Source organism: Synechococcus sp. UW179B (assembly GCF_900474245.1).
GTDB lineage: Bacteria > Cyanobacteriota > Cyanobacteriia > PCC-6307 > Cyanobiaceae > Synechococcus_C.
Genome location: NZ_UCNZ01000023.1, coordinates 55,530 through 109,988, shown reverse-complemented (window position 1 = coordinate 109,988; position 54,459 = coordinate 55,530). Strand labels below are relative to the sequence as shown.

61 protein-coding genes (2 of these 61 running past the window's edge) are annotated in these 54,459 nt (G+C 55.9%); 24 read left to right on the top strand and 37 right to left on the bottom strand.

Going from position 1 to position 54,459, the window contains the following annotated elements:
- Together DXY38_RS10335 and DXY38_RS10330 are read left to right on the top strand one after the other, a co-directional pair.
- Positions 1–624: the 3' portion of a TIGR04282 family arsenosugar biosynthesis glycosyltransferase gene (locus tag DXY38_RS10335; RefSeq protein ID WP_115071569.1), read on the top strand. 15 nt of this gene lie to the left of the window's left edge; only the last 624 of its 639 coding nucleotides appear in the window; the start codon falls outside the window, past its left edge; it ends in the stop codon at positions 622–624.
- On the top strand, positions 621–1,376 hold the full coding sequence (locus DXY38_RS10330; RefSeq protein ID WP_115071635.1) for a TIGR04283 family arsenosugar biosynthesis glycosyltransferase: 756 nt from the start codon (positions 621–623) through the stop codon (positions 1,374–1,376). The genes DXY38_RS10335 and DXY38_RS10330 overlap by 4 nt, the downstream gene beginning before the upstream one ends.
- Here DXY38_RS10330 and DXY38_RS10325 read toward each other — a convergent pair.
- On the bottom strand, positions 1,346–1,849 hold the full coding sequence (locus DXY38_RS10325; protein WP_006853329.1) for a GNAT family N-acetyltransferase: 504 nt from the start codon (positions 1,847–1,849) through the stop codon (positions 1,346–1,348). The two genes, DXY38_RS10330 and DXY38_RS10325, sit on opposite strands and share 31 nt — an antisense overlap.
- 36 nt (positions 1,850–1,885) lie before the next feature.
- On the opposite strand from DXY38_RS10325, the gene DXY38_RS10320 reads away from it, so the two are divergent.
- Positions 1,886–2,632 carry an alpha/beta fold hydrolase gene (locus DXY38_RS10320; RefSeq protein WP_006853330.1) on the top strand — a complete coding sequence of 249 codons (747 nt, stop codon included), beginning with the start codon at positions 1,886–1,888 and terminating at the stop codon, positions 2,630–2,632.
- On the opposite strand, the gene DXY38_RS10315 is transcribed toward DXY38_RS10320, so the two are convergent.
- Together DXY38_RS10315 and hisG are read right to left on the bottom strand one after the other, a co-directional pair.
- Positions 2,605–4,419 carry an ABC transporter ATP-binding protein gene (locus tag DXY38_RS10315; RefSeq protein ID WP_115071567.1) on the bottom strand — a complete coding sequence of 605 codons (1,815 nt, stop codon included), beginning with the start codon at positions 4,417–4,419 and terminating at the stop codon, positions 2,605–2,607. The genes DXY38_RS10320 and DXY38_RS10315 overlap by 28 nt on opposite strands.
- Positions 4,419–5,072, bottom strand: a complete 654-nt coding sequence (gene hisG, locus DXY38_RS10310; RefSeq protein WP_006853332.1) for an ATP phosphoribosyltransferase — start codon at positions 5,070–5,072, stop codon at positions 4,419–4,421. The genes DXY38_RS10315 and hisG overlap by 1 nt, the downstream gene beginning before the upstream one ends.
- Positions 5,073–5,101: 29 nt before the next feature.
- Here hisG and gloB point away from each other — a divergent pair, with 29 nt between their 5' ends.
- The gene (gloB, locus tag DXY38_RS10305; protein ID WP_115071566.1) at positions 5,102–5,866 is read left to right on the top strand and encodes a hydroxyacylglutathione hydrolase; all 765 of its coding nucleotides are present in this window, start codon (positions 5,102–5,104) and stop codon (positions 5,864–5,866) included.
- Between the two features lie 5 nt (positions 5,867–5,871).
- Here the strand turns inward: gloB and DXY38_RS10300 are convergent, their stop codons facing one another.
- Positions 5,872–6,993 (bottom strand): ABC transporter ATP-binding protein, encoded by a 1,122-nt coding sequence (locus tag DXY38_RS10300; protein ID WP_115071565.1) that lies wholly within the window; start codon positions 6,991–6,993, stop codon positions 5,872–5,874.
- Here DXY38_RS10300 and DXY38_RS10295 point away from each other — a divergent pair.
- Entirely contained in the window at positions 6,992–7,390 is a 399-nt protein-coding gene (locus tag DXY38_RS10295; protein ID WP_006853335.1) for a RidA family protein, read from the top strand. The two genes, DXY38_RS10300 and DXY38_RS10295, sit on opposite strands and share 2 nt — an antisense overlap.
- Positions 7,391–7,460: 70 nt before the next feature.
- Complete coding sequence (locus DXY38_RS10290; RefSeq protein WP_006853336.1) at positions 7,461–7,685, top strand: DUF3136 domain-containing protein; 225 nt, start codon at positions 7,461–7,463, stop codon at positions 7,683–7,685.
- 7 nt (positions 7,686–7,692) lie between these two features.
- On the opposite strand, the gene cbbX is transcribed toward DXY38_RS10290, so the two are convergent.
- From cbbX to DXY38_RS13740, 14 genes are all read right to left on the bottom strand, one after another.
- Positions 7,693–8,616: a CbbX protein gene (cbbX, locus tag DXY38_RS10285; RefSeq protein WP_115071564.1), complete on the bottom strand. Its 924-nt coding sequence runs from the start codon at positions 8,614–8,616 to the stop codon at positions 7,693–7,695.
- Positions 8,600–8,851 (bottom strand): 4a-hydroxytetrahydrobiopterin dehydratase, encoded by a 252-nt coding sequence (locus DXY38_RS10280; RefSeq protein WP_115071563.1) that lies wholly within the window; start codon positions 8,849–8,851, stop codon positions 8,600–8,602. The genes cbbX and DXY38_RS10280 overlap by 17 nt, the downstream gene beginning before the upstream one ends.
- A 291-nt stretch (positions 8,852–9,142) precedes the next feature.
- The gene (locus DXY38_RS10275) at positions 9,143–10,285 is read right to left on the bottom strand and encodes a CO2 hydration protein (RefSeq protein ID WP_115071562.1); all 1,143 of its coding nucleotides are present in this window, start codon (positions 10,283–10,285) and stop codon (positions 9,143–9,145) included.
- A complete protein-coding gene (locus DXY38_RS10270; RefSeq protein ID WP_115071634.1) occupies positions 10,282–11,787 on the bottom strand; it encodes an NADH-quinone oxidoreductase subunit M in 1,506 nt (501 codons plus the stop codon). The genes DXY38_RS10275 and DXY38_RS10270 overlap by 4 nt, the downstream gene beginning before the upstream one ends.
- Before the next feature lie 7 nt (positions 11,788–11,794).
- Positions 11,795–13,639, bottom strand: a complete 1,845-nt coding sequence (locus DXY38_RS10265; RefSeq protein ID WP_115071561.1) for an NAD(P)H-quinone oxidoreductase subunit F — start codon at positions 13,637–13,639, stop codon at positions 11,795–11,797.
- 79 nt (positions 13,640–13,718) lie between these two features.
- Positions 13,719–14,258 (bottom strand): BMC domain-containing protein, encoded by a 540-nt coding sequence (locus DXY38_RS14145; RefSeq protein WP_115071560.1) that lies wholly within the window; start codon positions 14,256–14,258, stop codon positions 13,719–13,721.
- 46 nt (positions 14,259–14,304) lie between these two features.
- Positions 14,305–14,556, bottom strand: a complete 252-nt coding sequence (locus DXY38_RS10255; RefSeq protein WP_115071559.1) for a carboxysome peptide B — start codon at positions 14,554–14,556, stop codon at positions 14,305–14,307.
- Positions 14,556–14,840 (bottom strand): carboxysome peptide A, encoded by a 285-nt coding sequence (locus DXY38_RS10250; RefSeq protein ID WP_115071558.1) that lies wholly within the window; start codon positions 14,838–14,840, stop codon positions 14,556–14,558. The genes DXY38_RS10255 and DXY38_RS10250 overlap by 1 nt, the downstream gene beginning before the upstream one ends.
- A gap of 2 nt (positions 14,841–14,842) precedes the next feature.
- Positions 14,843–16,648, bottom strand: coding sequence for a carboxysome shell carbonic anhydrase (locus tag DXY38_RS10245; protein WP_115071557.1), 1,806 nt, complete (start codon positions 16,646–16,648; stop codon positions 14,843–14,845).
- Positions 16,649–16,655: 7 nt separating this feature from the next.
- Positions 16,656–19,043 (bottom strand): CsoS2 family carboxysome shell protein, encoded by a 2,388-nt coding sequence (locus DXY38_RS10240; RefSeq protein WP_115071556.1) that lies wholly within the window; start codon positions 19,041–19,043, stop codon positions 16,656–16,658.
- Between the two features lie 99 nt (positions 19,044–19,142).
- Positions 19,143–19,484 carry a ribulose bisphosphate carboxylase small subunit gene (locus tag DXY38_RS10235; protein WP_006853347.1) on the bottom strand — a complete coding sequence of 114 codons (342 nt, stop codon included), beginning with the start codon at positions 19,482–19,484 and terminating at the stop codon, positions 19,143–19,145.
- A 102-nt stretch (positions 19,485–19,586) separates the two neighbouring features.
- Positions 19,587–20,999 (bottom strand): form I ribulose bisphosphate carboxylase large subunit, encoded by a 1,413-nt coding sequence (locus DXY38_RS10230; protein WP_115071555.1) that lies wholly within the window; start codon positions 20,997–20,999, stop codon positions 19,587–19,589.
- A gap of 68 nt (positions 21,000–21,067) precedes the next feature.
- Positions 21,068–21,379 carry a BMC domain-containing protein gene (locus DXY38_RS10225; protein WP_006169870.1) on the bottom strand — a complete coding sequence of 104 codons (312 nt, stop codon included), beginning with the start codon at positions 21,377–21,379 and terminating at the stop codon, positions 21,068–21,070.
- A gap of 108 nt (positions 21,380–21,487) precedes the next feature.
- Positions 21,488–21,640: a hypothetical protein gene (locus DXY38_RS13740; protein ID WP_170952919.1), complete on the bottom strand. Its 153-nt coding sequence runs from the start codon at positions 21,638–21,640 to the stop codon at positions 21,488–21,490.
- Positions 21,641–21,696: 56 nt separating this feature from the next.
- On the opposite strand from DXY38_RS13740, the gene DXY38_RS10220 reads away from it, so the two are divergent.
- Positions 21,697–22,299: a non-canonical purine NTP pyrophosphatase gene (locus tag DXY38_RS10220; protein ID WP_115071554.1), complete on the top strand. Its 603-nt coding sequence runs from the start codon at positions 21,697–21,699 to the stop codon at positions 22,297–22,299.
- Between the two features lie 39 nt (positions 22,300–22,338).
- On the opposite strand, the gene DXY38_RS10215 is transcribed toward DXY38_RS10220, so the two are convergent.
- Positions 22,339–23,124, bottom strand: a complete 786-nt coding sequence (locus tag DXY38_RS10215) for a BMC domain-containing protein (RefSeq protein WP_115071553.1) — start codon at positions 23,122–23,124, stop codon at positions 22,339–22,341.
- 96 nt (positions 23,125–23,220) lie between these two features.
- On the opposite strand from DXY38_RS10215, the gene DXY38_RS10210 reads away from it, so the two are divergent.
- Positions 23,221–23,625 (top strand): hypothetical protein, encoded by a 405-nt coding sequence (locus DXY38_RS10210; protein WP_115071633.1) that lies wholly within the window; start codon positions 23,221–23,223, stop codon positions 23,623–23,625.
- Between the two features lie 22 nt (positions 23,626–23,647).
- Here the strand turns inward: DXY38_RS10210 and DXY38_RS10205 are convergent, their stop codons facing one another.
- Complete coding sequence (locus tag DXY38_RS10205; protein ID WP_115071552.1) at positions 23,648–24,169, bottom strand: hypothetical protein; 522 nt, start codon at positions 24,167–24,169, stop codon at positions 23,648–23,650.
- 151 nt (positions 24,170–24,320) lie between these two features.
- Between DXY38_RS10205 and DXY38_RS10200 the strand changes: the two genes are divergently transcribed.
- The 3 genes from DXY38_RS10200 to bchL all read left to right on the top strand — a co-directional run bounded on the left by DXY38_RS10200 (position 24,321) and on the right by bchL (position 28,291).
- Positions 24,321–25,607, top strand: a complete 1,287-nt coding sequence (locus tag DXY38_RS10200) for a ferredoxin:protochlorophyllide reductase (ATP-dependent) subunit N (RefSeq protein ID WP_006853353.1) — start codon at positions 24,321–24,323, stop codon at positions 25,605–25,607.
- Positions 25,608–25,611: 4 nt separating this feature from the next.
- Complete coding sequence (locus tag DXY38_RS10195) at positions 25,612–27,180, top strand: ferredoxin:protochlorophyllide reductase (ATP-dependent) subunit B (protein ID WP_115071551.1); 1,569 nt, start codon at positions 25,612–25,614, stop codon at positions 27,178–27,180.
- A 220-nt stretch (positions 27,181–27,400) separates the two neighbouring features.
- Positions 27,401–28,291, top strand: a complete 891-nt coding sequence (gene bchL, locus DXY38_RS10190) for a ferredoxin:protochlorophyllide reductase (ATP-dependent) iron-sulfur ATP-binding protein (RefSeq protein WP_115071632.1) — start codon at positions 27,401–27,403, stop codon at positions 28,289–28,291.
- Here bchL and DXY38_RS10185 read toward each other — a convergent pair whose 3' ends face one another.
- The 3 genes from DXY38_RS10185 to psaM all read right to left on the bottom strand — a co-directional run bounded on the left by DXY38_RS10185 (position 28,292) and on the right by psaM (position 29,881).
- Positions 28,292–29,242, bottom strand: coding sequence for a protochlorophyllide reductase (locus tag DXY38_RS10185; RefSeq protein WP_115071550.1), 951 nt, complete (start codon positions 29,240–29,242; stop codon positions 28,292–28,294).
- Positions 29,243–29,328: 86 nt separating this feature from the next.
- A complete protein-coding gene (locus tag DXY38_RS10180; protein ID WP_115071549.1) occupies positions 29,329–29,715 on the bottom strand; it encodes a hypothetical protein in 387 nt (128 codons plus the stop codon).
- A gap of 61 nt (positions 29,716–29,776) precedes the next feature.
- Positions 29,777–29,881 (bottom strand): photosystem I reaction center subunit XII, encoded by a 105-nt coding sequence (psaM, locus tag DXY38_RS10175; RefSeq protein ID WP_071778033.1) that lies wholly within the window; start codon positions 29,879–29,881, stop codon positions 29,777–29,779.
- Positions 29,882–29,960: 79 nt separating this feature from the next.
- Here psaM and DXY38_RS10170 point away from each other — a divergent pair, with 79 nt between their 5' ends.
- Entirely contained in the window at positions 29,961–30,452 is a 492-nt protein-coding gene (locus tag DXY38_RS10170) for a CRR6 family NdhI maturation factor (protein ID WP_115071548.1), read from the top strand.
- 113 nt (positions 30,453–30,565) lie between these two features.
- Here DXY38_RS10170 and DXY38_RS10165 read toward each other — a convergent pair whose 3' ends face one another.
- Positions 30,566–31,333, bottom strand: coding sequence for a sulfite exporter TauE/SafE family protein (locus tag DXY38_RS10165; RefSeq protein WP_115071631.1), 768 nt, complete (start codon positions 31,331–31,333; stop codon positions 30,566–30,568).
- Positions 31,334–31,340: 7 nt separating this feature from the next.
- On the opposite strand from DXY38_RS10165, the gene DXY38_RS10160 reads away from it, so the two are divergent.
- Positions 31,341–32,177 (top strand): lipoate--protein ligase family protein, encoded by an 837-nt coding sequence (locus DXY38_RS10160; protein ID WP_115071547.1) that lies wholly within the window; start codon positions 31,341–31,343, stop codon positions 32,175–32,177.
- Here DXY38_RS10160 and DXY38_RS10155 read toward each other — a convergent pair.
- Positions 32,087–33,352 (bottom strand): site-2 protease family protein, encoded by a 1,266-nt coding sequence (locus DXY38_RS10155; RefSeq protein ID WP_115071546.1) that lies wholly within the window; start codon positions 33,350–33,352, stop codon positions 32,087–32,089. The two genes, DXY38_RS10160 and DXY38_RS10155, sit on opposite strands and share 91 nt — an antisense overlap.
- Positions 33,353–33,426: 74 nt before the next feature.
- Between DXY38_RS10155 and DXY38_RS10150 the strand changes: the two genes are divergently transcribed.
- Both DXY38_RS10150 and DXY38_RS10145 read left to right on the top strand, forming a co-directional pair.
- Positions 33,427–34,110, top strand: coding sequence for a phosphoribosylanthranilate isomerase (locus DXY38_RS10150; RefSeq protein ID WP_115071545.1), 684 nt, complete (start codon positions 33,427–33,429; stop codon positions 34,108–34,110).
- Positions 34,085–34,633 (top strand): hypothetical protein, encoded by a 549-nt coding sequence (locus DXY38_RS10145; protein ID WP_244279094.1) that lies wholly within the window; start codon positions 34,085–34,087, stop codon positions 34,631–34,633. The genes DXY38_RS10150 and DXY38_RS10145 overlap by 26 nt, the downstream gene beginning before the upstream one ends.
- 43 nt (positions 34,634–34,676) lie before the next feature.
- On the opposite strand, the gene folE is transcribed toward DXY38_RS10145, so the two are convergent.
- The 6 genes from folE to DXY38_RS10115 form a co-directional block, all read right to left on the bottom strand.
- Positions 34,677–35,420 (bottom strand): GTP cyclohydrolase I, encoded by a 744-nt coding sequence (folE, locus tag DXY38_RS10140; protein WP_115071544.1) that lies wholly within the window; start codon positions 35,418–35,420, stop codon positions 34,677–34,679.
- A gap of 12 nt (positions 35,421–35,432) precedes the next feature.
- Complete coding sequence (locus DXY38_RS10135; RefSeq protein WP_115071543.1) at positions 35,433–36,140, bottom strand: SDR family oxidoreductase; 708 nt, start codon at positions 36,138–36,140, stop codon at positions 35,433–35,435.
- A gap of 24 nt (positions 36,141–36,164) precedes the next feature.
- On the bottom strand, positions 36,165–37,154 hold the full coding sequence (locus DXY38_RS10130) for an acetyl-CoA carboxylase carboxyltransferase subunit alpha (RefSeq protein WP_006853367.1): 990 nt from the start codon (positions 37,152–37,154) through the stop codon (positions 36,165–36,167).
- 20 nt (positions 37,155–37,174) lie between these two features.
- On the bottom strand, positions 37,175–38,218 hold the full coding sequence (locus DXY38_RS10125; protein WP_115071542.1) for a long-chain acyl-[acyl-carrier-protein] reductase: 1,044 nt from the start codon (positions 38,216–38,218) through the stop codon (positions 37,175–37,177).
- A 159-nt stretch (positions 38,219–38,377) separates the two neighbouring features.
- Positions 38,378–39,106 (bottom strand): aldehyde oxygenase (deformylating), encoded by a 729-nt coding sequence (locus DXY38_RS10120; RefSeq protein WP_115071541.1) that lies wholly within the window; start codon positions 39,104–39,106, stop codon positions 38,378–38,380.
- Between the two features lie 71 nt (positions 39,107–39,177).
- Positions 39,178–40,023, bottom strand: a complete 846-nt coding sequence (locus tag DXY38_RS10115) for a creatininase family protein (RefSeq protein ID WP_115071540.1) — start codon at positions 40,021–40,023, stop codon at positions 39,178–39,180.
- A gap of 56 nt (positions 40,024–40,079) precedes the next feature.
- Here DXY38_RS10115 and DXY38_RS10110 point away from each other — a divergent pair, with 56 nt between their 5' ends.
- From DXY38_RS10110 to pgeF, 3 genes are read left to right on the top strand one after another with little or no spacing between them, the layout of a single operon-like run.
- Positions 40,080–41,381, top strand: a complete 1,302-nt coding sequence (locus DXY38_RS10110; RefSeq protein ID WP_170952918.1) for a S1 RNA-binding domain-containing protein — start codon at positions 40,080–40,082, stop codon at positions 41,379–41,381.
- Positions 41,381–42,292: a Tab2 family RNA-binding protein gene (locus tag DXY38_RS10105; RefSeq protein ID WP_115071539.1), complete on the top strand. Its 912-nt coding sequence runs from the start codon at positions 41,381–41,383 to the stop codon at positions 42,290–42,292. The genes DXY38_RS10110 and DXY38_RS10105 overlap by 1 nt, the downstream gene beginning before the upstream one ends.
- Entirely contained in the window at positions 42,289–43,107 is an 819-nt protein-coding gene (pgeF, locus tag DXY38_RS10100) for a peptidoglycan editing factor PgeF (RefSeq protein ID WP_115071538.1), read from the top strand. Before DXY38_RS10105 ends, pgeF begins: the two co-directional genes overlap by 4 nt.
- Here pgeF and DXY38_RS10095 read toward each other — a convergent pair.
- Genes DXY38_RS10095 through hemH form a run of 6 tightly spaced genes read right to left on the bottom strand, consistent with a single transcriptional unit; the run spans position 43,099 to position 49,727 of the window.
- Positions 43,099–44,778, bottom strand: coding sequence for an NAD(P)/FAD-dependent oxidoreductase (locus DXY38_RS10095; RefSeq protein WP_115071537.1), 1,680 nt, complete (start codon positions 44,776–44,778; stop codon positions 43,099–43,101). The genes pgeF and DXY38_RS10095 overlap by 9 nt on opposite strands.
- 5 nt (positions 44,779–44,783) lie before the next feature.
- Positions 44,784–46,016, bottom strand: coding sequence for an ABC transporter substrate-binding protein (locus tag DXY38_RS10090; RefSeq protein WP_244279093.1), 1,233 nt, complete (start codon positions 46,014–46,016; stop codon positions 44,784–44,786).
- 48 nt (positions 46,017–46,064) lie between these two features.
- The gene (locus DXY38_RS10085) at positions 46,065–46,283 is read right to left on the bottom strand and encodes a GIVxVP protein (protein ID WP_006853376.1); all 219 of its coding nucleotides are present in this window, start codon (positions 46,281–46,283) and stop codon (positions 46,065–46,067) included.
- Position 46,284: 1 nt separating this feature from the next.
- Entirely contained in the window at positions 46,285–46,707 is a 423-nt protein-coding gene (locus DXY38_RS10080; RefSeq protein ID WP_115071628.1) for a thermonuclease, read from the bottom strand.
- 2 nt (positions 46,708–46,709) lie between these two features.
- A complete protein-coding gene (ilvB, locus tag DXY38_RS10075; protein WP_115071535.1) occupies positions 46,710–48,491 on the bottom strand; it encodes a biosynthetic-type acetolactate synthase large subunit in 1,782 nt (593 codons plus the stop codon).
- 60 nt (positions 48,492–48,551) lie between these two features.
- On the bottom strand, positions 48,552–49,727 hold the full coding sequence (gene hemH / locus DXY38_RS10070) for a ferrochelatase (protein ID WP_115071534.1): 1,176 nt from the start codon (positions 49,725–49,727) through the stop codon (positions 48,552–48,554).
- Positions 49,728–49,799: 72 nt separating this feature from the next.
- On the opposite strand from hemH, the gene DXY38_RS10065 reads away from it, so the two are divergent.
- From DXY38_RS10065 to DXY38_RS10040, 6 genes are all read left to right on the top strand, one after another.
- Complete coding sequence (locus DXY38_RS10065) at positions 49,800–50,978, top strand: site-specific integrase (protein ID WP_115071533.1); 1,179 nt, start codon at positions 49,800–49,802, stop codon at positions 50,976–50,978.
- Positions 50,978–51,643 (top strand): class I SAM-dependent methyltransferase, encoded by a 666-nt coding sequence (locus tag DXY38_RS10060; RefSeq protein WP_115071532.1) that lies wholly within the window; start codon positions 50,978–50,980, stop codon positions 51,641–51,643. Before DXY38_RS10065 ends, DXY38_RS10060 begins: the two co-directional genes overlap by 1 nt.
- A complete protein-coding gene (cobO, locus tag DXY38_RS10055; protein WP_115071531.1) occupies positions 51,640–52,374 on the top strand; it encodes a cob(I)yrinic acid a,c-diamide adenosyltransferase in 735 nt (244 codons plus the stop codon). The genes DXY38_RS10060 and cobO overlap by 4 nt, the downstream gene beginning before the upstream one ends.
- Before the next feature lie 168 nt (positions 52,375–52,542).
- Positions 52,543–53,250: a UMP kinase gene (gene pyrH, locus DXY38_RS10050; RefSeq protein WP_006853383.1), complete on the top strand. Its 708-nt coding sequence runs from the start codon at positions 52,543–52,545 to the stop codon at positions 53,248–53,250.
- A gap of 8 nt (positions 53,251–53,258) precedes the next feature.
- A complete protein-coding gene (gene frr, locus DXY38_RS10045) occupies positions 53,259–53,807 on the top strand; it encodes a ribosome recycling factor (RefSeq protein ID WP_115071530.1) in 549 nt (182 codons plus the stop codon).
- On the top strand, positions 53,804–54,459 hold the 5' portion of the coding sequence (locus tag DXY38_RS10040; RefSeq protein ID WP_115071529.1) for an NAD(P)/FAD-dependent oxidoreductase. Its footprint extends 475 nt past the window's final position; the window shows 656 of its 1,131 coding nt (coding positions 1–656); its start codon is at positions 53,804–53,806; the stop codon falls past the right edge of the window. The genes frr and DXY38_RS10040 overlap by 4 nt, the downstream gene beginning before the upstream one ends.

Genomic DNA, 54,459 nt, shown 5'->3' with positions numbered 1-54,459 from the left:
ATCCCAACACTCGTTGTGATGGCGCGCTGGCCAGCCAGCGGTCGCTGCAAACGCCGCCTGGCCGTCGACATCGGGACGGAGCAGGCGGCCATCATTCAGCAACGGCTCACCGCCCATACCTTTGCCGTAGCTGAAGCACTAACCGAGCGTGGGGATGTGGATCTACACGTGGCGATGAGCGGGGTCAGCCTCCGATCAGCCCAACGTTCGCTGCCTTGCCTACCGCCATGCACCCTCGTCGATCAGGGGCATGGATCGCTAGGGGCTCGCATGCTCCGCCAGATTTATCGTGCGCGCTCCGGGCAGCGCAACAAGCCTGTGATCGTGATCGGTACCGATCTTGCCGATCTTTGCCAAAACGATCTGATCCAGGCGATCCAAACACTGCTAAGCCAACCGTTGGTGATTGGCCCCTCCGCCGACGGTGGGTATTGGTTGCTGGGGCTGGGCCCTGGATTAACGCGGCCCCAGCTCGATGCACTCTTTGCTGCCGTGCCATGGGGAAGCAACAAGGTGTTCAACATCACCTGCGCGCGCGCGCGCGGGCTGGGGATCACCCCCCATCAGCTCAGCCTGAAAAACGACATTGATTGTCTTGCTGATCTCGGTTTATGGCAGCGATGAACGCTGACACCCCCACGCTCAGCGTGGTGATTCCTTGCCTCAACGAGGCGGAGCGTCTTCCGCTTCTCCTCGCGGACCTGCAACGTTGGCCTCACTCGATCGCGATCACGGTGGTGGATGGTGGCAGCACCGACCACTGCAAGCGCATCAGCGCTCTCGCTGGCGGTCAGTTCATCAAGGAGCATCCAGCGGGGCGGGGCAGGCAACTGGCGGCAGGGGCCGAGCACGCCCTCCAGCAAACCGAAAGTGACTGGCTCCTCTTTCTGCATGCCGACAGCCGCCTACCCAGTCACTGGGAAAGCCGCGTGCTGCGTCGCATTGAGCATCCCGATGCCCAACGATTCGCATGGTTTTTTGACTTGCGTATTCACCCCAGCACACCGGCCCGACGCCTGCTGCAAGGAGTGATCGCACTTCGTAGCCGCTGCGGCCAAAGACCCTATGGAGATCAGGGACTCCTGTTGCACAGGTCTCTCTATGCACGCAGTGGTGGCTATCAACCCCTGCCGCTCATGGAGGATCTCGACCTCGTGCAGAGACTCAGCCAACTCACACGCTTGCGTGCCCTTGGGCTGGCGATCACCACCGATGGCCGTCGCTGGCAGCGGGGGGGGGTTCTGCGCCGCGGCCTGGAGAACGCCAGGTTGCGGCAGCGCTGGCGGCGCGGGGAATCCCCAGCACGCTTGGCAGCGGAGTACTACGTGAAGCCCCTTTCAGCCACTCAATTGGAGTACCAAAAACCACAACGATGACCATTGGGCTCTAAGTCCCAGCCAAGACGGTCGTAAAAAGGCAACACCCCCGGATCGGCGAAGAGCGTGGCGCGTTCCGTTCCCATCTCTGTCAAAGCTTCGAGGATGTAATCCATCAACTGACGACCAAGCCCAGCCCCCTGATAGAGGGGATGGACCGCCACATCCCAAATCGTGGCTTCAAGCACACCATCTCCAGTGCAGCGAGCGAAACCCACCAAGCGTGGAATGCGTGGGTCATGGCGCCACAGCCCCACCCTGAGCAAGCTGTTATCGAGGGCCTTACGCACGCGGCGAACCGGTCTGCGACTCCAGCCCACGGCCTCTAAGAGCTGCTCCAGCTCGACCAAATCCATCGGACGAGACTGGCTAAACACCAGGCAGAGGTTCGTATTGGGTGTTTCACAGATCCGAGCCTCTTTCCCGTAGGAATGCACCAAAATCTGTTGGGTGAGAGAGGAAGTGCTAGTCACCCTGTCCTGCGACGATGGCTTAATCCTGACGCACCGATGACCTCTGATCTGCTGCTGATCGCCGTACACGGTTGGATGCTGAGCCGAAAGGTCTGGGCACCGTTTGAAAAAAGCTGGACGCGCTTAGACACCTCCATTCCTTTGTGGTGTCCTGATTTACCAGGATTTGGACTGGAGTCTCGCCCTCGCCACCTCCGACCGACCTTGGCGTCCTACGGGCAATGGCTTGCGGAGCACATTCATGCGCAAGCCAAGGGTCGCCATGTGGTGTTGATGGGTCACTCGCTGGGAGGAAGCATTGCCCTGCATGCGGACACCTATCTGCGGCGACATTGGGGTGAGCCCCTGTCGGGCCTGGTGATGTTGGCGGCCGGAGGCGGGATCTACCAACCAAGACCGTTTCGACGTCTCAGGTTTGGAGGGCAATTAATTCTGAAACTTCGTCCCGCAGACCTGCCAGGGCCCATCGGCACGTTGGGGCCATTTCAAGCGGAACAGCGCGCTGCCCTGGGGCTTCTCGTGAACAGCACCACCCGCGGAGCAGTCAAACAGATTCCAAACCTGGTGGCCAATTTGGAGACAGAAAACCTATGGATTAGCGGTGAACAAGACCGTGTGATGGAACCCGGCTATGTGCAACACCTTGCCGAATACAGCGACAAACATTGCCTGAAAGAACTCAAACAGTGCGGCCATCTGGCCATGCAGAGCCATCCAGACCTTCTTGCACAAACCATCCAGACCTGGCTCAGCGATCAAAGCCTGGCCAGTCCTCGCTCTTGAAGATCAGCAAGTTCGGCATACAACCCTCCACTGGCACGCAACTGCAGATGGGTGCCCTGCTCGATCAGGCTTCCTCGGCGAAGCACCAAAATCCGATCAGCAGCTTCAACCGTGGCAAGTCGGTGGGCAATGACCACGGCGGTGCGGCGGTTGAGGAGACGATCTAAGTCGCGCTGCAGGGTGGCTTCCGTAGAAGGGTCCATAAACGCCGTGGCTTCATCCATCACCAGGACCGTTGGATTGCGAATCGCCACCCTGGCCACGGCCAGCAGCTGTCTTTCCCCAGAGCTGAGATTGCCGCCCCTCTCTCTCAATTCGGTTTTCAAGCCTTCGGGCAATCGACCTAACAGGGGGTCGAGGCCGAGGTCACGGCAAACCTCCTGCAGTTTCTGATCATCGAGAGGCTGATCCAAACGCAAGTTGTCAGCCACCGTTCCACTGAAAAGAAAGGTGTCTTGAAGAACCACACCCAGCTGACGACGCAGCTCTTGCAAAGGCAAACTGCGGATGTCTTGGCCATCGAGAAGAATTCGTCCACGCTGAGGCTCGTACAACCTGCACAGGAGCCGAATCACCGTGGTCTTGCCAGAACCTGTGGGTCCAACCAGCGCAACATGCTCACCAGGTGCGATACGGAAACTGAGATTGCGAAGAATCGCTTCGTCTTTTCGGTAAGCAAAGTCCACCTCGTCAAAGATCACCTCACCACGGGCTTGTGAAGATGAAGCGTTCTGGAGAAGCGCGGAACCAGGTGTGGCGCCATGGTCAACAATCTCAAGAGGTTCCTCTAGGAGCTCGCCGATTCGTTCCACAGCGGTGAGTCCCCCCTGAATCTGGGTAAACCGCTCAGCCATTTGGCGCAAAGGGTCAAAGAGGCGCTGTGAATACAGGATGAAGGTGGTCAGCGTGCCCAGTCCCATCGCCCCTGCTGTCACCATCCATCCACCGAGAGCGAGCACCAGGGCAACCGCGCCTAACGACACCCATTCCAAAAAGGCAGAAATGCTGCTGTCAAAAAAAATCGTGCCATTCACAGCGCTTCGATAGGCCAAACCGGTTCTCTGAAACCGATCTCCATTCACAGCTTCCCGGCGAAACATCTGCACAACCTCCAGACCTTGCAGGTTCTCCTGAAAATCAGCATTGAGTTGCGAAAGCTCCTCCCTCACTCGATAGTTGGCCTTGCGATAGCGCCTTTGGAGCCAAACAATCACGAGGGTGACAGGCACTTGGGTCACCAACAACAACAATCCCAAACGCCACTCGATCAGCAGCATCGAAACCGCAATCACCAAGAGGCTGACCAGATCGCCGAGCACGCCGACAGCACCACTTCCAAACACCTCGGCCAAGGCATCGACATCGCTCGTAAGGCGGGTCAGCAGCTTGCCCACAGGCATGCGGTCGTGAAACCGCAGGGACAAACTCATCGCATGGGCAAACAAATCCTTGCGGATTCGAGCGGTGAGTCGCTGGCCAACAGCTTGGATATTGAACGTCTGGACCCCCTGAAGAGCCAAGCGAACCAGAACGGAGCCCAGCAACATCAAAATGATCAGACGGATCGCAACGGTGCTGTCGAGACCCTGAAAGAGGGGAATCACCGATTCGTTGGCAGCGCCTCCGACACGCCGCAGCACGGCAATCGCCTGGCCCACCAAGAGCGGCTGAATCGCGCCGGCAAGAGCTACCGGAATGAGAAGCACCAACGTGAGCGTGAGTCGTCGTCGGTCTTGGCCCAAATAACGGCCGAGCCGCTTCACCCTCTGAAAATCCGAACCAGCCATCAACTGGCCACCTGGGACGCGGGTGTTGCCGACCGCATCGCTTCCACGATCTGGCGCAGATCGCCTTGATCAAGGCGCAGAGACAAGGGATGCCCCACCAAACGCGCCGTGGTGTGGAACAGATCTTCGATCGCCACTAAACCGTTATCGCGAAGCGTCCTGCCCGTCGCCACCAGATCCACAATCGCTTCAGCGATCCCAGTGATCGGGCCAAGCTCGACCGAACCGGTGAGGTGGACGAGTTCCACAGGCAAATCGATGGCATCAAAGTGGTCGCGAGCACAGCGGGTGAATTTGCTTGCCACTCGGCAATGGGGAGGCAGATCCGTCGCCCGTTGATATCCGCTGCTGGCCTTCACAGCCACTGCCATACGGCACCCGCCAAAGCCCAGGTCCACCAACTGCGCCACAGGCATCTGGTGCTCCCGCAAAACGTCATAACCAACCACCCCAAGCTGCGCCTGCCCGTACGCCACATACACAGGAACATCTCCGTTCCTCACCAGCAACGCTCGGGCTCGCCCACACGCTGATGGAACCATCAGTTGCCTGTTATCGGGGTCGAGAACTGCAGAAAAATCGAGCCCAGCCGCTGCAAAGCGGGCCACTGAATCCTTCAGAAGCGCTCCCTTGGCTAGGGCAACAGTGATCATGGAATCAAGCGTTGAATAGAACTTTAACGATGGCGATGGCCTCCACGATTGATGGCATCCACCCAGTTGCCGTCCTCAACGACAACATCGTCTGGGTATGGGTGCATGGCGATCAGGCCATCGTCATCGATCCAGCCGTCGCGGACCCCATCGTCGCCTGGCTGGAGACGCGTGGATTACAACTCGTTGCCGTGCTTCAAACCCATCATCATTCCGACCATATCGGCGGCACTCCTGGACTTCTTCAACGCTGGGCAGGCGCTGACGTCGTCGCCGCCGCGGACGACCAAGAGCGGATCCCATTTCAAACGCTGTCCGTTCGCGATGGAGATGAAATCGAGCTCTTGGGCAGGCCCGTCAGGGTTCTGGATGTCCGTGCCCATACACGCGCTCACATCGCTTACTGGTTGCCCCAGGGAGCGGTCTCAACCTCTCCAACCGGTGTGTTGTTCTGCGGCGACACCCTATTCAGCGCTGGATGTGGACGACTGTTTGAGGGAACACCGGCTGACATGCACCGCGCCTTACAAAAGCTGGGATCCCTGCCACCAGAAACCCTGGTCTGCTGCGCGCACGAATACACCGAGGCCAATCTGCGCTGGGCCGCGCAGCAGGTCCCTGACGATGCCCTGATCACAAACCGGCTGCAGGAGGTGCAAGCAAAAAGGCGATCAGGCTCCCTCAGCCTTCCCAGCAGCATTGCCGAAGAATGGCGCTCCAACTTGTTTTTACGCGCTACCAGCTCCGAACAACTGGGGCGTCTGCGTCAACACAAAGACCACTGGAGAGGCTGATCAAATCAAGGCAAGACCTGAAGCGATAAACATTGGGGATGGAGCAAGACCTCACTGTGCTGTTGCAGCGAGAGCCTGCAGCGCAATCCCCTCTGATGGTCTTCCCCGAGCGGCCTGATCAGACGCAACTGCTGATCTCCGATCTGAATGCGATAAAGCCAGGAGCGACCCAAAAACTCCCGCCCCATCACACAGGCATCTCCTGCAGCATCCGGTTCCAAATCAATCAACCCCGGATCAATTAACACCGTGGCATCGTCTGGAAGCTTCATGGAGCGCTGCCCCTCTGGAATCTCCAGATCACCCAGCAAACAACGCAACAACGACGTCGCTCCATCCCGCCAAACAGGGAGCACATTGCGTTGCAGCACGAACCGCCCGACAAAGGGCGTTGCCGGGACCTCAACCAATTCACGGGGCGTCGCGCATTGATGAAGTTGACCGTCGCGAAGAATGGCAACCCGCCCGCAGATCGCAAGGGCCTCTTCCGGGTCATGGGTCACCAGCAACCCACTGGCCCCGCAGGCACTGAGCACACCAGGCAGCTCGCTGCGCAAACGCAAACGCACTTCAACATCCAGATTGGAAAAGGGTTCGTCCAGCAACACAACGGAGGGGGCAGGAGCGAGAGCCCTTGCGAGAGCCAAACGCTGACGCTGCCCCCCAGACAATTCGTGCGGGTAACGACCTCTGAGAGCCGTCAGCCCCAAAAGTTCAAGCAGCCATGACGCCCGGCTGGTGTCCTGACCGCGACGCAGTCCAAAACAAGCGTTCTCCCAAGCATTGAGGTGGGGAAAGAGGGCGTAGTCCTGGAAGACCATGCCCACACCACGGCGTTCCGGAGCAAGGCGCACGCGGGATGAGGCGACGTCGTTCCCATGCAGGCGAACCACGCCCTGACTGGGATGTTCAAAGCCAGCGATTAAACGCAACAGCGTGGTTTTTCCGCAACCGGATGGCCCCAGCAACCCCACAAGCTCACCCGCCTTCAGTTGAAGATTGATGTCTTTCAAAGTCCATGCTTCATTGGCGCCGCCGTAGCGGTGCCAAAGACCATCAAGCTCAACCGGGCACGACTCCATCAACACGGAACGCGAAAATGAAGTTTCATTCTGAGCCGTAACCATGTCATCCACCCCACTCCAGGCTGTCATCACCCAAGAGGCACCAGCGCCAGTGGGGCCTTACAACCAGGCTGTGATCGCCGGTGGTTGGCTGTATTGCTCCGGTCAAATTCCGCTAGATCCTGCCACTGGAGCGATGGTGGGGGATGGAGATGTGGAGGCTGAGACCCGCCAAGTGTTGCGCAACTTGAAAGCGGTGCTTCAGGAGGCCGGAACCGACCCCTCAAAAGTCGTGCGCACCACCGTGTTTCTCGTGGATCTCGGTGACTTTCAAGCCGTGAATGCCATTTATGCCGAAATGTTTGGTGATGGAGTCAGTCCTGCCAGGGCTTGCGTCCAGGTTGCTGCGTTGCCAAAGGGCTCAAAGGTAGAAATCGATTGCATTGCCTGGCTCAACTGACACTGCAATGGGTCCTCCTCAAGAGGGGGGCCCCGCGGTTTCTTAGGTTGAGACGAAGCTGAGAGATCCTATGGCCCAAGCCAAGCTGACCATTGGCGAACTCGAAGCGGGCTACCCCCTGTACTGCAAAGCCTTACGGAGACTTCTGAAAGAAGGTCGAAGTATCAAGGACATTGAACGAACGGTGTGCTGGGGACACCTGGAAACACTCAATCGTTGCCTGCCAGGGCGTTACAAAGCACCGTCCTACTTGCTGGCACTGATTCGGAGAGATCTGGATCAGCCCAAGCACTAACAACCGCTCAAGCAGAATCCAGAATCGTTGTTAAAGGCTGAGAAGGATCTCGACCCTCGATCTCACCCTGAAAGACACGACTCGCCAAGACATCCTCAGCTTCGATGGTGGTCAGATCATCGCGACTAAGAGGTTGCTCCAGACGAGAAAACAAGCGATTGGCTTGACGAAGCCTCAGGCGATCAAGAGCATTTCGAATCGAACGAGCATTCGCAAAAAACGGCAACTGTCGTCGCCTTTGGATGTAACGACTAAAGGCATCATGCGCTGATTCACTGAAGTGATAATCCTGCTGATGAAGAAGAAGAAGGGCAATCGCCATGAGCTCCTCCTCGCTGTAATCAGGGAAATCAATATGGTGGGCGACCCGTGAGGAAAGGCCAGGATTTGATTGATAAAACTCCGCCATTCGATCCTTATAACCAGCAAAAATCACAACAAAATCTGATCGTTGCCGCTCCATATCTTGCAGGAGGATTTCAATCGCTTCTGCTCCGTAATCACGTTCATTATCAGATTTATAGAGATAATAGGCTTCATCAATAAACAGAACACCCCCCAAGGCACGCTTGACCATCTCACGAGTCTTCGGCGCCGTGTGCCCGACATATTGCCCCACAAGATCATCACGCGTCACGGTGACAACATGTCCCTTACGCAAATAGCCAAGCCGATGAAGAATTTGCGATATTCGCTTGGCAACCGTGGTCTTCCCCGTCCCCGGTCTGCCAGTAAAAGACATATGCAAACCAGGGGCTGTGCTTTGCAAATCCAACTGTTGGCGAGCTCGATCCACCAGAAGCAACGCCGCTATTTCACGAATGCGCGTCTTCACTGGCCGCAAACCAATCAACTCCTGGTCAAGCTGCTGAAGGACCTCCGCAACACCTGAATCGGCATACGCTGCCGCCAGGTCAACTGAAGAGGGCATCAATTTCTGAAGCAAAGCAACGATCATCATCACTCAGCTGACTTTCATTGCCTTCAGCGTCTGGGCGAAGAGTGATATTCACATAGGTTCGACCAAAACTAATATCAGGAAATCTCTGCTTAGCCTCGCTGACGTCGCCAAGCCGATCAAGAAAATCACGGGTAGCAGCATAGCTTTCAAACTCAAATCGGCGTTCTAGGCAAACTGGCCTCTTGCGCTCATGCCATTGGTCCATAAAACCATCCTTCCATCACCTACAAACCTAGTAGAGAACGGGCCAACAACCAAACAAATAAATCTTAAAACTCAACCTACAACTGACAGGGAAATTGAAAATCAATCATCTCAACCAAAAGAGTTTGAAGTCAAAAACCCAGAGCATCATCGGCTTGCCAACAGCAAAACAGATGCACATGTTCCAGCGAGGCTAAATTTTTAAGCAAAAGTAAAAGAAGAGGCAAAGACTGAAAAAAGAATCTCCTTGATTCAGAAGATGTTCAAAACAGGCTAGTTTTTACAGCAAGGATTAGAGTAGAGCTCCTCGCTGACATCCCATCAACCGCTCAGACCAGGATTCGGCATAAGCACGATTGGCTTGTTGCTGGTCAGGATCTGTCGTGTCAAGGGGATGGGGCATCGTGCCTGAGATCGCACCATTCGTGACACAAAACATCGATTTTTGAAAACTGATGCAGATCTGGACATGAACATCGTGCATGCCTCTGCCATGCGATACATACCAATCACTTAACTCCTCTGGAAGGTTTCTGTACATATCTTGCATGCACAAACTTGGAGGGATACCTGCTCCCATGCTGGGAATTGGATCTGCATACAGAGCTCCATACTTGAAATCGCCAATATCAGCTGAAATCTGTCGAGCCTGAGCGTTATAAGACACGGTGCCCAGGAAGGGCATTCCCCTAAAAAAGACAGCTTCCACATAGGGCACAGCCACATCAACCAAAAATGTCAGTCCGGCCTCTGGTGGTAAAACCCATACGTCTTCGTTCCCAAGCGTGACTTTATAAGTCATTGGGTTACCAGCGGCTGCGACTAAACCATCTCTGATGTGATGAACAGCATCATTAACAGACACAATTTCACCATTGCGATATCGGCGAGAAAGGTCAAGGAACAGGTCACTCATCACCCGCCAAAACAGACCAAGGGCATAAATGGTGGCCATCGATCGGATGGCCTCAGGAGCAAAACCTGGATAGAGCCGATGCACCAATGCCAACAATGGATCCCGGCGACTACGCAATGCAATGATCTTCTGACAAGCCTCGAGAAAAGGCTCTGAATCGAAATACGCATCCATTCCTCCTGTTCCGTGCCAAAACATTGCTTTTTGGCAATATTCGGCATATTCAAAGTTGATGCGATCGCCGCGAAGGTGCTGCCATAAGCGCTCCACGCTGAAACCTTCGTGAAAGAATCGCATCACGGGGAATGGATTCAGCAACTGAGTTTCACCCTGATTCACCAGGTTCTTGCTGTAGGCATCAAGAACGATCCCGTAGCTATCGAGAACATTGACAATCTGTAGGAGATGGTCGGGTGTATCGGCCAATAACGGTTGGTCAGAGAGCAAACGACGAACCAGCTCTTCACGATCAGGGAGGGTTGGAAGCGTTGGGACATCAGTGATCTTGGTAGCAGTCATGAAAGTCCTCCTGTGATGGGTAAGAGCGATAATTCGCTGAGACCGGTTGTGGCCGCCTGACTCATCCCGACCAAGAGATCAGGCGCTAGACCAAGGAGCAGAACCAGAAAAGACAGCGCGATCGCCGGAAGCTGCTCATGGAGCGGCACGATCGAAAGAATGGTGGGATTGGAGACGCTGCCTGCAGCAATGGCCAAGCGTCCAAAGAAGGCTCTGTTCACAAGCAACAGGAAATACACAGCGGTCAAACCTGATCCCACCATGCACAGCAAGGTGGCAATGGGGAATGGCTGAAGACTTCCCCTGAAAACGAGAAATTCAGAAATAAAGCCCGCCATCCCTGGGATTCCAGCACTGGCCATCACACCCACGATCATCAGCGTTCCTGTTAGGGGTAAGCCTCGCTGGGGGTTAAGAAGTCCACGAAGAACGTTCAGATCTCTTGTACCCGTTCGTTCATAAACAACACCCACGGCAAGGAAAAGAATCGCTGAAATCAAGCCGTGGCTCACCATTTGGAAGAGCGCACCGATCAAACCCAATGGTGTTGCCGCGGCAGCCGCGAGCAAGACGTACCCCATATGTCCAACAGAGCTGTAGGCCACCATCCGCTTCATGTCTGATTGCGCGATCGCAGCTAATGAGCCGTACAGCACAGAAATGGCTGCCCAAAGGGCCAGCCAGGGGGCCGCAACCTCCCAGGCTTCAGGGAAGAGACCCAAGCAAAATCGCAACAACCCATAGGTCCCAAGCTTGAGGAGAACGCCAGCGAGGAGAACCGACACGGGCGTGGAGGCTTCGGTGTGAGCATCGGGAAGCCAGGTGTGAAATGGAAAGAGAGGGATCTTGATCCCAAAGCCAATCAACAAGGCCCCCATCAAGAGAAGCTGCGACGTCAGCCCCATCTCTCCAGACAAAATGGGACGAATGCCAAAGTCAACACTTCCAGTGACGAGAGCAATCCCAAGGAATGCTCCCAAAATCAAAACCCCAGAAACTGCGGTAACAATCAGAAACTTCGTTGAGGCATAGGCTCGATTAGCACCACCCCAAATCGCAATTAACAGCCACAATGGAATGAGTTCAAGCTCATAAAAAATGAAAAAGAGTAAAAGATTCTGAGCCAAAAAGGCCCCATTCACAGCTCCACTAATAATCAATAAAAGAGCAAAATAAATTCTTGGTCGGTTCTCGATCTTTCGCGATGCTAATGCTGCCACAAGGCAGAGAACCGCATTCATCAAAACAAGCGGAAGGGAGATTCCATCGACCGCAAGGGAATAATCAAGGCCAACGCTAGGAAGCCATGACAAGCGTTCCTGAAGCTGCAAGCCAGGGTTGCTCGGATCAAACCAGAAAAAGACTGCGAAGCTTGCAAGGCATTGAACCGAAAGAATCACCAGGGTGAGACGTCTTAAATGTGCTGAAGAGGATCCCTCAGGCCAAAGGGACAACAAGAGGGCCCCCAAGAAAGGAATAATCAGTAGCAGAGAGAGAATCATCATTAATTCAGTTCAACCACCAGCTCAGGGATGACAAAAGCAAGACAATGGCCGCGATGACGGTTAATAGATAGCTTTGACTTCGACCGCTAATACTCAACTTCAGGCCTTCAGCACTCTGAAGTGAAAATCGAGCGAGACCATGGAGGACTCCATCCACAACATTGCGGTCAAAGCTGTAAGCAAGCTTTGAGAACAAGGCCACGACATTCACAATCGTCACCCGATAGAACCTTTCTGTATAAAAATCATTTTCAAGCAGGTCCTGGAACCAACGCAGCACTGGATTGAGGGAGCGTGACCAGGCTTTATTGAGGGGAATGAACGCTCCCACCAACAGCCCGGTCAGTCCGCTGCCAACGACGACTCCACCTGCCCAAAGAGGGAAAGCAAGCAAACCATCCAGAGACTCCAGACGAATCAATAGGAGCGGGGTTAAGACAACGATCACGGCAAGGGCCACCATCGGGAAGGCCATCTGCCAATTCACCTCCGCAGCTCGACGGGTCTTGGTTAAGGAGCGTCCAAGAAACACCTGGCGATAAATCCTGGTGAGATTGAGAGCTGTTAGCGCATTGGTGAGCAGAAACACCGGTACAAAAATCACTGAGCGAGCTCCCACCAGCTCAACGGCCTGCGCGAGGCAAAGAAATCCTCCGAGGGGAAGAAGACCCACCAGCCCAGCACTCCCCACCAGGTATGAACCCGTGGTGGCAGGCATCCTTCCGCCAAGGCCACCCAGCTCAGTGATGTCCTGACAATTTGTGGACGCGATCACTCCACCCACACTCATCGAAAGCAACGCCTTGGAAACGGCGTGGGCGAATAGGAGCAGCAGGGCCAGCACGGGCACCTGCAAGGAAATAGCAATAAAAACAAGCCCTAGATAAGCAGTTGTGGAATACGACAGCGTGCGTTTGATGTCCACCTGAGCAATCGAGACCAGAGACCCCCCAATCGCACTAATCGTTCCAATCACCTGGAGAACGACGAGTGTGACGGGCGCGTTCTGCAGCAGAGGCATCACCTTGAGCAAAACAAGAGCACCGCAGGTCACAACCACAGAGTTCCGAAGAATCGAGGCTGGGTTAGGACCTTCCATGGCTTCATCAAGCCAGAGATGCATTGGGAATTGGGCGCACTTACCCGTTGGTCCAGCAATCAAACCTAGCCCGAGCAATGTTGCAGCTAGTGGACTGATTGTGTCTGCAGCAGACCAGGCATAGAGGTCGTCAAAGCTGGTCACACCCGACCACGTTGCTAGGGCAACCATCCCCATCAAGAGCATCACATCACCAACGCGCTTGGTGAGGAATGCATCCCTTGCTGCAGTCACCACGAGGGGTTGGGCGTACCAAAACCCCACCAAGAGGTAGGTCGATAGCGTGAGCATTTCCAGCAGGAAATAGCTCTGGAACAAGGAGTCGCTCAGAACAACCCCCGACATCGCCCCCTCGAAGAAGCCCAGCAATGCAAAGAACCTGGCTAACGCCCACTCCTTATCGAGATAGCCAAGGGAATACAACTGAGAGAAAAAGCTCAAACCGGTGATTAGCTCAAGAGCAGACACATTGGTGAGAGAGAGGCTGAAGCTGATCTCAAGATTGAGATCAGCCACGTTGAGCCATGGAAACGTCAGAAGGGTGGGTCCACCTGCCATAACGTCGCGCAACACAAGGCTTCCATGGATGAAAGCAAGCAATGTGAGCAGGATGTTTAGGTACGCCGCAGGGCGATGGGAATCACGACGAAAGACCCCCAAAGCCCAAGGCAGTGAAACCAACATTCCGGCGAACCCATAGAGCGGGATCAACCAGGCGGTTTGCAGAGGCAGCGTTGCAGCTGAAATCAAGAGAAACGGGGCGGTTGCGCCGTTGAGAGGAGTGTTGGGCCGGGAATCTAAACGGAGTTGAACAGAGGTGACGCATTGCTCACATCCGCCGCGTCACGTTCGTACAGGAGAGAGCTGGTTCCACTTCATCGTGAGGACGAGCAATGATGTGAGCAGCAACAAGTCCGTCTCCAACCCGTTCACAGGCATCAGCTCCTGCGCGCACGGCAGCATTCACCGCTCCGGTCTCTCCACGCACCATCACGGTGACGTATCCACCACCGACGAATTCGCGACTGATCAGCTGCACCTCTGCAGCTTTCGTCATTGCATCAGCGGCCTCAATCGCTGGCACCATGCCTCGGGTCTCAATCATGCCAAGGGCAATACCAAACGGTCGCCTCGGAGAAGGGTTCGCAGAAGCCTTAATGGAGGACCCTTTGCCACTGCCTCCGCTTGGTGGTGTGCCTCGAGAGGTACTGCGAGCAGGGGAGCTCGATGCAGGAGCAGAAGCGCTCTCGACAGGCTTCACATCAACGGTGGCTTTCGCTGCGGCTGAAGTGGGGGTAGCGGCTTTATTCGTTGGGGTTGATGCGGCGGAGTCGGCGCTGGAACGACGACGGGGTGTAGGGGTGGCCATTGGATGGATTGGGTTGAGGTGGGACGGAGAGCAGAACGTGAATTAGTTATCCATCTGGCATCCAGTGGTCGATGATTCCACCGATGGTGAGATCTGTGAGCACCGTGTTGTCAGGACAGGCATGTCGTGCGGCAGAACCACTAGCGGTAAACACCCAATTGCCTTCTCGAGCGCCAACAGGATCAACAGCAACGAGTTGTTTGCCCTTGTTGTTTTTAAGGATTCGCAGGTGCATATGGTCCAAACCTCCGACGCGGAAGGTACAGACAAGAGTCCCCATCACCTGCATGATTTCCACTAGCTCTTCGCCTCCTTCAATGAAGACGATGGCTTCGGTGGATCGGGATCCCAATGGTCAATGATCCCAACAATGGTGAGATCGCTTGGATACGACTTACTTCCTGCTGCTTCCCTAGCGGCAGAGCTACTGACACAAATCACCCAATCACCTGGCTTCGCGCCAACAGCATCAACGGCAACCTTTTGGGTGCTGCCGTCTAGAACAACCTGAAGGTGCTTATGTTCGAAATCAGGAATGCGATTGGTAGAAACCAGTGGCTTAATAACCTTGACGATAAGCATGATCAGTGAGCCTCCTGAACATCTGGATCGAGTGTGGACCCTACAACTTCTGCTGGAGAAGTTTGACTTCGATCTCGGATGGTTAAACAGGTATGAATTAAACCATCACCAACGAGATCTGAGTATCGATTCGCAATAGCCGAATCCACTCGCTGACAATCTGAAATAGCTCGTTCTCGCGCACCAGGGACTGAACTGGAATAATCAAAACGGATTACAACGGGGATAGGCAGATCATGCAAAACATTTAGACCTTTGAAAATTTTCACTCCAACGTCCAAATCTGGAGCGCCTTCTTCGACGGTGTCTAGGTGGGCAAAATAAGTGAGATTTCGTAAATGAACTTCTTTAAAACCGATTCCTACACCAATAAAACGTTCCGCATGCCCAGCATCTGGATAGGGACCACCATGAAGCTCAGATACATAATCAATCTGAGAAATATTATTGGCCAATAAGCGAGTCAATAAAGACACCATTCCCGAGTCCATCGTCCCAGGGGCACCAGATTCAACAGCTTCAGCGATTTGAATCAATGCTTGATCGGGAGACATCGTTGACGTTGCCTCATACAGATCTTGAGCTGACACCCAACGATCCAACTGAGTTGAACTATCGCTTGCGGGTGGATGAACCCTGATTGCATCGGTATCAGTATCGAGTCCAATCAATAACAAATCAACGGAAGCACCACAACAAAAGCTATTTTCAACAGCTTGTCGGAAATCAAGCAGTCTCTGATATCCAGCGGAGGCAGCCAATTTGTCATCACTTCCATGGGCAGCACAGCCCTGATGGCTTGGATCCAAGGAGCTGAAGTGATAGGTCACAACCTTGAGATAACGGGTGTCTTGGCTGACAGCGTTAGGTATGGACTCGCGATAACGCCGATGTTCTGTTTTGACCCATCGGTTGACGGTATTTTCAACATCAAACATGGCTCCGGCATGGCTCCGGCGACGCACTGAACTGAACGGAATCCGTAAGGCGTAAGCAATGGAATGAGCTAACCGACCATCCGCACAAGGTGTCACATCGAGGAGATGGAAACCGCAATCAAGAAGGAAGCGCTCAAACGTCTTTGCCGCTTCACTCCCTGAAGAGGCCGCGAGAGGATCGTTCTGAAAAAAGCAATCACTAAAAACACGGTGCGACTCAAAAACGCACCATGCATAAAGCGCTCTCATATCTAATGGACGTACCCAAGCACGCTCAAGAATGTGCTTGGGTAGATCAAAACCAAGTTCACGACAGGCTAGTAGCTGTGCCTGATCGATAAAGTCAGCGTGATGCTGAAGCGCTGAAATCTTTTGGAGAACAGGAACAATTCTTTCGAAGCGCCCTTTAACTTCCAGCTCGTAACCCCGTAAATGGTCGTTAGCAACCGAATCGGTTAAAGGATGCAGGCGTTTAGAGCCTGGAGGATTAGATATTGAACGGTTGGATATTGGACGATTGGATGTTGGACGATTAGACCTTGAGCGATTCGAACTGCTCGACATTGCACTTGACGACTTTTGATCGCGACGCACCCAGCCGGGCTGTTGCGGCACCGAACGCCTGCTGTCTTGGCTTGTCCTGACGCGACCGGCACTTAGCGTGCCTTGAGCCAAAACAGCTGCCTTACCCGATGTTGTCAGCGCTCTCCGTCTTTCAAGGGAGGCCGCACGGGCTGAAAGCGAATTGGAATCAGCTTGCTTGGGCTCAGAGGAAGCCGAAGACTCAGCTCTCTCTTGTTGCAGCTGACGTCGTGTAGGTGCGGAGGGAGACAGAGGTCGCCCTCCGCGGGAGGGCACAGAGCGGACCATCAGGCGATCAGCCCCGCGCTCCGCCGGAGACGGTAATCAGTGAACCCTTTGAGGTACTGCCACTGGAACCCGTCACACGACTTTCAGGCCATTCAGACTGCTCATTGCGCTTTCGTTCGAACGGAGGCATAGCTTCTCTCCCACCGGAGCGGCTTGGATTACGACGACGCGCGGAGACGCCTTCCGTGCCCGTCACATGCTCGCCCCGATCCCAGTCGTCACCTGTAACTTTTGTGGAAGAGCCTTCTCCGGTGACCCGGGAGGCTGGTTCCTGCACAGCGACTTCAACCTCAGGGGTGGTGGGTTGAAATTGACGCTGGCCTTTGCTTTGGCTGTGACGCTCCTGAAATTCGCGATTATCGAATCGGAATTGTTCCGTGCCGGTGATTTTGCCACCGGCCAAATCAAAAGGGCCTGTTATACGGCTGCTGTCTTCATAAGCCGTGCCAGTAACACCTTTGCTGATCTCACGCTGTTGCTGCGCAGCCCGAGCAGGAGAAACAACGCTGAATCGAGTCCAGCTCGACCCTTCTGGCGATTGGCCATGCGTCTCTGTTCCTAGAGGTGCCGCAGCACCACAAGCAGATGAGAGCTGATCGGCACCGATATAAGGCGTACCTGTTACAGCTTCACAAGCGCCGCGTTCGCCGCCTGTCATCACCCCTCCAATCCCTGGTTGCAGGCCTGTCATTGGGGAGGAAGGTGTCCCGGGGCGGACAGGAGTCCGTTCGCGGATCGCCTGAACCGCTGAGTTTCCGCAGTAATTGCCGGCTTGCTCGAGACCTGCGTAGGGAGTCCCCGTCACGGCTTTGCACGTACCGGGTTCGTCTCCTGTTACACGCTCCGACCGTCCAGTCTGGGTTCCACTCACTACAAGGTTGCGGTTGGTGACGCTGAAACCAACTTTGGGAGCTTCTGCTTCTTGCTTGGAACCACAGAAAGTAGAGAACTGTTCAGAACTCAGGTACTGATTGCCAGTGACACGGTGGCAAGAACCAAATTCATCGCCAGTTACCGCCGATGACCGGCCAACAAGAGTGCCAGTAACACCTGTACCAGACAGAGTTTCGGATAAACCAACCTTGGTGGCTGGGCGTCCTTCGGGCAGAGGCTCAGACCCAAGATATTGATCACCCGTCAGGCTGCGGTTTGCACCGGCCTCGTTACCAGTGACATTGGAGGACTGGCCAACCATGACACCACTAATGGGTCTGCCCTTTTGGCTTTGGCTGTGGCCAACTTTCCGAGGTGATGGGGTCGTGCCACCGCAATAGGCAGCGCTTTGATTCGCCGAGATGTATTCAGTACCTGTCACGCTTTTGCAGGTGCCGGGCTCATCCCCAGTCACTTTCTCCGAGCGGCCAACTTCGTTACCTGTAACCCGATTGCCATGGGTGGTGGCAGACACACGAACCTTGGCAGGGGTCGTTGGTGTTGGAGCGCTTTGACAGAAGGTCTGGAACACCTCAGCACCGAGATATTCAGTGCCAGTAATCGAACGACACGTGCTGGCTTCGTTGCCCGTCGTCTTGACAGAACGATTCGCCTGAGTACCGGTCACGGTCTGGCCTCCAGTGGTCTCTGACTCACCGACCTTCCAGTGAGCATCAGCGGAGGCGGCTTGCTTGGATCCGTTCCGATTCGGGCCTGTTGGACGCGTCACTCCGGCGCTTTGCTTGCTACGAGCTCCGGACTTCGCACGCAGCTCACGCACTTGCTGAGCCAGCTCCCGGCTGGTGAGATCAGGATTCGCCTGACGGGCTACCGCAGCAGCGCTTGTGGGTTGTTTACCGGCTGTCTTCCCATGTTTAGACATCGCTTCACGACGGGCTAACACGAGCGCGCGGCTGGGATTATCGATGGCACGTCGCTTTGGAGCCTTGCTGCGGCGGGAGGAACCCTTGGTTGAGAGGTCAACAGATACGGCCTGACGACTCAACCGAGTTGGTGTTTCAGCTACAGCACTCCCTCCACAACCGCAATCTTTCTTACTGATTGAGGGGGCTGTTGTGGATGTTGTTGTCGCTGTTTTGCGAGCGACCTCAGCTCGATTTCTATCTTTGGTGGTGTCTGCTGATTTCCCACGACGTGAAAGGGCTTCTCTGCGAGCCACCACGAGCTCACGACTTGGGTGACTGACAGGCTTCACCCGAGAACGATGGGAACTGGAAGAAGCGGTCAGTGATTGATGTTTTGGTCGCTGAGTAGCGACGGGGGTTGCGGCTTGAGAAGGAGCTGCCGCAATTGGATCTGCGTTGGTGCGCGTCTTACGGGCATCGTCGGCCGACCGAACGCGATTCGCACCTGCTGAAACAGCAACGGATGCCTTTTTGCCAGCAGTCGTGAGAGCCTTACGGCGCTCGAGTGCTAGTTCGCGACTAGAAAGTCTTGCCATGTCCGCCCGAGAATGTCGTCGTGAGTTGAAGGGAGCAAGTCCCTACAGGAAAAGTTGAGCCCTGATCAAGCCAGGGCTCGAAATCGTGAAGCCGAAAGATCAGCGTCCTTCGAAAACCACGAAGCAGGAACCTTGGCCCTGGGTGTAGGCGTCGTAACCAACGATGCGAACGTGATGGTCGGGGTATGCACGATGGCAAGCCTCGAGTTCACTCACAACAACGTTGAGATCCTTCTCACCGAAGAACGGGAGCTTCCAATAAGACCAGTAAGTGGCCATGGAATTGGAAGGATGGACGTGCTCAACGAGCGGGCTCCAACCTTGGGCAATGATGTAAGCGATCTGGTCATAGATCTCGTCCTGGGTCATCGGCGGAAGGAAGCCGAATGTCTCCAGGGTGGCGACTGTTTGGTAGTCACCCACGGTGCTCTGAAAAGGCATGGGGATCACGCTTTAGAAAAATGTTTTGGCCGGATCAAATGTTTCCGGCCGGAGTCATATCGAGGTTCGGTTAAGGGGTGAACAAGTCACCCCTTGCACCGATCACTGAACGTCGAGCTTGTCGACGGTGTCGAACTCAAACTTGATCTCCTTCCAGGTCTCGAGAGCGATGGCCAGCTCAGGGCTGTGCTTACCGGCTTCCATAAGGATGTCGCGGCTTTCTTTCTCGATCTCACGACCCGCGTTGCGTGCCTTGACGCAGGCCTCGAGGGCCACACGGTTGGCAGCAGCACCAGCTGCGGAGCCCCAGGGGTGACCGTGGGTACCACCACCAAACTGAAGGACGGAGTCGTCTCCGAAGATGGCAACCAGTGCTGGCATGTGCCACACGTGGATACCGCCGGAAGCAACGGCGAACACACCAGGCATGGAACCCCAGTCCTGATCGAAGAAGTTGCCGCGGCTGCGATCTTCAGGAACGAAGGATTCGCGGAGTTGGTCGATATAGCCGAGGGTGGTCTGACGATCACCTTCCAACTTGCCGACCACGGTGCCGGTGTGGAGTTGGTCACCACCTGACAAACGCAAACACTTAGCGAGAACGCGGAAGTGAATGCCGTGCTTGGGGTGACGGTCAATCACAGCGTGCATGGCACGGTGAATGTGCAGCAACATGCCGTTCGCGCGGCACCACTTCGACAAACCGGTGTTGGCTGTGAAGCCACCAGTAATGAAGTCGTGCATGATGATCGGCTGATTGAGTTCTTTAGCGAACTCAGCGCGCTCATACATCTCTTCGGGAGTGTTAGCAGTCACGTTGAGGTAGTGACCCTTGCGCTCGCCCGTTTCCTGTTCAGCAATCTTGATGGCTTCCGCAACGAATTCGAAGCGGTTCTGCCAGCGCTGGAAAGGCTGAGAGTTGATGTTCTCGTCGTCTTTGGTGAAGTCCAGACCGCCGCGAAGGCATTCATAGACAACACGGCCGTAGTTCTTACCGCTCAAGCCAAGCTTTGGCTTGATGGTGCAACCCAGAAGAGGGCGGCCGTACTTATTCATCCGGTCACGCTCAACGGCAATACCGTTTGGCGGACCTGCGCAGCACTTGATGAACGCAATCGGGAAGCGAATATCTTCCAGACGCAGGTGGCGCAGAGCTTTGAATCCGAACACGTTGCCGACCAGGGAGGTCAGAACGTTGGTGATTGAACCCTCTTCGAACAAGTCGAGGGGGTAAGCGATGAAGGCATAGAAAGCTTCCTTGTCACCAGGAACGTCTTCGATGCGGTAGCAACGCCCTTTGTAAAAGTCGAGATCGGTGAGGAGCTCGGACCACACAGTGGACCAGGTACCAGTTGAAGATTCAGCGGCAACAGCAGCTGCAACTTCTTCTTTGGGGACACCATCTTGGCCGGTGCATTTAAAGCAGGCCAGCAGGTCGGTGTCTAGGGGAACGTAATCGGGAGTCCAGTAAGTGTCCCTGTACTCCTTGACGCCAGCGTCGTACTTCTTGCTCATGGATTAATTCCGTTAAGTCGGTAAGAGAAATGAGAGGCGCAACCCCATCAAGGGGTTAGCGGCTGATCTCAGTCCTTTTGTCCGAGGAAGTTGCCGTTGCCGAGTGCTGGCTCAACTTCGCGGTGAGGGCGAGCAATGATGTGCGCCGCCACGAGGCCGTCGCCGACACGTTCGCAAGCATCTGCACCTGCACGCACAGCTGCGTTCACAGCACCTGTTTCGCCACGCACCAAAACTGTGACGTAGCCACCGCCGACGAATTCACGACCAATCAGGCGCACTTCAGCAGCCTTGGTCATTGCATCAGCTGCTTCGATCGCTGGGACCAGGCCGCGTGTCTCGATCATGCCGAGAGCGATACCCATGGTTTCGTTAGCCATTGCCTACCGAGTAAGGGGGGTGGAATGTTCGGAGATGACATTGGTCTGCCAGAGGCCAACTCGTCAAGCGGTTTGGGGGCTTTGCAAGATCATTGTCCATGCTGAACCTCATAAGCGATACTGATCAGCCTTGCCTGGACTGATCTGAAGCCCTGTGCGGGTTCGGGTGAGCACACCAACACAAGCGGTAGGCAAGGGCCCTAAGACCCCATAACTTTCCCCCGAAGCAAAGCTTTCGTGTAAGCGAAGTGGAATGTTCAACCCCTGCTGAGCTTCATTTTCGAATCTGATCGATATTTTTACTCTTACCCCACACAATGGGAATCACTCGATCCCCTTCAGTGCTCAACCTGACGATTGCCAGTGGCAATCCACGCAAAGTTGCTGAAATAGAGGAGATGCTCGGGCCTCTCCCTCTCACTCTGCTGCGACAGCCTGCCGAGCTGGACGTTGAAGAGACAGGTACCTCCTATCTCGAAAACGCTCTCCTCAAGGCTTCTGCGGCCGCACAGCTAACGGGAAACTGGGCTCTTGCAGATGATTCTGGATTGGAGGTTGATGCCCTTAATGGGGCGCCTGGCCTCTACACAGCACGACTCGCGCCCACTGATAACGAGAAAATATCCAAGTTGCTTCGATCGATGGCTGACCAGCCTTATCGCAGTGCCCGGTTTCGCAGCGCCATGGTTCTTTGTTCCCCTGACGGGGCGTCGATTGAAAGCTCTGAAGGAGTGTGCTGGGGTGAACTCCTCCAACGCCCTGCCTATTCAGGTGGTGGATTGGAGTCACTGTTCTGGCTGCGCGAAACACGATGCAGCTACGGCGAAATGACAGCAGCCCAACTCTGTCGACTGGGAAGCCGGGGAAAAGCAGCAAGAGACATGGCTCCTCGCCTACGTCAACAGCTAGGGATTCGTTGACCACCACCTTCATGGTTTGTGGATCAGCGGGCTAACCCATCACCGTGACGAACAATTTCGATTGATCGATTCAATCGCGCGCATGGCGGCTGCCGCAGCCTCTTCCACATCACCTTCTCTCCCCGCAAGCGTAAGGCGTCCAAACGCTCCAACCGCTTTGACATCCACCAGGGTGATGTTGGAGGACTTTTCAGCCTCATTCGCGGCAATCAGAACATAACCAGCAGGTTCTGTCTCGAGAATGAACATGCTCATTCCGGCTTCGATCATCGATCCCCTGCGGTTCAGACGATTGATGAGGACGGCATGATCAGGGGTGATAGCACGAATCACTTCGGTCCAACTGACATCGGCGGGGGTTCGTCGGTCGATGGAACTACCAATGGCCTCTAGAACCACATCACCGGAATGAATCACGGTGCTTTGGTCTCGGTGGTAAAGAGCCATGGAGCCAAAAGCACGCTCCACCACCATCTGCCCGAGACGGACATTGCTGGCCTTAAGAGCAATGTCAGTAACGCGATGCACCGCCATCCCTGGTGAAACTTCCATCCATAAACAGGCATCGCCTGGGATCGGTAAAAAGCCCTGACTCACCGTCCCCATATAGGCAGCGAGTTGGGGTTGAAGAGAATCTAAAAAGACATAGGTGCGCAGTTCAATGGACTGCACGTGGCTGTTTTGTCTCAACAGCCGTGGGGATTCACTGTCGGTCGTGACGACACAACTCGCTCCACTCGCCGAGGTATGTACCTCAGTTCCGGTGACGAGAGCACTTCCGCCTACTCGCCGCTCCCGGGCATCGAAGCTGGCGAAGCGATTCATTGCGGCGATGCTAACGGAAGGTTGCTCACAAAATTCGTCTCGCGACTTGCATCAGCCAACGGAACCGATACCGTCCGCGCAAATCGGGAGTGCAGCATGGCAGCCAATCAAACCCATAGCCCAAAAACAACCTCCTTGAGTTCTGAGCTCAGCGCCGAGCAAGCGCTGGGAATGATCGGAATGGGCTTGATGCAAAAGCTCAATCAGGAAGGCCCAGGTCGTTGGATTTGGAGCGATACGGAAGATGGTGGTGCTGCCAATCTTGTTGAGCTGCGCCAGAGACTCGAACTGACATCTCTTGCGATTAAGACAGGGGCTCCACTGAGTACGGCGGAAGTTACCCAATTGCTTGGCATCCGCCCTGGTTCGGAACAAGTTGAAAGAGGAGGCCTACGGGCGAGCCGATTGAGCAGAAACGTGTGGCGTCTCACCCAGATCGGCATGGATTCATCTCAGTCAACAGGTGGATTCGGCGACGATCGTTTCCGTCGTCGCCTTTGAACAGCTCCGTTGATTGCAATGATTAGGAATCAGCCTTTTCGGGGCCGTCATCCTTTGACGTATCCCGAGAACGGTCATCACTTGAATCCGTTGGCTCTTCAACTTCAATACAAACTGTGGTTTCGGCGAGTTGCTCGTGAGCAGCAATCACAGGCGCTGCTTTTGCTTTCAGTTGCTTAGCTGCTTCCTCGAGGGTCATGGTTTTGTTCTGTCGAACCTGACCCACAAATTTTTCGTAGATCGCCACTTGATCGCGATATTCCTTCCACTGTGAGGTTTGAAGTTCAGCTTCAGCCTCGTCAAGTTTGGCGAGGGCTTTTTGGAGCGACGCACCCGCTGCTTCAGCATCAGCCACCGTTGAAGCAGGTGTTAGATGATTCACTTGCTCCATGGCTTTTTCCACCTCAGCCGTTGCACTGCAGACAAGAGCAGAGTCGGAGAGCACCTTGACTTGGTCTGTTTCTGCCTTTTTCTCGACTGACTGACAGGCCGCCAAGCTCAAACCCAGATCAAGAACGGCAGGAAAAGCTCGTAAGGACAACACCTAAGCGAAGGCCTCATTTGCGCTGAAATGTAGTCATCTCCGGCAAATCTGGGCCAACTGGAAATCAACACCGATCCCGAAGAATTTTGTTAGGTCTGAGCACTACGTGAATCTGGCGTCATCGTGACGGAAGGAACCTGCCTTTTAAGCGATGAGCGTGAATCTGCTCAAGGAAACAGGACCACGGGAGGTGTTCTGTGGTCTGACCTCAATCGTCTGGCTGCACCGCAGGATGCCGGATGCCTTTTTCTTGGTAGTGGGATCACGCACCTGCGCTCATTTGATTCAAAGCGCTGCTGGCGTGATGATTTTTGCTGAGCCCCGTTTTGGAACAGCGATTCTGAGCGAACGCGACCTCGCAGGTCTCGCTGATGCTCAAGACGAACTCGACCGCGTCGCGCGTGAGCTGCTGGAACGACGGCCTGAGATTCGCACCCTGTTTTTAGTGGGGTCATGCCCCAGCGAAGTGATCAAGCTGGATCTAGCGCGGGCAGCAGAACGGCTCAACGATGAATTGAGAGGCCGCGTTCAGGTCGTGAATTATTCAGGGAGCGGCATCGAAACCACCTTTACCCAAGGTGAAGACGGTGCTCTTTCGGCCTTAATTCCCCTCATGCCCTCGACAGATCAACGCCAGCTGTTGATGGTCGGAACGCTCGCCGATGCCGTCGAAGATCGCCTCATTCACCTCTTTGGTCGGATTGGCATCGACTCGGTTTGCAGTTTGCCCCCACGCCAATCCACGGAACTGCCCGCCGTTGGGCCAGGGACCACGGTCTTGTTGACACAGCCGTACCTCACAACCACAGCACGCTTGCTGCGCGATCGAGGTGCACGGGTTCTAACGGCTCCCTTCCCCTTGGGTGCGGAAGGGAGCCGCAGCTGGATGGAAGCCGCAGCAAAAGACTTTCAAATCAACGCTGACCAGGTCGCCTCCGTGCTGGATCCGCTGGTCGCTCGCGCCCAAAGTGCTCTAGCGCCCCATCGAGACATCCTCAACGGCAAACGAATTTTTCTTCTGCCGGAGTCTCAACTCGAACTTCCGCTCGCTCGTTTCTTGCAAAGGGAATGCGGGATGGAATTGGTGGAAGTGGGAACGCCTTACTTAAATCGCGAGCAAATGGCTGAGGAGCTTGCGCTTCTCCCTGAAGGCACTTCTGTGATGGAGGGACAGCACGTGGAGAAGCAGCTGGATCGCGTCCGTGCCACGCAACCCGATCTCGTGGTCTGCGGCATGGGGCTTGCCAATCCGCTCGAAGCAGAAGGAATCGCCACCAAGTGGTCGATTGAACTGGTGTTTAGTCCCATTCATGGCATCGATCAGGCCGGTGAGTTGGCCGAGTTGTTCTCCCGCCCGCTGAGACGACGCGAACTCATTCGCCAAGCGCTGAACCCGCCTAGTAGCGCCCCCATCGACTCTGACCCTGTTCACGCCTAAAACCATGCAACTCACCCTCTGGACATACGAAGGACCACCTCATGTCGGCGCCATGCGCATTGCGGCCTCCATGGAAGGTGTGCATTACGTGCTGCACGCACCGCAAGGGGATACCTATGCCGATCTCTTGTTCACGATGATCGAGCGTCGAGATCAACGTCCCCCCGTCACCTACACCACGTTTCAAGCCAGAGACCTTGGCGGTGACACCGCGGAACTGGTGAAGCGCCACGTGCGCGAAGCCGTTGATCGCTTCCAACCCGATGCCCTCCTCGTTGGCGAAAGCTGCACGGCGGAATTGATTCAGGACCAGCCTGGTTCTTTAGCCGCTGGCATGGGCTTGACCATGCCAATCGTGAATTTAGAGCTGCCGGCTTACAGCAAAAAAGAGAATTGGGGTGCCGCAGAAACGTTCTATCAACTGGTTCGGACTCTGTTGAAAGATCAGGCTCCTGCTGAGCTGACCCATGACCCCAAGGCATGGCAAAACCAAGGACGGCGTCCCCGCGTGAATCTGCTGGGACCATCGTTGCTCGGCTTTCGCTGTCGAGACGATGTGCTCGAAATTCAACGTCTGTTAAGCATGCATGGCATCGACGTGGGGGTCGTCGCTCCGTTGGGCGCCACGGTGGCAGATGTGCATCGACTCCCAGAAGCCGACCTCAATGTGTGCCTCTACCCAGAGATCGCCGAATCAACCTGCGCCTGGCTCGAGCGCAGCTTTGGAATCCCCTTCACCAGCACCGTCCCGATTGGAATCGGCGCAACCCAAGACTTCCTTGTTGAAGTTCACACGCTGCTGGGGATGACACCACCTTCCCCCCAAGAGGGAATTCGTCAGTCCAGGCTGCCCTGGTACTCAGAATCCGTCGACTCCACCTACCTAACCGGGAAAAGGGTGTTCATCTTTGGAGATGGAACCCATGCCTTGGCAGCAGCACGAATCTGCAAACAGGAACTTGGCTTTGAAGTGGTTGGCCTAGGCACCTACAGCAGAGAAATGGCTCGACCCGTGCGAGCGGCAGCAAAAGCGATGGGGCTTGAGGCTCTTATCAGTGATGACTACCTCGCCGTCGAGGCCGCCATGGCCGCCGCTTCTCCGGAGCTGGTGCTCGGCACCCAAATGGAGCGCCATAGCGCCAAACGACTCGGCCTCCCCTGTGCCGTGATCAGCACGCCGATGCATGTCCAAGATGTGCCGGCCCGAAACAGTCCTCAAATGGGCTGGGAAGGCGCAAACGTGATCTTCGACAGCTGGGTGCACCCGCTGATGATGGGTCTAGAGGAACACCTCATCGGCATGTTCCGACACGATTTTGAGTTCGTGGATGGCCATCAAAGCCACCTTGGCCATGCGGGAGGTTCTGGAGCTGCTGCAGAAACGGAGGTCGCTGTCGGCACCCTCGAAAATGAGCTGGTGTGGACGGCTGATGGGGAAGCAGAGCTGAAAAAGATCCCCTTCTTCGTTCGGGGAAAAGTACGCCGAAACACCGAAACATTTGCCAAATCCACTGGGCGTAACCAAATCGACAGCGAAACTCTGTATGACGCGAAAGCCCACTTCAGCGCCTAACCATCCACACAACCATTTTTAGCCTCAATTGCTTACCTGCAACGAGGCATGATCGGCTGAGTCTTTGTACTCATTGACCCAGCTATTTTCATGCCAATTCGCCCAATCCTCGTCAGTCTTTCAACACCATCAGTCCTGATGTTTCGATCACGAATTGAAAGCTGACTGTTCAAGCTTGCTGAAGTTAAATGAAAACAACACCCACGAAGCAGGTCTCTGCATGACCACAACTCTCACCCGTCCGGCGGACGGTGACGGCAGTGTTCAGGTCCATCAGGACCCGGGGACAAAGATTGAGGAGGGCGCTCTTGTCATCGCCGTCTATGGCAAAGGTGGCATCGGTAAATCCACCACCTCTTCGAACCTCTCTGCCGCGTTTTCAAAACTGGGCAAACGCGTGCTCCAGATTGGTTGTGACCCCAAGCACGACAGCACCTTCACCCTCACCCACAAAATGGTGCCAACGGTGATTGACATCCTCGAGGAGGTGGACTTTCACAGCGAAGAACTCCGCCCCGAGGACTTCATGTTCACGGGATACAACGGCGTGAAATGCGTCGAAAGCGGAGGGCCACCCGCAGGCACCGGTTGCGGCGGTTACGTCACCGGCCAAACCGTGAAGCTGCTGAAGGAGCACCACCTTCTCGAAGACACCGATGTCGTGATCTTTGACGTGCTTGGAGACGTGGTTTGTGGTGGCTTCGCTGCACCGCTTCAACATGCAAATTATTGCCTGATCGTGACCGCCAACGATTTTGATTCCATCTTCGCGATGAACAGAATCGTGCAGGCGATCCAAGCCAAGGCGAAGAATTACAAAGTACGCCTGGGAGGAGTAATAGCCAATCGCTCCGTTGGTACGGACCAGATCGATAAATTCAATGCACGTACGGGCCTGCGTACGATGGCCCATTTCCAGGATGTGGACGCTATTCGACGTTCACGCCTAAAGAAATGCACCATTTTTGAAATGGATGAAAATGAGGAAGGAGTGAAAGCTGTTCAAGAGGAATACATCCGCTTGGCCAACAACATGATCCACAATGTTGAACCCCTAGAAGCCGTATCTCTGAAAGACAGGGAGATCTTTGACCTTCTGGGTTTCGACTGATCAGAGACCCACGAGTTTCATTGAAAGCTCCCAAACCCGACGGGCGACATCTGGATTTGTCGCCTTGTCGGACAATTCTTGGCTGAATTGCTTGCCATCCTTTGTTTGACGATTGCCCCAACTCCAATGCACACCTGACTGGCTGAAGTCAGGATTCGCCACCACCATCGCAACCCGCTCACCAGCTAGAGACTGAGAGACATAACCGCCCGTAATCTTTTTTTGAAACCAAGGGAAAATCACTTGAAAGGCCTTCGGGGTATTTCGAAATAAAGGCGTGTCAGCCACACAGCCTGGATAGAGAGACATGCAGCTAATTCCGGTATCCGCGTGGATCCGTCGATGAAGTTCCTGAGTGGTGATCATGTTGCACAGCTTGCTGTCTTTGTAAGCCTTTCCGGGCTTAAATTTTTGGCCACTCGCCATCGCGATTGGATCGAGGAAGCCAGCTTCGAAACCTGAGAGGTCACCAAGATCAGCTGGAGCTGGAATGGGGATTTTCCCTCCAAGTTCCTTGGAATTAGCGGTCACTGTGCCAAGGATGACAATCCGTTTTGAGGGATGGGTAGACGCCTTCAAGCGATCAAGAAGAAGCTGAATCAACAAGAAATGGCCCAAATGATTGGTGGCCATCGACAGTTCATACCCCTGCGGCGAGCGCTTGGGCTGTTTCAACTTCGGCTCGTAAACCGCCGCATTACAAACCAAAGCATCCACTCCGCCGCGAAGGATCTCCACCCCGTGCCGGACACTCTCAAGATCTCCTAAATCCATCAGGATGTGATGCAGGCGATCGCGGGGAATGTCCAGCCGATCAGCAGCGCCAGCAGCACGCTGAGGGTTCCGATTGGCCGTGATCACGGTCCATCCCTGACGAACCAACGCCTGCGTGGCATTCAAGCCCACACCAGAGGTTGTTCCAGTAATGAGAACGGTGCCTGGGGTTCCCATCGCGAGATGCCTTTATCTGATCCCAGTTTGACCTTTCAAGTGTCGTTGGCGGCGAATCTCAAAGAGCCACTCAAAGAGCCACGGCTTCAGCGCCAGATGATGCGCAAACGGTTTGGAGCAATCCATTGGTCCTGTTCATCCATCAGGCGATCTCTGCCGCCAAGGGTGAACAAACGGTCAAACCGTTGCTGCAGGCCACGCAGCTTGTTGGTCTCCACATCCACAACAGCAGCCAGCTCTCCATGGCGGTCTAAGCGCTCCTGGTAAGCCATCGAAAGCCTGACAAGACTGACGCCACCAAGGCTGATCAGACCAATTTTCACAGCTAGTGCCAGGCCACTGCACAGCATGTCTCTGCGATCGCCCTGACTTTGAATCAGGGCGGCACGAGTCACAGCATCGACCGGTTCCTTAGCGGAGCGATCAGATGGCTTGGATCGTTGTCGTGTTGGCGATGAAGCTGCCTTAGCCATATCCGCTTTTAACGCAGCGGAGAAAGACTGCAAGAGCCCATCGCTCAACCCATACGTCCGTTCATGCCCGATACAGGCTCACACACAGGCGAACAGCCAACACGCCGGCATGGGCAGCCACCACTAAAGCGATGAAAATCTCAGTTTGAGTAATAGAACTGACCATGACGGATGCGTAACGCTCCTCCATTCTTTCTCCTCACCCCCTCTACAAGCCATCATTCGCAAAGGCCTGTCACACCCCCATGGATGCCCAAAGCCGAACGCAACCCGTTGTTATCGATGCCGTTGCCATTCAGACGCTTGATCTCAGGGCGCTGAACCCATGGATGGAAAGGCCGCTCACAGATCTTCTCAGCGATGGTGCGGGGTTAGAGCTGCAGTACAACTGGCCTCGGGGTGCCGACGATCCCAGAGAGCTGAGTGAATGCCCGGAGCCCCGACTTTGGGCCCTCAGGGCCGATGCCGTGCACCCCTGGCTCCCGCTCGTACTGGAGCGATCTGGCGGAAGCCTGATCCAACACGTGGCGATGGTGGTCCCCCACGACTTCAGTACCAGTGAAGGGATTCGCTTCGACCCTCAAGCCCTAGAGATCTGGATCACCCACCGGTTCATGCTTCTCGATCACCTGGGGAAACACCTTCCCCAATCTCAGCGGGGCAACTTGCTCCAGATGGCTGCCACCATTGGCTACGAAGTGGATGCAGCGTTCTGGACTCTCCTTGATCAACGCTGAGGGAGATCGCGCGTGGATGGTGATCGGCTTCCTGCTGGGTTCCAAAAACGCCACCGATCAGCTCAGCAAACATCTGAGTCAAGCCATCTGGGAAGCGGGCGTTGGCCCCAGAATCACCCAAGGAGCGCAAGCTGGAATGCTCTGCGAGCACTATCCAACGCCAACAGAATGGCCAGGCCGCGCAGCATCCAGGCCAGCCGATCAGCCCTCACATCGTCCAAACGCGAGGCACTCCACTGAGCGCCCACTGCAGCCACTCCCCCCAAGAGCAAACCCAGGGTGGGTTGTCCTCTCCCTTCAGAAAGAAACTGAAGAGATGCCGCCGCCGTGGAACACGCCACTGCCACCGTGCTCAATCGGATCGCAAGTCGAATGGGGACGGCCAACCCGCGAACCATCACGGGCACCATCACAAGCCCACCGCCCAAGCCCAGCATTCCGCCGGCGAACCCCGCCAAGCCACCGACGGATGCCAGTCCTGGCAGAGAGAAGGTCTGATCCAGCTCAGATTCCGAATCATGGGGACGGGACTGAATCGTGCAAGCCAAAAACAAATAAAGAAGTGATTGCAGCGCTAACAAGTGCCATCCATCGACCAAGCGCCCCAAACGACTGAAGACCAGGGCCGTTACAAAAGCGGCGATCCCAATGGCCCATCCAGCCGGAGCAGGCACCGTTCGCGCGCGCAGATGGGTAGCCATGCCGCTGATCGCCGTCGGCACAATGGCGAAGGTGCTTGTCGCCAGAGCCTGGTGGGGTGTTAATCCCATCCAGAGCAACAGAGGAGCGAAAATCAAACCACCGCCAATCCCCAGCAGACCAGCCAAGCCCCCGGCAAGCAGTCCCAGAGGCACCACCAGGAGCCAATCCAAAATCTCCATTCCGGCCATGTCGATTCCTGCATCCTGCCGGTCTGAGTTCGAAACCCACGGCCGACTGATCCCAACGCTCGCCGGCAGCGGTCCAGAACAGATGGCCTTTGACGCCCTGTTATTGGAGCATTGCCAAAACACAAACAACCCTGGCCCCGTGCTCCGCTTCTATCTCTGGGAAGGGTCCTGGCTGTCACTCGGGCGCCATCAAACACCACGGTCGAATCATTGGCTCGATCTGGTGAAAAGCGGACGCTTAGCCATGGTCCGACGCCCCAGCGGTGGAGGTGCTGTCCTTCATGGTGGTGGACTCACCTACGCCTTGATCTGGCCGCATCCACCCCGACAACGCCGAGAAGCCTATCGCCGGGTGAACAGCTGGATCGCATCTGGATTAGCCCGACTCGGCCTCGAGCTTCACCCAGGAGATGACCAGGCCCTCGCTGGAAGCCGAAATTGCTTCGCCAGCGCCACCACGGCGGATTTAGTCGATCCTGCGGGGCATAAACGCATCGGCAGCGCCCAGTTTTGGCAGAGGGGGCACCTGCTGCAGCACGGTGAAATCCCCTTGGCCCCGTCCCAACAGCTTTGGCAAGACGTCTTTGGAACGACTCCACCCTGCTGGCAGCCCTGCGCACCGTCGGCGGCCAGCGTGGAAGCGGCTCTGACCGAAGCCATTGCCGAGCTTTGGCCAGGACTCAGCTGGAACGTGACGCCAATCAGCAGCAAGGAGCGGCAGCTGATCAGCGAACGGGCAGCTGGTTATGAGGTCAACGAATCCGAGGTCTCGTCCAACATTCCAGAGGCACGCATGGACGTAACCGCCTGGAGAAGCGGTAAGCCAAAGGGATAGTCGTTGCGGCGCCTCGAGGCTTCGAGCAAGGGTGGCGGCAATTTAAGGGACAGCCCCTTCAAAACCGCTTCGCCCACATCACTGCGATCCAGAGTTCCGGAGGGAAGCCCCGCCGCACCCGTAACAAGCAGTCGGCCATGTTCACTTTGCTCGAGGGCAAGAACGGCCTTCCACAGGGGAGCCGACTCTTGAAGAGAAGGAAGTTCAGCAAGCGGGCGCATGTGCTCGCCAACGGTTTGTCGATCCCAGTACTGAACCGATAAGTCCTTGAGCGGCTGATCGGTCACATACCCAATCCAGCGCCCAGAGCGGCAAACAAGCACCCAGTCAGGCAGCAGATCAGTCTCAGACTCAGCTCCTCTCAGACGCATTTGGCTCAGGCTGCGCAAACTTTGATCGGCTTCCAACACCCGGTAACGCTTGGAGGAGGCAGGTCCTACCCGCAAATTGATCAAAAGCTGCTGCAGCGCCAGGGTCTGAGACTGGGAGCGCGAGGCTCCCATGCCAAACCAACCCAGCATCACCAGCCAAAGGCCTGTGAATCCCCCACCACGAAGAAAGATATAAACCCCGATCATGATCGCGCTCAGCGACAGAAGACGTCCTGTGGCTGTCGCCACCTGAATCCCGCGGCGTTGGCTCCCCGTGAACTGCCACACAAGCGCTTTCAGGATCAAGCCTCCATCAAGAGGTAGTCCCGGCAAAAGATTGAACACTGCCAAGACCAAATTCAGTGCACCAAGCTGACCAACAAGATTGCCCAGCAATGGATTGGCATGGGTTGCAGCGTGCTGACTAGCCAACAGCAAACCAGCCAAAGCAAAGCTGACGGCTGGACCAGCCGCGGCCACCCGAAAAGATCCCATCGGCGTGGAGCATTCCCGTTCCACGCGAGCAACGCCACCAAGCAAAAACAGCGTGATGCTGTTCACCTTGACCCCTTCCCTTAAGGCGACAAGGGAATGGCCCAGTTCGTGCAAAAGCACGGAGACAAACAGCAGGAGTGCCGTGGCCAAACCCAACATCCAGCTAAGGAGTGGCGCACCAGACCCTTCTGGAAGAGCCGCGGCCTGTTGCTGAAAAGCAAGGGTGAACAACACCAAAATGATGAACCAGCTGGGGTGAACCCTCAGCGGAATGCCGCGAATCTGCATCAGCTGCCAGCCTTCGCCCATGGGCTCCTCCTTTGGGCACTGCCGTGGCCCGATGATTCAATCCTAGAAAGGATCCACCCGAGCACCTCGATCGAATGTCCGATGCGGCTATCGCGCTGAAGATCTGTGGGCTCACCGATCGCTCTCAAGCCTGTTCGATCGCAGCGATGGGAGTGCAGGCGATCGGGGTGATCGGCGTCGACAACACCCCCCGTTTCGCTGAGGAGCCACTCCGACGATCCATCTTTATGGAATTGGAAAAGCAACATCCCGACGTTGAGCGTGTCTGGGTTGTCGCGGATTGCTCCGATCAGGCCATCCAAAGCGCCCTTCAAGGCGATGGCACACCAACCATCGTTCAACTGCATGGATCGGAAACGCCAGAGCGCTGCCTTGAACTAAGGCAGCGCCATCCAACGGTGCGCTGGTGGAAAGCCCTGAGACTGCGCACGGAACAAGATCTGCGGGAATTGGGCTCCTTTGAATCCCATAGCGACGCCCTTCTACTCGATGCCTGGAGCCCTGATCAACTTGGCGGCACCGGCCATCGACTGGACCCAAGCTGGTTCACCCATTTGGATCAGCAGCTCCAACCAGACACCGTCTGGTGGTTGGCTGGAGGAATCAGCGCCGAATGGGTCCCTGACCTTCTCGGGTTGGTTTCCCCCTATGGACTCGATGCCTCAAGCCGACTGGAAGCGAAGCCGGGAGTGAAAGACCTGAACAAAGTTCGCTCCCTTGTTCAAGCCGTTCATGACAACAGACCACTTCGGCAATAAGTTGCAAACAATCAGACCGATTTCCATGGCCTATCGGGCTGCAGCATCTGTAGGTTTTCTCGCGTGGATCAGTCTTTTAGCTGCGGCCACGCAAGCGCAAGGAATGCTTCCAGGTTGTCGCCTCGAAGGCGGGAGTTTGCAATGCTTGCCTGGTTTAACAGCAGATCCTCAACAGCAAATCAATGTTCTCAATAAGGAGATCTCAACAGACGTCCAAGCGGAAGGTCGGGTCAAACAAACGATTCAAGGACTAAAACAATTCGTCCTGATCGGAGAGGCGAGAGAAGGACAACTCATCAAGACCAAATTTGATCTCCAAGGAGAACAAATCAACAGCGTCCATATTCACTGGTACCAACGCCAAGGGGATGGCCATTGGAAACTCTTCTCTGATCGCAGCGAGGAAACCTATCAAATCAGCCAAGACGACCAAGGCTCACAAATCATGGCAGTGATGGTCGTAGCAACCAGCGATGGCGAAGTCCAGCGGGTGAGCAGCAACGTGATCGGTCCGATTCGATAAAACCGATTCAACCGCGCTGATCACCCTCAGCTCAAACGACCAATTAGGTACTGAGCATGGCTTCCTGTTGGCGCACAAGCTCGAAAAATTCTTGCTTGAGGCTGGGGTCATGACGGAAATCACCACGAACCACTGAATTCACCATGCTGGTTTGCGGTTCACGCACACCTCTCCATTTCATGCAGTAGTGCTGAGCCTTGATGATGATGCCCAAACCCTGAGGAGCACAGAGCCGTTCAATTTCGTCAGCAAGGATCATCACCGCTTCCTCTTGGATGTGCGGCCTTGAGAACACCCAATCAGCCACACGGGTGAACTTGGAGAGACCAATCACACGATCGCCAGGCTTAATGCCGATCCAGCAGTTCCCCATGATTGGGACGAGATGGTGGGAGCAGGCAGAGCGAACGGTGATGGGGCCAACGGTATAAATCTCGTCGAGCTGCTTGACGTTGGGGAAACTCGCCACCTTGGGTTGATGGTGATAGCGACCCTTAAACACCTCACGGAGATACATACGAGCCACACGCTCGGCCGTTTCAGCTGTGTTGTGATCATTTTCTATATCAATGACCAGGCTGCGCAGAAGCTCCCTGACACGATCAGCAACCTCTATCTCGAGTTCATCGAGCTCACCGGTTTGGATGAATGCCGCAACGTTGTCATTTGCCAGGAAAGAAATACCCTGATCGATGAGACGCTGGCGAATTCTCTGAGAAACGGGTTGAACTTCAGCATTCAGTGAAGTCAAAGTGCCGTTGGAGATAGCTGGAATTGTAGAAGTCATGTCAGGGGTGTTTTAAAAGGCACCAGTAGCTGGCATCAAAGTGAGGTCTTCAATAATTTGTGTGGACGGTTGCTGCGCAAGATGAAGAAGCGTAACAGCAGCTTGCTCGACTGGGAGCATGGCACGCCGGTCAAACGTGCTCTGAACCGTTGGAGAATCCCAAAGTGACGTATCAACAGCACCGAGGGTGAGCGTGCAGGCACGAATCCCGTGCGCCCTTTCCTCTTCGGCAAGGCAGCGCGTGAAGCTGGCTAAGGCGGCCTTCACCGTGCAGTACGCCCCCCAGTTCGGGAAAGCATTTCGTGCGGCATGGCTACTGATGTTGATCACAAGTCCGCCTTGAGGACGCATGGCAGGAACCACAGCAGCGCACATCTGAAACACGCTGGTGAGGTTGAGTTGCATTAGCCAATTCCAGCGATCCAACGGCATCTCAAGCAGCCCTCCAGTCCAAGCGGCGCCAGCATTGTTAATCAGTACAGACGGTGTAAGGCCCTGACTGAGCAAGGTTGCCACGCCTGGAGCTATCTCCTCAGGTTTGGTGAGGTCAACAGCTCCATACACGATGCGTTGACCAGTTGAAGCCAATTCAGTCGCTAGAGATTGGAGAGAAGCTTCGTCTCGCGACAGAAGGATGAGATCCCACCCAGCTTCAGCAAACGTAAGAGCAGCACAGCGGCCAATACCGCGTGATGCTCCGGTAATTAGTACAGAGGGCAATGAGCCTCAGCGATCCCGGCAATCCTAAGAAGCTGAATCAGCATCTGACGCGGTGGGATCAAGGAAGCGGCCCATCGCCCGAAACTTTCGGTAACGCTGATCCCGCAATTCTTGGGGCGGGAGTGCTGAAAGCTCAGCAAGATTCCGTTCGAGAGCTTCCCGCAGCGTTGCTCCTGCCTCAAGTGGGGCCCAATTGTTTCCACCTGACGGTTCTGCAAGCACCTCATCCACCACGCCAAGGCTGAGTAAGTCTTTGCCGGTGATGCGCAACGCCGCCGCTGCTTCCGGTGCTTTCGCTGCATCACGCCACAGGATCGAGGCGCAGGCCTCAGGACTCGCCACCGTGTAGACGCTGTGTTCAAACATCAGCAGACGGTCAGCAACACCGATTCCAAGAGCACCGCCAGATCCCCCTTCCCCAATCACCGTGGCGATGATGGGCACTCTCAGGCGGAACATCTCGCGAAGATTGACGGCAATCGCTTCCCCCTGGCCCTGCTCCTCAGCCAGCAGGCCTGCATAGGCACCAGGTGTGTCGATAAAAGCAAGAATGGGTAGGCCAAAACGATCGGCATGCTCCATCAATCGCAGGGCTTTGCGATAACCACCTGGGGTCGCCATCCCGAAGTTCCGAGCCACGTTTTCCTTGGTGTCACGCCCCTTTTGATGGCCCAATAAGACCACCGAGCGATCACCCAATCGACCGAGGCCACCCACCAAAGCCTGATCGTCGCTCCCGCGACGGTCACCATGGAGCTCAACCCAGTCGTCGCAGAACATCTGAATGAAATCCAGAGTGCTGGGACGATGAGGGTGGCGAGCAACCTGAATTTTCTGCGCTGGAGTCAGATTTTGAAAAATCTCTTCGCGTCTGCGAGCAGCAAGGGTTTCCAGCTGAAGCAACTGCTGGCTTACATCAACTTCTGAATCCCTTGCCAACTGGCGGATCTGCTCAATCTGCTGTTCAAGCTCAATCAGGGGCTTTTCAAACTCGAGCAGGGGGCGACGTGCCATGAAAACCAGATCTGTGAACGTCAGGCAGCGGCAGCCTGAAGCTGCCCCTGAAGGTTGAGCGTGGTGAAACCGTGCCGCATCGAGGCAGCACCAATGAAGTCCATTTTTTCAAGGGTGATGTTGTTCCTACCCCAGCTGAAGTTGGTATGACAAGCCTCAAATTCCAACAAAATCGCCTCAGCAAAGCAAGCAAACATCTGACGCTGAGGCTTCTCCATCTCAGCAATTTCCATCATCGTCCAGCCGATATCTGATCCAAATTCGACGATGCCACCCTTTAAAACGTGAACGCCGCCTTCCCCTGCAACCCGCGAATCAAGATTTTTGGGATAGCCACCATCGATCATCAAACAGGGTTTTTGTAAGCGATCTGCATCTATTTCCAAGGTGCGGGGCATGCTCGCTACCCACACAACAACATCGGCCTCGGGAAGCGCTTCATCCAAGCTGAGAATGCGGCCGCCTCCCAACTCTTCGCGAAGGTCGGTGAGGGGCTGCTGCTGACGAGCCACCATGAGCAGCTCTTTGATGCCGGTGCGCTGCGTTAACCAGCGGCAAACGGCACTGCCAATGTCTCCTGTCGCTCCCACCACAGCGACCCGAGCCTTGCTGAGATCAATGCCAAGCAAAGGAGCATTGATTTCAACCTGTCGACTGATCACCCAAGCCGTATGGGTGTTTCCAGTCGTAAACCGCTCCCACTCCAGGGTGGTGCTGCGAATGGTTTGATGCTTCAGAAGGTTGAAATTCTCGAAAATAATCGAGGTGAAACCACCCAGGGCCGTGATGTTGATTCCTTTCTTCTGGGCCAGCTCCATGGCGTTCAGCACCTTGCGTCTTGCCGTTTTGAAGCGGCTCAGCATTTCTGGCACAAAACACGAATCGATGTAGGCCCCTTGGATGGTTTTGCCGGTCAGGCTCGTGACTTCCACATGCTCAACCAACTGAGGCGGAGCACTGCACCAGACATCAAGATCACCCTCTGCAATGTGATCGAAACCCAGCTCTAAAGCTTTACGCCTAGCAGCTTCAAAACTGGTGGAATGTCCGATCAGACCAAACATGTGCTGCCGACGGTCGTACTTAAAAGTAGGAATCTGAACCGCATCAACCAATCAGGCGATGGATTTTGCATCCACATAAGCACGGGTCGGGTTCAGGGTGAACGGACGTGGGCGAAATTGACGCCCACGACGCGACACCGTTGAGGTTGGAGAGCGGGTTTAGACCGCCAGTGCTGCTGCCGCCATGCGAGCAATATCGCGGGAGCTGAAACCGATTTCGTTCAAGGCTTCCTGATAAGCGATCAGAAAATCTTCGATCAAATCTTCCTTTTCCATGTGCAGGACAGAAGCATCAGCAGCCACCTGCTCAAGCATCGAGCGAATCAGCGGAAGATTCACTTTGTTGGCTTCCATCAACTCGTCGCGGCTTGCCTCGAAATTGGCCTTCAGCCACTCTTGGCCGTAGTTGAGGTGGGTGTATTCGTCCTTAACCACCCCCTCGGTAATTTTGCGCGCGAAGGGGTCAGCAACAGGGATGTAGATGTGATAGGCAGAGATTGCGAAGGCTTCGATCAAGAGAGCCTGAATCAGCAAGCAGGTCACCACCTTGCCCTCTTTGAGAGCGGATTGAAAATTGCCATGCAAGGGAGCAAAAAACTCCTGAGCGAAGGGCATATCAGCCACAACGTTGAGGTTTTTGGCACAGGCGGTGAAGCCTTTCATGTGCTTCATTTCCATCTTCGCCAGCTTGGCGAGTTCCTCAGCCTGATCAGGGATCAGCGTGCCTAAGGAGATGTAATTGTCATGAGCTTCCTGCTCACCTTCGATCACGATGGCGTTGATGCGGCTGTAGGCATCCTTGTAAGCATCCGTCGTGAAATCAGGTAGCTCTGCCAAACCCTGCTGATCGTCGATCACAGCGACTGCTGTGGAGTCAAGGGTTGGCATGATTCTCTTCCGGTTATCAGCAATGCTGACGACTGTAACCAGTGTTCACCTCAACAGACGTGCTTGAAGGGTCAGTTGACAACCGCAACAGGTTGAGAAGGGGGCCAATCACTAGCTAACAAACTGCCAAAGAGATTTTCCCAATGGCTCACCAGGCAGCGCTCCAAGGCTTCACCAAGTTCGGCACTGGCTGCGCGTGAATCACCGATCACACCACTGCTACTGAGGTCAGATGTCAGCCAGGCCGTTGGGGCCGCTCCTTCCAAGCTCCAACCAGGAGGTGGAGTGGCGAGAGAGGCGGGCTGGCGATGGTCACCGTCAACGGGACGAGCCTCCCCCACCAACTGCGGCTCAAGAGCAAGCATCAAACTGGTCTCAGCCTGCGCGGCATGCAATCCGCCCTGTAGCTCTTCCTCAGGAATCAACGCATCCAAACCAGGTACGCCACTCCACAAGAAGCAGGGAAGAACCGCCATCGATGGCGACTGAACACGCAGTTCCCTTGCCGCAGCCTGAAGCAATCCAATCTGCCCCCCATGGGCGTTGAACAACACCAAGCGCTTCACCCCTTGGGCACTCAACTGCGTTCCCACCTCGATGATCAGTTGGGTCAACAAGCCCGAGGACATGCTCAAGGTTCCAGGAAAGCCTGCATGCTCTGGAGAAAATCCAATGGATTGTGAGGGCAGGCTCCAAATCGGGGCATTTGCTGCGAGCTCTGACAACACAGAGGCGAGGATCCGCTCAGAAAACAGAGCATCGGTGGAAAGAGGGAGATGGGGGCCGTGTTGTTCAAAAGCGCCCATGGGCCAAACCACGGTGGAACCGGATTGCTGTAAGGCTTTCTCCGCCTCTGGCCAACTCAAGCTGTCCAAGCGCCGTGTGGTGGAAAGACCCAAGTGAGCTTGTGCAGTCATCGGCCGACACGCCTCCCATTTGCTGCCAGACTGACTGATCGAGGATATTGAGACCCATGGCGGGATCAGAAAGCCAACAATCCATGGACAGCAAAGGGCAAAGCCCGGCAGCTCAGCCTCCGCGCAAGCCCCTGCAGGTGATGCATATAAGTCGCAAAGACGAACAGGATCGCCTTCGGCGTGAGGCAGAAGAAGCGAGGTCGGCCGCCGATGCCGCGATGGCACGGGCTGTTGAATTAGAGAAAGCGGCGCAAATAGCTCAAAACACCACGGCTAAGCCCCCCATGGCCCCAACGTCGACATCAACGTCGGCGGCAAAGCCATCGGCCGTTGACGACGACGATTTGCGCTTTGGGACGGATGAGCTCAGTGGCATGAGCATGGCTGATCTTCTTGGCCCATCCGACTCCAATGCAAAATCCTCGAAATCAAGCCCACGGCCTGCCAAAGCCTCCAATCGAAGTGTCGACGACTTTGACTTTGACGAGGGTGCTTTCCTGGCAGCCCTCGATGCCAACGAGCCGGTGGGCACCACAGGAGAAGTGGTCACAGGAACCGTCATCGGGATGGAAAGCGATGGTGTCTATGTGGACATCGGGGGCAAGGCCCCGGGCTTCATGCCCAAGAACGAATGTGGTCTGGGAGTGATCACCAACCTCAAGGAAAGATTCCCCAAGGGCCTTGAGATTGAAGTCTTGGTCACGCGCGAACAAAATGCTGATGGGATGGTCACCATCAGCTGCCGCGCGCTCGCCCTGCGTCAAAGCTGGGACAAGGTGAAGCAGCTTGAGAAAGAGGGCAGGGTTTCTCAAGTGAAAGTCACCGGTTTCAACCGTGGTGGTGTGACTTGCGATTTGGAGGGCCTACGAGGCTTCATCCCCCGTTCCCAACTGCAGGATGGTGAAAACCACGAAGCATTGGTGGGCAAAACCTTGGGTGTGGCCTTCCTCGAGGTCAATTCTGAAACGCGGAAATTGGTCCTTTCCGAGAAGAGAGCTGCCACTGCCGCCCGTTTCTCAGAACTAGAGATCGGACAGCTGGTGGAGGGTCATGTGGCGTCGATCAAGCCCTATGGACTGTTCGTGGATCTCGGAGGGATCAGCGGACTTCTGCACCAATCCGCCATTACCGGAGGCAGCATGCGCTCGATGCGCGAAATCTTCGATCAAGGCGACGCTGTCAAAGCCTTAATCACGGAATTGGATCCTGGTCGCGGCCGAATCACCCTGAACACAGCCATGTTGGAGGGACAACCTGGTGAATTACTTGTCGATAAAGACAAAGTGATGGCAGAAGCAACCGATCGAGCCAACAGGGCTCGTAACGTCCTGAAGCAACAGGAACAATCAGCTGGATGATGTCCGCCGAACAGATCCAGAACGATGCGAGTGAACGTTCAAGCGGAATCCTTTCAGGCGACTGGGAACTCGATTTCTATTCCAGGCCGATCCTCGAGCCTGATGGAAAAAAACGTTGGGAGCTGCTGATCGTCAGCTCCCCCTGTGAAGGAACGACAACCAGTTTTCGCTTCGAAAAACGCTGTCCAGCGACCAGTGTTAATTCCACCTGGTTAACCAGCGCTCTCACAGAAGCCATGGCGGCAGCTCAACAGCAAGGCTGGGCCGTTCCTCGAAAGCTGCGTTCTTGGAGAAGCTCCATGCGCACCATGGTTCAGAGAGCTGCTTCTGAACTGGGCCTCGAGATGGTTCCAAGCCGTCGCACCTATGCCTTATTCGATTGGATCGCTGAGCGCGAACAGGATCTCTACCCCAAGGAAGAGGGGTACATGGCAGGTCCTCTTGCGCCCCCTCCTGCCCCGGTCAGTACGCCTCCTCGTCCGTTACCGGAATCCGTTCGGGGTGATGCCTGGAATTGGGCCGAACTTCCCGCCGCATCCCTGCGTGAAGCCACCGGATGGCCCATCGGATTCCGAGGCCTGCTCCCCGTTCCCAACACGATTAACGATGACCAAATCATCCCAGGATTGCGCCTATTCAGCCAAACCAGGGGATTAGCCCTCGCTGGACTGCTCGGTGGAATTGAACCGGTTCGTCTCAGAGTGAGCGGCACCCAACTCCTCCTGGAGGCAGGTCAGGATGACTGCTGGCTTGTGAGCGATCTCAGCTCAGAGGAAGCCGTCCACGTCTCAGCACTGATGACACAGGCCGCGGAGCATGCTGACGGTTTGCAGTTCATCGCTGTTCAAACCTCCCCAGACGCCGAGCGTTTTGAAGGGTTTTGGATGCTGCGGGATCAAGCAGAACCATGACCACTGCTGCCGAACCATTCCGTCAGCCCGACAACCTGTTCAACACCCTGGAGCATTGGACATGGGTGGGCTGCTACGGCGGCTACTACCTCACCTCGGATGCGATGCAGGCCGCAGGGTTCGAACATGGATTTTTCACCCGTCTTTGGCAAAACCGAGGGCCTGATGCCTTAGCGGCCTACCTATCGGCTGGGGTGAGTGTCCATCGCCCCCAACAGGTTCACGGAAACCGAGTTCTGAATGCTGACGAAGCCAGCGCGTCTCCCTGGCCTGAGGCTGATGGTCTGGTGAGCAACCGTGGTGGCCAAAGTCTCTGGGTTTGCGGTGCCGATTGCACCCCCGTACTGCTTGCAGACCCCACGAATGGTCACGTTGCTGCTTGTCATGCAGGCTGGCGAGGGGTCGCCAGTGGCATTCTTCCTGCGGCCATTCGGCGTTTAACAACGCGAGGAGCGAAGCCGGAACAGCTGATTGTGGCCCTTGGTCCAGCCGTCAGTGGTGCTCTCTATCAGGTTGAGACAACCGTGGCGGAGCAGGTGGGACAAGCCCTCGATTCCGATCGTTCTCTCAAGCTCAGCGACATGGAAGCTCTGGGGATCCTTCTGCCCGATCCAGAGCCAAACAGGTGTCGCCTCGATATTCGTCTCGCCGCCCGTGAGCAACTGCAACGCTGCGGTATTCCAGATCAACAGATCAGTCTCTGCCCTCTCTGCACCATTTCAGAGCCAAGCCTCTTCCACTCCTGGCGTCGCGATCAAGTGAAAGCGGTGCAGTGGAGCGGAATCGTTGGTCAAGCTGCTGACTCCTCAGAGTGAAGAACCCAGCCGCAAGCCCACAGCCTCTGCGACACGAATGCCATCAATCGCTGCAGAAAGAATCCCCCCCGCGTAGCCAGCCCCTTCGCCAGCAGGCGTGAGACCCAGCGTATTAATCGACTCGAAATGGTCGTCGCGAGGAATTCTCAGGGGAGACGATGTGCGGGTTTCCACTGCTGTTAACAACGCATCGGGATGGTCATACCCCTTGATGCGACGAGCAAAGAGAGGCAAAGCTTCCTGCAATGCCGTCACCATCGGCATCGGCAAAAGGCTGCGTAAATCACTTGGTGACACGCCAGGTTGATAAGAAGCGCCGATGGCACCGAGTTCCGTTGTGGGCCGTCCGGCCAAGAAATCCTGGAGCCGCTGCACCGGGGCGCTGTAATCAGCCCCCCCTAAAACAAACGCTTGTTGTTCCAGCGCCCGCTGGAAAGCAAGACCGGCCAAGGGATCCCCCGGCCAGGCGGCGTAGGCCGCCAAGTCCTCCTGCTCCACAGGAACAACCAAGGCGGCGTTGGCATTGCGCTCGTTGCGTGAATGCTGGCTCATGCCATTGGTCACCACCCGGCCCGTCTCGGACGTGGCTCCAACCACCAATCCGCCAGGGCACATGCAAAAGCTGTAAACACAGCGACCATTGGCCGCATGGTGAACAAGCTTGTATTCCGCGGCGCCGAGGAGGGGATGGCCTGCATTCAGCCCCCAGCGAGCTTCGTCGACCAACGCTTGGGGATGCTCAATGCGAAAGCCGACCGCAAAGGGCTTGGCTTCAAGCGCGACGCCAGCCTGCTGAAGCATCTGGAAGCTGTCTCGGGCTGAATGCCCTGGAGCTAACACCACCTGACGACAGGGCAAGGACGTCCCATCCGCCAAGGACAAGCCAACCACTCGCTGGGACTTCCCTGAAGCATGATCTGAACCAGGAGGTCCCGCGCAAGGTTCCAGCAAGAGCTGATCCACCCGACTGCCGAAACGAACCTCCCCACCGAGCGCCTCGATTTTGGCCCGCAAGCCCCGCACCACCGTGGCCAATTTGAAGGTGCCGATATGGGGTCGGTGCTGCGTGAGAATCTCACGATTGGCACCACAGGCCACCAGTTCTTCCAGAACTTTGCAGCCGTAATGATCAGGATCACTGACCTGGCTGTAAAGCTTCCCGTCCGAAAAGGTTCCGGCACCGCCCTCGCCAAACTGGGCATTGGATTCCGGATTGAACCCAGCGGTTCGGCGCCAAAATCCAAACGTATCCGCCGTTCGTTGTTTCACGGGCTGTCCCCGTTCGAGCAACAAGGGGCGAAACCCCATCTGAGCCAGAAGAAGAGCCGCAAAGTAACCACAGGGGCCAGCGCCGACCACCACAGGCCGCTGCTCGGAGTGCCCGCCAATCCCTTCCGGGGCACGGGCGACATAGCGGTAATGAGTGTCTGGGGTTGGACGAAGTCTTCGATCGCCGTGCCTTCGGCGCATCAGCGCCGCTTCACCATCTAAGGCAACATCCACGGAATAAATCAGCTGAATGCGATCGCGACGACGGGCATCAACACTCCGCTTCACCAACTGACAATCGAGAAGGCGCGCCCGTGGGATCTTGAGGTATCGCAGCACCGCTTGCTCTAGATCATCGGGGCCGTGATCCAGCGGAAGACGGAGCTCACTAAGACGCAACACCGGCTTTAAAGGCTCCCATCACGATCAGCGCCCGACTGCGGAGCGATCAATCGCGTGGTTGCCGTTCCCGATGGGATCTGTCCGGGTCTCAAGGCCAGATCACTGGCAGCCCCTGCTAGACGAACGGGCTGACCTTGCTGGCGCAGAGCGATCGCCTCACACAAGGGCTGAACCTCAGCATCCGGATCAAGCCAACCGATGGGGTCACGGAGACCTTCCTCTGATACGGGCGCGGGAGCAAGCATGGACAGAGCCACAAGACGGGCCGCATCAAAACCAGAGGCCGCTAAGAGGTCCGGAGCCTGCCCCCAACGCTGCTGATAAGACGTTGCGAAGGAAGACCAACCGGGACCATGGGCCGGTTGGTCAGGGGTCAATTGTGCCCAAGGCTTTGGAGGCACGGCATCAAGACGGATCACGGGCATCAGCCAAATCCTCGCCGGTGTCGCAGGCGAAGCTCCCCTTAGCCGACCATCGGTCTGGGCTTGATCCAAGAGCATCGCCAACCGACTAGAGGGATCAGCGGCCAGAGCAATGGCAGCAGGACGTTTCCAAGCCAGATCTTGGATCAATTGGTTCACCGCGGAGGCATCATCAGCGTTGACCTGCTGAACGAGGGCCTTCTCATAGGTTTCCACCTTGCCTCCCAGTTGCTTGAAAGCCTCCGTATAGGCATCCACCATCTCTGCAGCGCGATCAGCAGGATCGGCAACCACCATGATTCTTCGCCATCCCTGCTCCAGGGTGTCGGCAGCCAGTTGGTCGATTTCCGACTGCTGGGAAGGGCTTAAAGGATGCAGCAATCCCTGGGGATCAAGCGGCACCAATTGATTTAAAGACGCACCGCGCTGATAGGGAAGAATCACATTGATCTGGTGATCCTGGGCGAGTCGAGAAAAACGAGGCAGTTCCGTCGCAAACGGCGCAATCACTAAAGAACGGCTGGACCCTAGAAGGGGAGCCGGATCGACATCGAGACCGACCGTGCGCCACTCCACAAGCGAGGGAGAAGATCCACAGGCTCGAACATGCTCTTCCCCGAGAGCAAAACCTTGACGAAAAACCGCATGAGCAGGCTGATACCCATCTGACATGAGCGCAAGCACGGGGGCTCTTTCCTGCGTGCTAGCCGCGAGAGCTTGGCATCCCAGCAGGCTTGCCGCCACGATCAAACCATGACCGATGGGGAGACCTCTGAAGAGGTTCCCCCATCCCGAATCAGAAACACGGTCACTCATGGGGACCTCAGCTGGAGGGGTCATGAGAGAAAGGGCCTTTGTCGAAATTTAGGGAGATGGATCCGTTTCGTCCTCTTTTGTCTCAGGATTTGTCGCTGGGATCAACAGGGCGAGCAAACCTGCCGCCAAAAGCAGCCCTCCCAGTCCGAGAGCAAGGGATTGATTTTCTCCTGGCACATCACCCCAGACCGCCGTACTAAAAAAAGCAGCTGATAGAAGCAAGCAGGGCACCATCACGATGCCGGCCGCGAAGCGATTTTTTCCCATCTCAGCCTGCAGGGCAACTGGACGTCGCCAAACCGGTTGCTAGCAGGGACCCCCCAAGGTCCTGATCGGCATCGAGAGGGGTCACGCGGGCAATCAAAACACCATCTTCATTTCCCTCCGGACGCAGGTTCACCCGTTTGCGTCGCGGCACGGCTTTTTTCAAAAGATCGACAGCATCCGCTTCATTGACAGGATCGACTGCAATACAAGCCAAACGAACGCTGTAATTGCGGTTGCTATCTCCAATCTGGAGAAGCGTGGACGAACGCACTTGCAACACTTCTGCGGCCATCGATGGCAATGGTGAAGCCACCAAAACGACCAACAAGATCAGAAGACTGGAGCAAAAACGGATCACAGACTCGCTGCGCAAGCGCTGCAGAAACAGTGGTCGCTGGCTGGGAAGGCGAAAACATCCGGACATGATCATCTGGGGTCCTGAGCCAACTCAGGATGGGAGGGTAGACCCACCATCTGCGCATTGCTGGCACCCGGTGGAACCATCGGATAGCAGTTTTCGCCGCGCCTGACATGGACATCAATCAAGGTTGGACGAGGGGTCGAAAACGCTTCACTCAGCTTGCTGTGCAGATCATCTCGTTCGGTGATCTTGACGCCATCAACCCCAAAAGCCCTCGCTAAAGCACTGAAGTCAGGCATGCCATTGAGCATGTCGGATTCTGAATATCGCTCGTTGTAGAAGCTTTCCTGCCACTGCCGAACCATTCCCTGCCAGTGGTTATTCACAATCACAACTTTCACAGGGAGTGAATACTGCGCCAGGGTTCCAAGTTCCTGAATATTCATCAGGATGCTTGCATCACCAGCAATGCAAACCACTTTCTGATCCGGGAACGCCACCTGCGCACCGAGAGCCGCTGGCATTCCAAATCCCATCGTTCCCAGCCCAGCACTGCTGATCCAACAACGCGGCCCATTGCGCAGGTACTGCGCAGCCCACATCTGATGTTGGCCTACATCGGTCGTGATGATGGCGTCACTGGCCAGATCCCGGACAGCCAACAACACTTCTTGCGGAAAGATCGCTCCCTCCTTGGCCGGGATGGTGAGCGGGTAAAGCTCCTTCCAGGTGTTGATCTGTTCCAACCAAGACGCGGTCCTCTGCTCGGCGGAATGCTGGAGACTCTGATCGACAAGCTTCGCCAGACCTAAACCCACATCACCGAGAACGACCACATCGGGGCGCCTGTTTTTCCCCACCTCAGCAGGATCAATCTCAAAATGAATGACCTTGGCCTTGGGAGCAAATGTGTCGAGCTTGCCTGTCACCCGGTCATCAAAACGAGCCCCAACGGCGATCAATAGATCGCAGTCTGTGACTGCGAAATTGGCGTATGCCGTGCCATGCATCCCCAGCATGCCTAAGGCGAGAGGATGATTCTCGTCAAAAGCGCCCTTCCCCATCAACGTGGTGGTCACCGGGATCTGGAAGCGCTCCGCCAAGACTTGGAGGCTGTCATGGGCCCCTGCGCTCACCGCACCACCCCCGACGTAAAAGAGGGGACGACTCGATGCACGAATCAACGCAAGCGCCTCGTTCACCGCCTGAACCGAAGGCTGGGCTGGCTGCCTGAACCCAGGCGGATGGATCGATCCGGGTGGGACTGGGACGTAATCGAATTCTTCTTGACCGACATCTTTTGGGATATCAATCAGCACGGGGCCAGGGCGTCCTGACGAGGCGATCAGGAAAGCCTGTGCCACCACGGAAGCAAGATCAGCTGGGTCACGAACCACCCAGGAGTGCTTCACGATTGGCAAGGTGATGCCAAAGATATCTGTTTCCTGAAAAGCATCCGTGCCGATCGCTGGCCGAGGCACTTGCCCTGTAATCACCACCATGGGAACAGAGTCCATTTGGGCCGTGGCAATGCCCGTCACCAGATTGGTGGCTCCAGGGCCAGACGTTCCAAAACAAACGCCAACGCGACCCGTAGCACGGGCATAGGCATCGGCCGCATGGGTACCACCCTGCTCATGACGCACCAAAATGTGCTTCAGCCAGCCTTCGCTTTCGGCGATATGCAGAGCGTCATAGATCGGCAGGATCGCACCGCCCGGATAGCCAAAAATGGTGTCGACGCCATGAAGCCTGAGGGCATTCATCAAGGCGTGGGCGCCGGTGATACGGCGTTGACCGTTCCAATCCAACGCATCCGCGGCCGTGGGAACGGATGTCAGGGTCACGGCTGCCTCATAAGGATCTGACCCTCAAGATTAAGTGGCCATCTCACCAATTGGCACTGTTTAAAGCAAACCAACAGCATGCAGTGGGCCATGGCCACTGATCAGCTCGAGAAGGAAGGCGGAAAAACCAACCATGGCCAAGCGTCCATTCCAAACCTCCGAGCTGTTGTTCCAACCCCACTCCCACTTTTCCTGGGGATAGAGCTTCACGGTGGTGGCCAGTTCAGCCGCCTGGTCGAGATTCACCTCAGGCCCCTCAAGGCTGGCAACGACTAAATCAGCCAATCCAGCGATAAAAGGTGGATAGGTATCGAGGGCCCTCACCCGTCGGAAATTCACGACGCCTGACTCGGTCGCGAGTTCGCGGTACTCAATATCAATTTCCTCAAGCGTTTCAATGTGCTCGCTCACAAAACTGATGGGAACCACCACGAGATCTTGCGTCTTCGCCCGGCCGAGCTCTTCCAGGGCTTCCTCGGTGTAAGGCTTCAGCCATTCCACTGGCCCAACTCGGCTCTGATAAGCCAGGGTATGGGGATTGGAGTGGCCAACAATGGTCTCCAATTCAGCCATGATCAGAGCCGCGCAAGCTTGAATCTCCTGCTGATAAGGATCGCCGGCCTCTTCCACATAGCTCTTCGGCACGCCATGGGCACTGAAGAAGATATGGGCTTTTTCGACATCGTCACTGGCGCGAACTTGCTCGGCGATGAGTTCAGCCATCGAGCGCACATAGCCTGGATGGTCGTACCAACTGCGAATACAGCGCAAAGGCAACGCCTCAAAGCGTTCGTCCATTTGCCGAAGGCGTTGGAGCTCACGGAAGCTCGAGCCGCTGGTACTGATTGAAAAATGGGGGTAGAGGGGAAGAACAACCACCTCATCAATGCCATCAGCCTTGATATCAGCAACGGCCGACTCGGTAAACGGGTGCCAGTAGCGCATGGCCACATAGCTGGTCGCGTCCACTCCACGCTGGCGTAACAGGCTCTGAAGTTCTCGCGCTTGCTGCTCAGTGATGCGGCGGAGAGGAGAACCTCCTCCGATTGATCGATACGCCTCCTGCGACTTACTACTGCGCAACGTGCTGATCAACCAAGCGAGGGGTTTCTGCAGGATTGGGTTGGGCAGCCGAATAATTTCTGGATCTGCAAACAGGTTGTACAGAAAGGGGCCAACATCCTGAATCCGTTCTGGACCACCCAGATTGAGCAGAAGAATGCCAACCCGAGCCATGGAAAATTCTTGATTCTTAGGGGTTGAGCGTAACTCCCATCAACGTCATGGTGACGCTGTCTTTACAGGGTCATGAACTTCGACACCGCGATCGCGGCCGCCAATGCGGCCTTGGCCGAGCAGGGCTGTGGTCTTCGTGTGGAGCGACGCGGGCAAAAACTCAATCTGCGGGGACGGCTTCCATGCCGTCAGCAACCCAACCAATGGAAAACCCAGCGCCTGAGTCTGGGACTGGTGGCCGACCTGAATGGGTTGAAAGAGGCGGAACGCATCGTGCAGCTTGTGGAGCTGCAATTGCACCGACAGCTTTTTGAATGGGACCAATGGTTACCGAAGCAAAAGGTTCAGCAGAACAACCCACCGGGCGCATCCACCCCATTAGCCCACCCCCTAGAACGCGATCTAGAGACCTTTAAACAAGCATTTTTCGCCGACCCCCGCCGGCGGCGCTCCCCAGCGGGTAGCCGCACCACTTGGAGCGGGGCCTACCAGCCCTACCTCCGACGCCTCAAGGCCTTGGCTCTGGAACAGCACGCATCCCTCACCCCTGACCTATTGCTGCTGACCTTGAACAGCTATCCCGATGGAAGCCGAAGTCGCCAACAGTGTTCCACGGCCCTAGGAGCACTCGCCCGTCATCAAAACCTGCCGCTACCGGATGCCTGGCGTGCAGAAGCGGGGGGATATGGCCTGCACCGCGCTCGTTTTCGGCAGTTGCCCAGCGACCCGCAAATTTTGGAGGCCATGCTGCGCATTCCCAATCCGGGTTGGCGTCTTGTTTACGGACTGATGGCCACCTATGGACTGCGCAACCATGAAGTGTTTTTTACGGATGTCTCGGCTTTGGCGGAGGGAGGGGACAGGGTCATCCGCGTCCTTCCCACAACCAAAACCGGTGAGCATCAGGTTTGGCCCTTCCATCCAGAGTGGGTGGACCGCTTCAACTTGACGCATCTCGCCTCAAAGGCCGCGGCCCTGCCGCCGGTTTGCACCGATTTGCGCCACACCACGCTCCAACAAGTCGGGCGGCGTGTGGCAGAGCAGTTCAGGCGGTACGACGTTCCCCTTACGCCCTACGACCTTCGCCATGCCTGGGCTGTACGCACCATCCACATCGGACTTCCCGATACCGTGGCCGCCAGGATGATGGGACATTCCGTAGCGATCCACACCCGCACCTATCACCACTGGATCACCAGACGAGATCAGCAACAGGCCGTCGATGCAGCGCTAGCAAGGAGAGAAGCCTGATGACATCCCCCCTTCGCCAACTGGCCTATCGCTATCGCTGGATTTATGACACCGTTACAGGGATCTCCGCGCTGAGTGTTGGAGGAGTCGACCAACTGCGCAGCCTTGGGCTCTCAGCGCTCGATCCCGTTCTGCCCAGGGGGGCCAAGGTGCTCGACTTCTGCTGTGGTTCAGGAGAGGCGGCAGCGCCATGGATCGAAGCCGGGTTTCAGGTCACGGGCCTCGATGTCTCACCCAAGGTCCTAGAACTCGCCGCCACCCGTCAGCCGCTCCTCACCTGCATTGAGGGCCTGGCAGAAGCTCCGCCCTGCGCACCAGCCAGCTTTGATGCCATTCAAATCAGCCTGGCGCTGCATGAATTCCCTCGCAAAGAACGCCAACAGGTGTTGCTGTCCTGTTTGGAATTGCTGAGACCAGGAGGCTGGCTGGTGGTGGTGGACCTCCACCCGGCTGGTCCATTTTTGAAACTTCCCCAACAACTGTTCTGCGCATTGTTTGAGACGGAAACGGCCATTGCTTTGCTCGAGGACGACATCCCCAAACAGTTGCGGGAGATCGGCTTTTGCAACGTTGAGCAGTCTTTGCTGGCCGGAGCGGCTCTCCAGCGCATCACAGCGCGCTGCCCTTCCAGCGGCATGCTGGAGACAACTGGGGAGATGTCATGAGCTCGGATCCAACGTCAGCAGCAAAGCCATCGCCTGTGGACCCATCGCCTGTGGACCCATCGTCTGTGGACCCAGCAGCCTTGGACCAATCAGCCGAATCCCTGGGCATGGGCGGCGATTTGGCTCCAGAGAAAGACGCCGATGCTTACCGAAAGCGCATGGCACGCCGTCAAGACGTGCAGCGCCAACGGGTGTCTGAACGCAGTGTTGAAAAGGGATTGGTCTTGGTCTTCACCGGCCACGGCAAGGGCAAGACCACCGCGTCTCTTGGCTTGGCCTTAAGGACCCTTGGTCATGGACACCAGGTGGCCGTTGTCCAATTCATCAAAGGAGGCTGGGAGCCTGGAGAAGCCAAAGCACTGAAAGCCTTTGGAGATGCCTTGAGCTGGCATGCCCTGGGCGAGGGTTTCACCTGGGAAACCCAAGATCGAGAGCGTGATCGTCAGCTGGTGCAAGCGGCTTGGGAGACCTCGCTCTCTTACCTCAGAGACCCCAAACAAAAACTGGTGGTGCTGGACGAGGTGAATGTGGCCTTGAAGCTTGGCTACCTCGAACTCGATCAAGTCCTGCAAGGTCTCGATGAACGGCCTGAGCTCACCCACGTTGCCCTCACCGGCAGAGGCGCCCCCGAAGGACTGATTCAAAGAGCCGATTTGGTGACGGAGATGTCCCTCGTCAAGCACCCCTTCCGAGAACAGGGCGTCAAAGCTCAGCAAGGAATCGAGTTCTAAGGAATCGCTTTTTAAGGGATCGCGCTCTAAGGAATCGCGTTTGGAACGGGCCGTCCACAGTGATCTGGTGCCCTACGCACCCATGCGCTAAGGCAACTTCAGAAGCGAATTAGCTTTCTCGACCCCCCAAGAACAGCCTTGCTACTGTCCTACAGATAAGGATGTTGAATGGCCTACGCGCGTGCCCTCCTGAAGCTCAGCGGTGAAGCGCTGATGGGCAATCAGGGCTACGGAATCGATCCAGCAATTGTTCAGGCCATCGCCACCGATGTTGCCAAGGTTGTTGCCACTGGCACTCAATTGGCGATTGTTGTTGGCGGGGGAAACATTTTCAGAGGCTTGAAAGGTTCTGCCGCAGGCATGGATCGCGCCACCGCTGACTACGTCGGCATGCTCGCCACCGTGATGAATGCCATCACCCTGCAAGACGGACTGGAACGAGCCGGCATTCCCACTCGCGTCCAGACCGCCATTGAAATGCAAGAGGTGGCAGAGCCCTACATCCGTAGGCGCGCGATGCGCCACCTAGAGAAAGGCAGGGTGGTCGTGTTTGGAGCAGGTTGTGGCAATCCCTTCTTCACCACCGACACCACGGCGGCTTTACGGGCGGCCGAAATCAGCGCTGATGTGGTGTTCAAAGCCACCAAGGTTGACGGTGTGTACGACAAAGATCCCCATCAATTCCCCGATGCCGTTCGTTACGACTCCTTGACCTTTCAACAGGTGCTCAGCGGAGAGCTCGCCGTGATGGACAGCACGGCCATCGCTCTTTGCAAAGACAACAATATTCCCATTGTTGTTTTCAATTTGTTTGAACCTGGCAACATCGGCAGAGCCGTGGCCGGGGAACCCATCGGTTCTCGTATCAGCAACTAGTCATCGTCATGTCGAACTCCGATCTCGAAGCCAACATGCGCAAGTCGGTGGAAGCCACCCAGCGCAACTTCAACACCATCCGTACCGGCCGAGCCAATCCTTCGTTATTGGATCGGATCAATGTCGAGTACTACGGGGCCGATACACCCCTGAAATCCCTCGCGTCTCTCTCCACTCCCGACTCGCAAACGATTGCCGTTCAACCCTTCGACATCGGATCTCTGGCACTGATCGAAAAGGCAATCGCGACAAGTGACCTGGGCTTTACCCCAAACAATGACGGCAAGGTCATTCGCATCAACGTGCCACCACTCACAGAAGAACGACGCAAAGAGTTCTGCAAACTTGCCGCTAAATACTCAGAGGAGGGAAAAGTGGCCTTGCGCAGCGTGCGCCGAGACGCCATCGACAAAATCAAGAAACAAGAGAAGGAGGGAGATTTATCAGAAGATCAAAGCCGAGATGAGCAAGATAAAGTTCAAAAAACAACCGACCGTTTCATCGCAGAACTTGAAAAACACTTAGCTGATAAAGAGGTTGAAATCCTCAAGGTTTGAGCACCACTGACGTTGCTGTCATCGGAGCCGGTGCGGCCGGCTCCAGCACGGCCTTCCATTTAGCCCGATTAGGGCATCGCGTCACCGTCCTGGAACGCGACCCATCAGAACGAGTCAAGCCATGCGCTGGTGGGATGGCGGCCTCCGTTCAGCAGTGGTTCCCCTTCGACCTTCAACCAGCTGTTGATGACGTCATCAAACAGGTTGATTTCAGCTGGTGTCTCACCGATCCCGTGGTCGCTGAGCTTCCAGGCTCTGCACCCTTCTGGATCGTCAAGCGTGAACGGCTCGACGCACTCTTGCTGGAGCAAGCGATCGCTTTAGGGGCAGAGCTGAAGCGACCCTTCGAGGTCACAAACCTTCAGCCGTCTGATAACCATTGGCTTGTTCACAGCAAAGACAGTGAAGTGCTCGAGGCCAAAGCCGTGGTTCTGGCTGATGGCTCAGGTTCTCCCTGGCCCACACGCTTGGGGATCGGCCCACGAGATCTGCACCTGGCCAAGACGCTCTCCGTTCGACTCGAAGGAATGGGGACCTTGCAACCAGGAACAGCGAGGTTTGAATTTGGGCTCGTTCACCATGGTTTCGCCTGGGCGTTCCCACTGGCGAACGGCATCAATGTGGGTGTTGGCACGTTTATTGGACGTCGGGC

Excerpts from the sequence above, each read along its gene's own strand:
- DXY38_RS10220 (WP_115071554.1), top strand. The coding sequence starts at position 21,697 with ATGGGAATCACTCGATCCCCTTCAGTGCTCAACCTGACGATTGCCAGT.
- DXY38_RS10110 (WP_170952918.1), top strand. The coding sequence starts at position 40,080 with ATGGCGGGATCAGAAAGCCAACAATCCATGGACAGCAAAGGGCAAAGC.
- DXY38_RS10125 (WP_115071542.1), bottom strand. The coding sequence starts at position 38,218 with ATGTTTGGTCTGATCGGACATTCCACCAGTTTTGAAGCTGCTAGGCGT.
- bchL (WP_115071632.1), top strand. The coding sequence starts at position 27,401 with ATGACCACAACTCTCACCCGTCCGGCGGACGGTGACGGCAGTGTTCAG.
- gloB (WP_115071566.1), top strand. The coding sequence starts at position 5,102 with ATGGCGATGGCCTCCACGATTGATGGCATCCACCCAGTTGCCGTCCTC.
- DXY38_RS10060 (WP_115071532.1), top strand. The coding sequence starts at position 50,978 with ATGACATCCCCCCTTCGCCAACTGGCCTATCGCTATCGCTGGATTTAT.
- DXY38_RS14145 (WP_115071560.1), bottom strand. The coding sequence starts at position 14,258 with ATGGCCACCCCTACACCCCGTCGTCGTTCCAGCGCCGACTCCGCCGCA.
- frr (WP_115071530.1), top strand. The coding sequence starts at position 53,259 with ATGTCGAACTCCGATCTCGAAGCCAACATGCGCAAGTCGGTGGAAGCC.
- DXY38_RS10290 (WP_006853336.1), top strand. The coding sequence starts at position 7,461 with ATGGCCCAAGCCAAGCTGACCATTGGCGAACTCGAAGCGGGCTACCCC.
- DXY38_RS10105 (WP_115071539.1), top strand. The coding sequence starts at position 41,381 with ATGTCCGCCGAACAGATCCAGAACGATGCGAGTGAACGTTCAAGCGGA.
- DXY38_RS10080 (WP_115071628.1), bottom strand. The coding sequence starts at position 46,707 with ATGTCCGGATGTTTTCGCCTTCCCAGCCAGCGACCACTGTTTCTGCAG.
- DXY38_RS10330 (WP_115071635.1), top strand. The coding sequence starts at position 621 with ATGAACGCTGACACCCCCACGCTCAGCGTGGTGATTCCTTGCCTCAAC.
- DXY38_RS10065 (WP_115071533.1), top strand. The coding sequence starts at position 49,800 with ATGAACTTCGACACCGCGATCGCGGCCGCCAATGCGGCCTTGGCCGAG.
- DXY38_RS10315 (WP_115071567.1), bottom strand. The coding sequence starts at position 4,419 with ATGGCTGGTTCGGATTTTCAGAGGGTGAAGCGGCTCGGCCGTTATTTG.
- DXY38_RS10225 (WP_006169870.1), bottom strand. The coding sequence starts at position 21,379 with ATGGCTAACGAAACCATGGGTATCGCTCTCGGCATGATCGAGACACGC.
- DXY38_RS10230 (WP_115071555.1), bottom strand. The coding sequence starts at position 20,999 with ATGAGCAAGAAGTACGACGCTGGCGTCAAGGAGTACAGGGACACTTAC.
- DXY38_RS10200 (WP_006853353.1), top strand. The coding sequence starts at position 24,321 with ATGAGCGTGAATCTGCTCAAGGAAACAGGACCACGGGAGGTGTTCTGT.
- DXY38_RS10180 (WP_115071549.1), bottom strand. The coding sequence starts at position 29,715 with ATGGCTAAGGCAGCTTCATCGCCAACACGACAACGATCCAAGCCATCT.
- DXY38_RS10280 (WP_115071563.1), bottom strand. The coding sequence starts at position 8,851 with ATGGACCAATGGCATGAGCGCAAGAGGCCAGTTTGCCTAGAACGCCGA.
- DXY38_RS10245 (WP_115071557.1), bottom strand. The coding sequence starts at position 16,648 with ATGGTCCGCTCTGTGCCCTCCCGCGGAGGGCGACCTCTGTCTCCCTCC.
- DXY38_RS10295 (WP_006853335.1), top strand. The coding sequence starts at position 6,992 with ATGTCATCCACCCCACTCCAGGCTGTCATCACCCAAGAGGCACCAGCG.
- cobO (WP_115071531.1), top strand. The coding sequence starts at position 51,640 with ATGAGCTCGGATCCAACGTCAGCAGCAAAGCCATCGCCTGTGGACCCA.
- DXY38_RS10320 (WP_006853330.1), top strand. The coding sequence starts at position 1,886 with ATGACCTCTGATCTGCTGCTGATCGCCGTACACGGTTGGATGCTGAGC.
- cbbX (WP_115071564.1), bottom strand. The coding sequence starts at position 8,616 with ATGCCCTCTTCAGTTGACCTGGCGGCAGCGTATGCCGATTCAGGTGTT.
- DXY38_RS10185 (WP_115071550.1), bottom strand. The coding sequence starts at position 29,242 with ATGGGAACCCCAGGCACCGTTCTCATTACTGGAACAACCTCTGGTGTG.
- DXY38_RS10170 (WP_115071548.1), top strand. The coding sequence starts at position 29,961 with ATGGATGCCCAAAGCCGAACGCAACCCGTTGTTATCGATGCCGTTGCC.
- DXY38_RS10235 (WP_006853347.1), bottom strand. The coding sequence starts at position 19,484 with ATGCCTTTTCAGAGCACCGTGGGTGACTACCAAACAGTCGCCACCCTG.
- hemH (WP_115071534.1), bottom strand. The coding sequence starts at position 49,727 with ATGGCTCGGGTTGGCATTCTTCTGCTCAATCTGGGTGGTCCAGAACGG.
- DXY38_RS10120 (WP_115071541.1), bottom strand. The coding sequence starts at position 39,106 with ATGCCAACCCTTGACTCCACAGCAGTCGCTGTGATCGACGATCAGCAG.
- DXY38_RS10210 (WP_115071633.1), top strand. The coding sequence starts at position 23,221 with ATGGCAGCCAATCAAACCCATAGCCCAAAAACAACCTCCTTGAGTTCT.
- DXY38_RS10300 (WP_115071565.1), bottom strand. The coding sequence starts at position 6,993 with ATGGTTACGGCTCAGAATGAAACTTCATTTTCGCGTTCCGTGTTGATG.
- DXY38_RS10130 (WP_006853367.1), bottom strand. The coding sequence starts at position 37,154 with ATGGCACGTCGCCCCCTGCTCGAGTTTGAAAAGCCCCTGATTGAGCTT.
- DXY38_RS10155 (WP_115071546.1), bottom strand. The coding sequence starts at position 33,352 with ATGGGCGAAGGCTGGCAGCTGATGCAGATTCGCGGCATTCCGCTGAGG.
- DXY38_RS10240 (WP_115071556.1), bottom strand. The coding sequence starts at position 19,043 with ATGGCAAGACTTTCTAGTCGCGAACTAGCACTCGAGCGCCGTAAGGCT.
- DXY38_RS10270 (WP_115071634.1), bottom strand. The coding sequence starts at position 11,787 with ATGATTCTCTCTCTGCTACTGATTATTCCTTTCTTGGGGGCCCTCTTG.
- DXY38_RS10085 (WP_006853376.1), bottom strand. The coding sequence starts at position 46,283 with ATGGGAAAAAATCGCTTCGCGGCCGGCATCGTGATGGTGCCCTGCTTG.
- DXY38_RS10160 (WP_115071547.1), top strand. The coding sequence starts at position 31,341 with ATGTCGATTCCTGCATCCTGCCGGTCTGAGTTCGAAACCCACGGCCGA.
- DXY38_RS10165 (WP_115071631.1), bottom strand. The coding sequence starts at position 31,333 with ATGGAGATTTTGGATTGGCTCCTGGTGGTGCCTCTGGGACTGCTTGCC.
- psaM (WP_071778033.1), bottom strand. The coding sequence starts at position 29,881 with ATGGTCAGTTCTATTACTCAAACTGAGATTTTCATCGCTTTAGTGGTG.
- DXY38_RS10150 (WP_115071545.1), top strand. The coding sequence starts at position 33,427 with ATGTCCGATGCGGCTATCGCGCTGAAGATCTGTGGGCTCACCGATCGC.
- DXY38_RS10090 (WP_244279093.1), bottom strand. The coding sequence starts at position 46,016 with ATGAGTGACCGTGTTTCTGATTCGGGATGGGGGAACCTCTTCAGAGGT.
- DXY38_RS10195 (WP_115071551.1), top strand. The coding sequence starts at position 25,612 with ATGCAACTCACCCTCTGGACATACGAAGGACCACCTCATGTCGGCGCC.
- folE (WP_115071544.1), bottom strand. The coding sequence starts at position 35,420 with ATGACTTCTACAATTCCAGCTATCTCCAACGGCACTTTGACTTCACTG.
- pgeF (WP_115071538.1), top strand. The coding sequence starts at position 42,289 with ATGACCACTGCTGCCGAACCATTCCGTCAGCCCGACAACCTGTTCAAC.
- DXY38_RS10145 (WP_244279094.1), top strand. The coding sequence starts at position 34,085 with ATGACAACAGACCACTTCGGCAATAAGTTGCAAACAATCAGACCGATT.
- DXY38_RS10115 (WP_115071540.1), bottom strand. The coding sequence starts at position 40,023 with ATGACTGCACAAGCTCACTTGGGTCTTTCCACCACACGGCGCTTGGAC.
- hisG (WP_006853332.1), bottom strand. The coding sequence starts at position 5,072 with ATGATCACTGTTGCCCTAGCCAAGGGAGCGCTTCTGAAGGATTCAGTG.
- DXY38_RS10250 (WP_115071558.1), bottom strand. The coding sequence starts at position 14,840 with ATGCTTATCGTCAAGGTTATTAAGCCACTGGTTTCTACCAATCGCATT.
- DXY38_RS10275 (WP_115071562.1), bottom strand. The coding sequence starts at position 10,285 with ATGACTGCTACCAAGATCACTGATGTCCCAACGCTTCCAACCCTCCCT.
- pyrH (WP_006853383.1), top strand. The coding sequence starts at position 52,543 with ATGGCCTACGCGCGTGCCCTCCTGAAGCTCAGCGGTGAAGCGCTGATG.
- DXY38_RS10215 (WP_115071553.1), bottom strand. The coding sequence starts at position 23,124 with ATGAATCGCTTCGCCAGCTTCGATGCCCGGGAGCGGCGAGTAGGCGGA.